The following is a 57309-nucleotide window of genomic DNA, read 5'->3' as shown; positions in this document are numbered from 1 at the left end:
CTGCGGAATCTGGCCGATCGAGCCGTCGGCCTGCGCGAGGATAGCGGTGATCTCCGCCAGCACGGTATTCGAGACATCCAGTCCGCCATACTCTTCCGGAACAGTGATCGCCAGCAGTCCGGATTGCGACAGCGCATCCATCTCGGCAAAGGGAAGCTGCCTTTCGCTGTCGCGATCGGATGCCGTGGAGGCAAAACGCGCGGCAAGATCGCGAGCGACGGCCAGCGCCTGCTGCTCAGTCTCAAGCAGCGTTGCCTGCGGATGCGTCGAGTTGAGATGGTGCAATTGCGCGTTCATAGGCCGACTCCGGTTTCATCGGCGTCACGATGCAGCATTCAAAGCCGCGCTTCGAGGAAAGGCATTTCGTTTTTGTGAAGGGGTCCGGTTCGTGTTTTCTTTATCTATAGAATAGATAGATAATAACTGCGTTCGGAGCAATGTCGCACGTGCGCGTTAAGTGCGCCTGCCAGTCACAGGCGGCCCCTCCGCCAGTCGTCAAAACGGGCATGCGCCAGGGCAAGTGAGGCGACGAGCGGCGTGAAACTGTGAAAAGGTAGCGAGCGGGCGGGCTGAAGCGGGATCGGCAGGGACTCCGCTGCTTCGCCAAGTGCCAGTCTGGCAAGTACATGACCCAGCTGAGCCGTCATGGCGATCCCCCGACCGTTGCAGCCGATGCCGCCGAAGAAGCCGTCACCGAAACGATAAAGACGCGGCAGGAAGTCCGGCGTCATGATGGCAATGCCGGTCCAGACGACTTCGACGCCCGGATGGCGCGGCAGGCGGAGTTCGGACACAAGACGGTCGACAACGGCGCGACCGACCCGATCGAAGGCGCCTATCGGATTGATGGCCATGCCGCCACTGATCAGCCTGTTGTCACGGTCCAGCCGGTAGGTGAAAAGGTTGGAACGCGTGTCGCCGACCGGGCGCCGATGCGGCGCGATACGGGCAACGGTCTCGGTGTCGAGCGGCTTGGTCGCCACCTGATAGACCCTGAGCGGCACGCCGGTGCGTCCTATGCGCGCCGCGACACCGCCGGTGAAGGCGTTGGTGGCGAGCAGAACGCTGTCTGCCTTGATTTCCCGATCCGCTAAAGCGACCTGCCAAGCCCGGCCATTTCGGACGATACTGTCGACCTTGCTATTCTCGCGGATGATGCCGCCACGCCTCGTCACGGCGCGCGCAAGACCGTAAAGATAGTTCAGCGGATGAATGGTGCCGCCGGAGTGGTCGATCAATCCGCCGGAATAGATGTCCATTCCCGTTTCGGCATGAATATCGCGTGCCTGGAGGAATTCTACGGGGCGACCGAGTTCCGTCCAATCGCGAGCGCGCTGTCGCAGGACATCCGCCATGTCTTCGCCATAGGCCGGCTGCAGCCAACCGGTTTGCGTGGCATCACAGGCGATCTCTTCTTCGGCGATGGTCGCATAAACCTGGTCGGCTCCCGCTCCGACGAGCGATAGAAGAGCATCGGCCTCGTCGCGAGGCAGTTTCTGACGGACAGCGGCCGGGTCGGCCTTCGCAAAGTTGGGAACGACGAAGCCGGCATTCATGCCGCTTGCGCCGGCGCCGAGCCGTCCCGCTTCGAGAACGGTGACGGAGCGGCCGGCGCGGACAAGATGGAGTGCTGCCGTCAGGCCCGTGAAGCCGCCGCCGATCACGAGCACGTCGCAACGTGAAGGCACATCGTGAGCGAGGTCAGGAGCCGGGCCTGTCGTCAGCGTCCACAGCGTCGGGTTGATGGGGCGAGCAATATGGCTGGACATCGGCGAGCGTTCTTCCAAAGTCTACGCTAGATAGCCGTTGCCGAGCGCATCGCTCGGATCGACAAGAAGGGTGCTTGCTGCGGTGATCCAGGCGGTGCCCTCCACCTCTGCCACTATGGTCGGCTGCTCCGCTTTTGCGGAGCCGGGCCTTGCGACACCGTGATAGATCGTTCCGACGAGGCCTTCGTTGACGAAGCGCTCGCCAAAGCCGAGTTCGCCCTTGGCGACCAGTGTCGCCATGCGGGCGCAGGTGGCCGTGCCGCACGGCGAGCGGTCGAAGGAGCCGGCCGCCGAAATCGGCACGTTGCGATGCTGGGCCTGCGGATGGTTCGGCGCATCCGTCCAGACGATATTGCCGATAACCGGTGTTATCCGTTCATTCGCGTCGGTATCGCGAAGTCGCTCGGCGAGTGCTTCCCTGACAACGGATGCCGCCGCGATGAGCGCCTTGATCTTTGCGACATCGATGGTCGTCCGCGCGGCCGAGACCGGCAGGAAAGCGTACCATTGTCCGGCATAGGCGAGATCGACCGCGACCGCGCCGATGTCGGGAAGGTTGAGATCGACCGTCTTCAGAAAATAAGCCCCCTCGAAGACAAAGGCGACCGATTTGCATCGGCCTGTTTCCAACCGGGCGCGTAGGGGAACCCGCCCGCCCGGCGTTTGCAGGCCGAATTCAAATATGCCGGTAAAGTCTGGTGTCGGAGCCTGCACGAGACCGAGCTCAAGCAATGTCGTTGCTGTCCCTATCGTCGCATGCCCGCACATGTCCGGATAGGCGGCATCCATGAAGACAACGCCGAATTCGCCCCCGGGCCGATCCGGATGGATCAGCGCGACCGAGAACATCGAGCGATGCCCGCGCGGTTCCATGACCGAGACGGTCCTGACCCAGTCCCGCTCATCGCGGAGCATGTCGCGCGCCACCAGCGGCGACATGCCTGCTTCCAGCCCATGTCCGGCAAGGATCACGCGTGTCGGCTGGCCGCACGTATGGGAATCGACGACGTCGAGCACGCGCTGGTAGCTGTCCCGATATGTCAGCCGCTGTAGGGGATTGCTCAAGGGTTTTCTCCAGGCGAGGCGCCCGGTTGGAGCACCTCGCAGTTTTGCCGATGACCTTTCGCCGGCTTACTTGATCTTGTCCTTGAGCGCCGAGACGTCCTCCATCGTCATTTGGCTGTCGGTCGTCACCTTGCCGTCAACGATCTTCCAAAGGCGGAAGGGACCGGTGATATCACCATACTGATCGAACGAGACCGGTCCGATGACGCCTTCGTAGCGGATCGGCTTGCCATCCTTGATGAGGCCGAGGCCCTTGGTGAATTCCTCCTTGCCGGCGTAGATCGGCGTTCCCTTCGGATCGACGACCTTGAACATGGCATCCTTGAGCTTGGACGTGTCGTCGCCGGTGATCGCGAGGGCAAGTCCGACGATGGCGCCGGCATCATAGGCGCGGTCGGCGGCCGGATTGGAGGGCTCGATACCCGAGAAATCCTTGTAGTTCTTGTTGAAATAGTCGGTCGACGGCGTCGGTGTCGTGCCCGAGGACGTGCCATAGGCATCCTTCAGATAGTCGGCGCCGACGGAATCGATGAAGTCCGGGCTGTTCATGCCGTCATTGAGCAGGAATTTCTGCGGGCCACCCTGGGAGATCCAGGTGCGGGCGATCGTTGCGCCATCAACAGGCGTGCTGACCAGATAGAGTCCGTCAGGGCTGCCGGCCATGCCGGCGGTGACTTCCGACGCGTAGCTCGACTGCTTCTCATTGTAGGGCGTGGTGGAGACGATCGTACCGCCGAGCGCCTTGTAGGCCTTGGAGAATTCCGCGACCATGTTGACGCCGAAGTCGCTGTTAACGTGGATGATCGCCAGCTTCTTGAAGCCCTTGTCGATGGCATATTTGGCGGCGGCGATGCCCTGCAGTGAATCCGAGGTGATGGTGCGGAAGAAGATGCCGTTGGTCTTGCCGTCGCGGCCGAGTGCCGTCAGCGTCGGCGAGGAGGCGGCGGGCGATACCTGTACGATCTTGGCAGGCGCGGTCACCGAGGTCAGGATCGGGATGGTCACGGAAGATATAATGCCGCCGATGATGGCTGGCACCTTCTTGACCTGCACGAGCTGCGTCGCCGCGTCGACGGCGACATTGCCCTGGCTCTGGCTGTCGCGCGTATCCGTCACCAGATCGCAGCCATGCACGCCGCCGGCGGCATTGATGTCGCGGAAGGCCATCTCGACGGATTTTGCGCCAGCCTGGCCGTATTCGCCGGCCGGGCCGGTGAGTTCCATCACCAGGCCGACGGTTACCTTGCAGTCGGCAGCATTGGCAGCACTGGCCGCAGCCAGAAGAGCCAGGGCCGTCGTGATTTGAAATATCGTCTTTTTCATCTTTGTTCCCCTTGTTCGGTCAACGATTTTCATTGCGTTTTTTGCGAGCCTGTCAGTTGTCCGGCATCTGCAGCCAGGTTTCATGCAGATGCTGCCATTCGACGCCGTTGGGTGCCGATGAACTTGCGGTGAAGAGAGCGCTTGCCTGGCGCCGGCTATGCTTGCCGGCGCGCCACTGCGCTTCCACATAGGTCAGAACGATCGTATCCGCCGTCTCGAAGCCGGCGCTGATATCGGTGATTTCGATGGTAAAGTCGCCGCGATAGGTCGCGCGATTTGCGCGGATCAGTTCGATGGTCTCCGCGCGGTTGAACAGGCGCCCGGTCGGCGGGATCATATGGAAGGACTGGCCAAAAGTGCGATCGCAACGGGCAAAGTCGACGCTATCGGCGGTCGCTGCATCATACCACTCCTCGAAGAAGCGATGGAAGGCAAGGACCTCTGCACGGGCCTTCTGAAAGAGCGGCGGTTCCTGGCTCATATCTTCCCCGCATTCAGGTTGTAGTGCATGATCGAACCGTGCCTGCCGTTGCGATCCCGCTCCAGCGTGTAGACGTCGCCTTCAGGTCCTCGGCTTTGGCTAATAATCGCAGCGATCTGCCTGCGGTCTTCGTCGTCAAGCGCGATGTCCATGATTTTCGCGTTGGCAAGTGCATGTGCCTGATTGCGGGCGCCAACGATGACTGCGGCCACTTGCGGCTGCTCCAGCACCCAGGCGCTGGCAATCGTGGCGATATCGACGTCATAACGGTCGCCGATCGTCTTCAGCGTGCGGAGCAGCGACTGGAACAGATCCCAGCCGCCGAAATCGTCGATGATCAGCTTGTATTTGACCAGCGACCGGTTCTCGAGCGGCATGTCGGGTTCGGATTGGCCCAGCCATTTGTCGCTGAGGAAGCCGCCGGCCACCGAGCCATAGCACAGGAATTTCACGTTCTTCTCGGCCGCCAGCTGCGACAGGCCGTTGAGAGGTCGCTGGTCGAGAACCGAATATTGCAGCTGCTGGCTGACCAGGGGGATGCCAGCCTCAAGGATTTCGGCGATATGCGGAGTGTCGAAATTCGTCGTGCCGACATTCCGCACCTTACCTTCACGACGTGCCTCATCGAGCCAGCCGAGCGCGTCGAGATAGCCGGGCAGTGCATAATCCCACCAGTGGAACTGCACGAGGTCGAGCTGCTCGGTCTTGAGCTTGCGCAAGGATTTGTCGACGATACCGCGGATATAGTCGCGGCTGATCGTGGCAAGCTTCTCCAGATCCGGCACGAGCTTGGTATGGACGTTCATGGCTCTTGCCGCTTCCGCGCCACGTTCATTGCGAAGCCGCTCGCGGGCCTCGCCGATCAGCTCCTCGACCCCGGTATAGATGTCGGCGCAATCATAGGTGCGGATCCCGACGTCGAAGGCGGCGATCAGGTCGGTGACGGCCTGGGAGCGATCGACGGCGCCATGTCCTCCGGCCAGCTGCCAGCCGCCGCGGATGACGCGCGAGATAGAATATCCGGGGCTCAGTTCGAACGTCTTGGCACTCATTTACGATCATTCTCCTTCAGGCAACGGCTCGGCCGTCGTGTCGGCATGGCTGAATCGCCGCTTACCTGTTCTGACGATCCGCAGCCGGCTCGCGCAATTCGGGTCGGGACAGGCGATTTCCGCGTCCGAGGTCATCCAGTCATTCTTGTGGGTCGGCCGCTGCTTGGCCGCCAGCAGCGGCAACACGGCGGAGATCGAGTAGATCGAGAAGCCCTGACCCGGCGGCAGCGACAGCATCTCGCCCTTCAACTCGAAATAATCGCCAGGTTTGGCGCCGCAATAGATCGGCTTGCCTTCGGGAACGACCGCCTCGATCCTGAGGTCGAAGAGCTCGAAACTGTCGTCGGCTTCGGCTGCCATCTCAGATCTCCGCGCGCTCGAAGGTGACGTCGCAGGCGCCGTTGCGGCGGATGATGCCGCAGGCCGCGGCGAACTGCTCGCGCTCCTCGGGCCTGACCTGTGCGACGACGCTGCCGGCAAGCCAGCCGATCGGGAAAAGCAGACGAGCGCCCTGTCCGTAGAATAGGCCGATGTCGAAGATTGCGTCGGGATTGCCGCCCCACATGCGCGGCGGCACATAGCTCAGCACGATGTCGCCGGGCTGCGGCGTCAGCGTCGCATTCTCGGCTGGCAGGGCTGCGGCATAGGAGGCGCCCGTCAGGTGTGCGGGCGGGATCGGGCAGGAGATCTCCGGGCCGGTCCACATGGCGTGAATGCCGGCAACGATGCGCGCTTCACTGAGATAATCCCAGATAAAGGCTGCGTTGTCGGGCGCTTTGGCGTCGAGCATCGGTGCGAAAACGCTCAGGCTGGAGCGCGGTTCGGAAATCTTGATGGCGCGTTGGCTCATGCGGGTATGCCCTTCTTGGAATCGGCTTCCAGCTTGTTGCGCAGGAACACGAAGGGGCGGCTGATATCGGCGACCAGCGCTTCGCGTGCTTCCCTGGCGTTCTGTGCAGCCATCGCCTTGACGATCGTGCGGTGATAATGAGCGGTATCGACCTCGCCCGCCTCCGAAAAGGCATAGATGGCGACGCGGATGCACGGGCCCGACTGCAGCCACAGGCTCTCGATCATCGGGATCAAGACGGCCGAGCCGCAGGCGCGGTAGATTTCAAAGTGGAAGGCCTGATTGAGCGTCACCTCGCGGTCGACGTCCTTCTTGTGCTTCAGCGCGCGCATCTCATCCCATTCGCTGAGCATGCTCTCGATGGTGGAGATCAGGCGCGGGGTCATGCGGGTTGCGGCCAGCGCAATGGCCTCGCCCTCGATCAGGATGCGGGCGCGCAACAGGTCATCCATGCGCTCGAGCGTGATCGGCGGTACACGCACCGAACGGTTGGGAAGGGCTTCCAGCGCCTTTTCGGTGATCAACCGGCCGAGAGCTTCACGTACCGGCATGGTGCTGGTCATCAGCGCATCGGCGAGCCCCCGGATCGTCAGTACCTGGCTGGGCTCGAACAACCCGCCGATCAGCGCGCGGCGCAGCTCGGAATAGACGCGGTCCTGGACGGTCTCGCGGCCAACGGGCGCAAGCTGTGCGGCAATCGGATCGCTCTTTTCGGCGGTGGCCTTTTGCATTCGAAGTCCCTTTTTTGGCTTGCGGAGTGGATTAAAGCTGATTAGCGTGATCAATGCAAGTGTGATCACAAATCAAATAATCAGGGAGCGGCAACGACCGGCTTCCGGCCAGAGGGATCTCATGAGTACGACAACTGAACGGCATGGGGAGGAAGCCCGGCCTGTTCTGACGGCCAAGAATGTGGTGCGACGTTTCGGCGGCGTCACCGCCGTCAACGACGTTTCATTCAATGTGCGGCAAGGCGAGATTCTCGGCTTGATTGGTCCGAACGGCGCCGGCAAGACGACGATGTTCGATCTGCTGGCCGGCAGCGTTGCCCCGAGCAGCGGCGAGATCATTTTGAACGGTGCGCCGGTGGCAGGCGAGCCCGCGCATCGCCGCATAGGCCGTGGCCTAGGCAGGACGTTCCAAATTCCGCGCCCTTTCCCCAATTTGAGCCTGCTCGAAAATGTCATGCTGGCGGCGCAGGGTCAGGCCGGCGAGCGCCTGCTGTCGAATTTCCTGCGTCCCTGGAAAGTTGCAGCGGAGGAAAAGGCGGCTCAGGCGAAGGCCATGGAACTGCTCGACCTCGTCCACCTGACGCGGTTGACGCTTGAGCCGGCCAGGGTGCTTTCGGGTGGTCAGCGCAAGCTTCTGGAGCTTGCCCGCATCATGATGGCCGATCCCGCGCTCATCCTGCTTGACGAACCGGCCGCCGGCGTCAATGCGACCCTCCTGGAGACCATCATCGACCGCATTCGCGACATCAACCAGCGCGGCGTCACTTTTCTTCTGATCGAGCACAATATCGATATGGTCACGCGCCTTTGCCACCGCGTGCTCGTCATGGCGAGCGGCCAACTTCTTTGCGAGGGCACGCCGGATGAGGTCGCCCGCGATCCCCGCGTCATCGAAGCCTATCTCGGAGGCGCGGCATGAGCGAGCCTGTCCTCATCGTTCGCGATCTCGTCGCTGGCTACGAGCCGGGCGTACCGATCGTACGCGGCGCCTCGATCACGGTCGCTGAAAAGGAGATCGTCGTCGTCCTCGGCCCTAATGGCGCCGGCAAGTCGAGCTTCATCAAGGCGATTGCCGGCCTGGTGCCGATCGAAAGCGGCAAAGTGGAACTCTCTGGCAATGATATAACGAGCGCGCCTGCTCACAATATGGTGCGGCTCGGTCTCGCTTTCGTGCCGCAGACGGAGAATGTCTTCCCACTGATGTCGGTGGATGACAATTTGAAGGTTGCTGGCGGCATCTTGAAGGCGAAAGAGGTGCCTGTTCGTATCGAGGAAATGTACGCAACCTTCCCGGATTTGGCCCGTCATCGCCGCATCGCAGCCGGCAATCTCTCGGGCGGTCAGCGGCAGATGCTGGCCGTCGCGCGTGCCCTCATCGTGCGCCCAAAGCTGCTCGTACTCGACGAGCCATCGGCAGGTCTCTCGCCCAAATTCGTTTCGATGGTCTTCGAGATGCTGACTGATATCCGCAAGTCGGGCGTCACCATTCTCCTCGTCGAACAGAATGCGAAGGCCGCCCTTTCGATCGGCGACCGCGCCTATGTCCTCGTCGAAGGCAAGGACAGGCATGAAGGGGTGGCGTCCGAGCTGTGGAACGACCCCGTCGTCGCCGAGCTCTATCTCGGCCAACGCCCAACCGTCTCTAAAGCAGGAGGTGCGGCATGAACCTGCAATTCATCGTCGATGGTCTGCTGACAGGCTCGATGATCGGCCTTGGTGCCATTGGTGTGACGCTGACCTACTCGATCCTGCGCTTCTCCAACTTTGCACACGGCGATTTTATGGCCTGGGGCACCTATGCGACGCTTGCCGTCGTCAGCGCCATTGGCGCTATCTTCGGCAAGGTCGCGCCGATCGGACCGCTTTCCTTCGGCTGGCCGCTGATCGTTGCGGTAATAATTGCCATGGGCTTTACCGGACTTCTCGCTCTGGCGCTGGATAAGGTCCTGTTTTCCAGGCTTCGCTCCAAGGGGCAGTCGATCATCGTCGTCATGGCAAGCTTCGGCGCCTCCATGGCCTTGCGCAGTTTGCTCGAATTCCTCTTCACCTCGCGGCCGACCTATTTCAGCCGTGCCATCCAGATCGCCATGCCTGTCGGTTTAGGCATTCGCATCACGCCCGACCAGATCGTGCTCCTGATCGTCACGGCTTTGCTGGTTCTCGGCGTGCATCTGCTGATCACGAAGACGCAGACCGGCCGCTCCATGCAGGCGCTCAGCCAGAACCCGGCGCTCGCCCGCGTCGTCGGCATCGATGTCGCCAAGGTCGTTCGCGTCACCTGGCTGATCGGCGGCGGCCTCGCCTGCGTTGCCGGCGTCATGATCGGCATTCTCGTGCAGATCCGTCCGCTGATGGGTTTCGACATGCTGCTGCCGATGTTCGCAGCCGCCATTCTCGGCGGCATCGGCAGCGTGCCGGGCGCTGTTCTCGGCGGCCTGATCATCGGCCTTGCCGAGGCCGGTGCGGTGCAGCTTATCGGCGCCGAATGGCGCGCCGCCGTCTCCTTCATCATCCTGATGGCGGTGCTGTTCATCCGGCCGATTGGCCTTTTCGGAGTGAAGGAGCGATGATGGACATTCTTGGCTATGGCGCCTTCTTCCTGACGACGGCGCTGATCTTTTCCTTCATTACCCTCGGACTGAACCTGCAATGGGGTCTGACCGGTCTCTTCAACGTCGGCCTTGCCGGCTTTGTCGCCGTCGGAGCCTATACGTCGGCGCTTCTGACCACTCCGGACGCCGCCGGTCGCTTCGGCGGGTTCGATCTGCCGATCGCTGTCGGTTGGCTCGGCGGGATGATCGTCGCCGGTCTGGCTGCTGCTATCATCGGGGTCGCCACGCTGCGGCTGAAGTCGGATTATCTTGCGATCACCACCTTCGGCGTTGCTGTCGTCGTCCAGCTCGTGGCGTTGAACGCACAAAGCCTGACGGGCGGCCCCTTCGGCATCGGCTTCATCCCGCGTCCCTTCGCAAGCCTTGCCGAAACGCCATTGCTTTTCAATTTCGCCAATCTTGGCGTCGTGGCAATCGTGATGCTGGTCGTCTATCTGGCGCTCGATCATTTGTCGCGCAGCCCTTGGGGACGCGTGCTGAAGGCGCTCCGCGAAGATGAACGTGCCGCCGTTTCTCTCGGCAAGAGCGCGCGCTTTTATCGCGTGCAGGCCTTTGCCGTTGGCGGAGCCATCATGGGGCTTGCGGGGGCCATACAGGCGCATTTCGTCGGCTTTATCGCGCCGGACAATTACGTTCCGATCCTGACCTTCCAGGTCTGGGTCATGCTGATCGTCGGCGGCTCGGGCAGCAACAAGGGCGCCGTTGTCGGCAGCGTCCTTGTCTGGGCGATCTGGGCAGGGTCGGGCGCGCTGACGAGCGCGCTGGTCTCGCCGGAACAGCAGGCTCGCGCAGCGTCCCTGCAGATCGTGGCGATCGGCGTGATGCTCTGCATCATCCTGTTGGTGCGTCCCGGCGGGCTCTTCGGTGATATGCCGCGGCGGCGGCGTGCAGCCGCGCAACAGCCTTCGCTTGCTGCAGATGAAAGCGGTGTATCCTGACGTACGCGGAAGGCGGGCGCTGAGCAAATCCGCGGCGCCTGTTGGTTTCGACGATATTGCCGACATGACAGATGCAGGCTTTGCCAATCCTTGATAGCATCGGCATTGCAGAGGCAATCAAGCGTCGTGAGCTGATGGACCCCAAAATGGTCGGTTGATGTCGCTGCCGCGCGCGTGTGATTTTCGGCGAGAATCGACGAGAAAGTACATGGTTTCATATACAAAATTTCATTTACATATAAACCGAAATGTGATGATCTTGATGCGCCGGTGTCCTTATGGCCGGCTGCAATGGGGAGTACGTCGCGCAGGCGAAATATCACACAAATAGAACGGGGAATGACCGCATGCCTTATGATGTCATCATTGTCGGTGCCGGAGCCGCGGGTGCAGTGCTTGCCGGCCGGTTGACGGAGGATCCGAGCAAGAAGGTGTTGTTGCTGGAGGCCGGCCCCGACTATCGCAGCAGCGAACAGCCAGCCGAAATGGAAAGTCCGAACCCGTTCAACCTCCTTTTGCCGCGCCGCTTCCAGGAAGCCTACATGTATCCGGATTTGATGGCGCGCCGGACGAAAAGGCAGCCGCATCGCGTCTATTGGCGCGGCAAGGGCATGGGCGGCTCGACCGCCGTCAACGGTCAGATTGCCATTCGCGGCCTGCTTCATGCCTTCGACCGCTGGGCCGATATCGGCTGTAACGGATGGTCCGGTACCGATGTGCTTCCATTCTTTAACCGGCTCGAGGACGATCCTATCGATGCGGACTACCATGGTCGCGGCGGGCCGACACCGATTTATCGCGCGCCTGTCGATACATGGGGCAATGTCGATAGGGCGATGCGCGACAGTGCGCTGGCTCTCGGCCATAGTTGGAACGATGACCTGAATGACCCTGAAGCCGCAGGCGTGTGCTGCTACCCCATCAATAGCCGCAATGGCAAACGCGTTTCGGTCAATGATGCCTATCTGGAGCCGGCGCGCGGCCGTGCCAACCTGACGATCGTCGGCTCGGCGACCGTCGACAAGGTCATTCTTGATGGCCGCAGGGCGACGGGGGTGAGCGCCATCGTCAATGGTCAGGCGAAGACATTCCTTGCGCCGCTCGTCATTCTCTCGGCCGGTTCCATTCACTCGCCTGTCATTCTGCAGCGCTCCGGCATCGGCCCGGCGACATTGCTTAGAAAACGCGGCGTCGAGGTTGTCGCTGACTTGCCGGTGGGCGAGAATTTCTTCGATCATCCCTACTGCCGCATCGAGCTGAAGCTGAAGAGCGAGTTTAAGGCGACCGATGTCAACGCGCGCCATACCAATTGCTGCGTGCGCATGAGCTCGGGTCTTCCGGGCGCGCAACGCGACGATATTCTCTTCGTGTCGATGAACCACGGTGGTATCGGCGTCGAATCCGACAGCGCCCAATTCGGCGAGGCAATGATCAATCTGATCCTCATGGAGGCCAAGAGCCGCGGCTCGGTCAGCCTCCGCTCGGTCAATCCGCTCGATCAGCCCGTCGTCGAGGAGAACATGCTGTCCCATCCGCTCGATCTGGCGCGCATGCGCGCCGGTTACCGCCATCTCGGCAGGATGGCAGCGCAGGCGCCGATCCAGGCCATCACCGAAGGCATATTGCTGGGTGATTCCGATCTGCCGCTCTCCTGGCTCGACACTGCCAGCGATATAGCGGTGGAGGATTTCCTGCTGACGCAATCTTCCGATGCACAGCACGGTATCGGTGGCTGCAGCATGGGGCGTGCCGGCGCCGGCGTCGTCGATCCGGAATGCCGCGTCAACGGCTTCGAAGGCCTGCGCGTCATCGATGCGTCGATCATGCCGCTCGACTGCCAGGCCAACACCAATCTCACCACCATCATGATAGGCGAGAAGATGGCTGACAGCCTGCGACGGGCTGTCCATTGAAAGCGGAGGGCGGACGCATGGCGATGGATGCTTACGAACGGCTGAGTGCCCTGGGGCTCACGCTGCCGAAGACGCCGAAAGCGGCGGGCAATTATATTCCGGCCAAGTTGTGCGGTGAGATGCTCTATCTCGCCGGGCAGGGGCCGCAACGCCCCGACGGGTCCTGGTGCGTCGGCAAGGTCGGCAAGGATGTGAGCTTGGAGGAAGCCTATCAGCATGCGCGCCTCGTCGGCCTGCAATTGCTCGGCGTCATCCACGATGCCGTCGGCGATCTCAACCGTGTCGAGGTGATCAAGCTGCTCGGTATGGTCAATGCGGTTCCCGAGTTTGCCGATCATCCGAAGGTGATCAATGGAGCATCGGATCTGCTCATCGAAGTGCTGGGTGAGGCGGGCCGTCACGCTCGTTCCGCCGTCGGCATGGGATCCCTGCCGAACGGCATCACCGTGGAGATCGAGGCTATCCTGCGCGTGCTGCCGCGCGACTGATTTTTGACTGTTTTCCCCAACTGGCCTTCGTTTCCTCTGTGTGCGAAGGCCATTTTTTTATTGCGGCCCGGCGTGTTGCCGGGCCGGCAGCATTCCTGCTTATCGCGAAATATCGATCGTCATCGTCTTCAGATCGCACATTTCCATGAGTGTGTGCCGGCCGCCTGTGCGGCCAAGCCCGCTCCGCGTTCCGGCTGCGCCGCCGGCGGGAATATGCGGTTCCCAATAGCAGCTTTTCTCATTGACGTTGACGATGCCGACGCGAAGGCTCTCGGTAAAGAAGAAGGCTCTCTTGATCGTGTTGGTGAATACTGCCGCCGACAGGCCGTATGGGCTGGAGGCCGCGAGCTCCAAAGCCTCCTCATCCGTATCGAACGTCAGCACTGGGGCGACCGGGCCGAAGGATTCCTCGGTGTTCAAAAGGCTCTCGCGTGTCAGTCCGGTCACGACTGTCGGCTCGAAATAGAGGTTGGTCGGCAATCCCACGGCTATGCCACCGCCGGTCACGACGCGTGCCTGATGAGCATGCGCATCGGCCATATGGCTCAGCATCTTGTCGAGCGATGCCGCATTGTTGAGCGGCCCCATCGTTGTCGACGGGTCGAAGGGATCGCCCATGCGCACCTTGCCGGCCGCCTTCATCAGCCCATCCACGAAGCGATCATGCACGGATCTATGCACGAGAACCCGCTCGGTCGCGGTGCAAATCTGCCCTGCATTGGCAAAGCACCCCGCGCCGATCTCGGCCGCCGCCATGTCGATATCGGCGTCGGCAAGCACGATGGTCGGGCCATTGCCGCCCATCTCGAGCAGCAGCGGCTTGCCGGCGCCACGGCGAGCGATTGTCGCGCCTGTGGCCGAGCTACCGGTGAAGCCAATGGCGTGTATGCCCGGATGGATGACGGCCTCATCGCCAACTTCCGCGCCATCGCCGAGAACGAGGTCTATGACACCATCAGGCACACCGGCCTCGATCATGCATTCCATCAGCGCTACAGCGATCAGCGACGTCGTCGGCGCCGGAATCCAGACGACGCTATTGCCGGTCGCAACTGCCGGGCCGAGATAATAGAGGCAGGGCAGGGCGGCGGGGAAGTTCCATGGCGTGATGATGGCGAAGACGCCCTTCGGCTGCAGGAAGCTGAAGGCGCGCTTGTTGGCGTCTGCGACCGGGAAGGCAGCCGTTTCCAGCCATTTGATCTGCTCGGCAGCATTGCGGAAGCCGAGGGCTGCTGCGGCAATCTCGCCTTTGGCCTCGGCGTGGAAAGGCTTGCCCTGTTCAAGGCACAGAAGCCGGGCGAGTTCCTCGGCGCGGCGATCGATTTCGTCGGCGATCTTCATGCAAAGGGCCGCCCGCGCAAAGACGCCCATCTTGCGCATGGTTTCGCGCGCGGCCTCTGCGGCTGCCACCGCGCGCCCGACATCGGCGCGGGTCGACAGCGCCAGATATCCCAGTCTCTCGCCCGTTGCCGGACTGTCGACCGCAAGAAAGGTGCCGGTGCTGCCGGCAACCCATTCCGAACCGATCCGGTTCTTGCCGACGCGCGCGCCCGATTCCGTCTCGCTGACGATCGGCATGCCGCGCAGGTGCGGACCGTCGATCGAGGATTTGAAATGGAATGTCATGAAGGCCTCCTTTGACCGTAGTCCTTTTGGATTCTGAGGATCGTGGCGCGGCTACGCTCGACGGCGGCGGCAAACAGCGTTTCTCCGGCTTGCCGGGATGCTTCCGATGGCGTGCCGATGACGCCATTGTCCCGGATGGTTTCGAACGGCCTCCACACGGTAACGGCAGAGCCGGCAAACAGATGCGGATCCGGCCAGGAGGGCGGTGTCGTGCCCTCCGGAATCAACGGTTCTCGGACGCTTGCCGGCACGACATGCATCATCAGGGAGGTTTCGAGCGCACAGGCATGGCCGGTGCCGCCGGCCGCATCGGGCAGGACCTCGGCCGCTATGTCGGCGATAAGGTCGAAATAGGAGAAGCCGGCTGACGTGATGCCGCGCTGCCCGAGCTTGGTGATCGCCACCTGCATGGCAGCGCGGTTGCCGCCATGGCCGTTGAGGATGACGGGGAGAAAGCCGTCCTCGGAAAGGCAGGTGCAGAGATCGACCAGAACGGCGATGAATGTGTCGGGGCTCAGGCTCATCGTGCCAGCAAAGGCGCGATGATGATGGGAAGAGCCGTAGGCCAAAGGCTCGCAGACGCGCATGCCCTCTTCGCCTTCAGCCGCAGCGAGCGCGACGGCATGGGCAAGCCAGATATCGACGCCGAGTGGCAGATGCGGGCCGTGCTGTTCGACGGCGCCGACAGGCAATATTGCGACCGGCCTTTTCCGTCCGCTTTTGCTCAGCGCCTTCGCGTCCGGCGAGGTCATGAAGGCAAAGCCGGCTGTGTGCTTGGTGGTGGCATCACCACGAGAGGAGGTCATCGTGAAGCCTCCACGAGGCGAGCCTTCGCGTGGGTCATGGCGGCGTCGGCAAGAAGCGCGGCGATGATGATGGCGCCCTTGTAGAGCTCCAGGCTCGATGGGTCCGTACCGAAGATGCGCAGGGCTGTCGTCAAAAGGCTGACGATCAGCGCGCCGACCACGGCGCCCCAGACCGTGCCGCGGCCGCCGAAGATGCTGGTGCCGCCAAGAACGGCCGCTGCGATCGCATCCAGCAGCAGTGATGTTCCGCCGATATTCGGCGTGACGACGGGAACCCGGCTGATCATGATGAAAGCCGTCAGAAACACGAAAAGGCCGGATGCGCAGTAGACGAGGATAAAGTGTCGCGTGACCGGGATGCCGGCCAGTTCTGCCGCCGCGGCATCGGAGCCGAGGGCGTAGGTTCTTAGCCCGAAGGCGCTGCGGCGCATCAGCACGGCGGCGACGAGGATGATGGCGAGCGTTGCGAAGATGACGTTCGGTATGCCGAGGGTGCGTTCGATGCCGACGAACTTGAGTGCCGGCTCGCGCAGCACCAGCACGCCCTTGGAGGCGACGCCGAGCGTCGCGCCCTGCAGCGCCACCATGGTGGCAAGCGTCGTTACGAAGGGCGGGATTCTCAGTAGCGCGATGACGAGGCCATTCACCAATCCGACGAGGAGCATGACGACCAGCGCGATCACCAGGGCAGCAGGCAGGCCGAGCCCGGAATCGATCAAGGTCGCGATCAGCACGGCGCAGAAGGCAACGCCGACGCCGGCCGACAGATCAATGCCGGCGGTCAAGAGCACAATCAGCGCGCCAAGGGCGAGCACCGCAACCGGTGTTGCCTGCGACACGATATTGATCAGGCTCTGCGTCGAGATCACGCGCGGATCAGCGGCCGAGAAGACCGCCAGCAGCACTGCGAGCAGGATGACCGGTGAAAGATCGAGGATACGCCTCAGCCGCAGATTGTTTGTTGTTGTCATCATCTGTCCCACCTCAAATGTGCCAGTCTTCCACCGCTTCGCGCTTGCCGGTGTCGACGCTGCGCAGGATCGCGTCATTGACGGCAACAGCCCTCAAGGCATCCTCGACCGGCATGACGAAGGGTTTTTCGAATCGGACCGCCGAAATGAAATGCCTGACTTCCTCGTAGAGATCGCCGACGATATGTCCGTTCGTCGTCGGCCAGTGCTGGCTATCAGGCAAAGACCAGGAGCCGCGCGATAGCAGCCGCAGACCATGGTCGCGGACATCGAGATCGATCAGGCCATCGGTGCCGACGACTTCGGTGCGCGCCCATATGCCGGTCGGAGCGGTATCCGGCAGCGTCCAGCCGAAATAGAGCTGGCCGCTCATGCCGTTCGACATTTCGACCGTCGAGAAAATCGCGTCCTCCGAAGCGATGCCGAGCGAGGGCATGAGCTTGGAGACTGCGCGCGAGTAAACCGAGGTGACGTCGGCGCCGCTGATCCATTGCAGCATGTCGATGTCATGAATGCCCAGATAGAAACAGACGCTCGACTTGCCGTTCATCCGCTGGCCGACGTCGCGCTTGGTGAAACGGCCGCTGCTGGCATGGATCGGCTGGCCGATGCGGCCTTCACGCACGGCAACTGCTGCCTCGCAATAGCGGGGATCGAAGCGAAGAATATGGGCGACGAGCAGGCGCGCGCCGCTTCTCTTCGCCGTTCTTGCAATGGTCTTGGCCGCGTCGAGCGTATGGGCCATCGGCTTTTCGAGAAGGACTGGTTTGCTTGCCTCGAGGAGTTCGCAGGTGACGGCCTCATGCAGCCGGTCGGGTGCGGCGACGATATAGGCATCCGCCGCGCCGGCGCTGAGCGCGGACGCCACATCTGCGAAATGAGGAACACCGAATTCATCCGCTGCCTGTCGGCCGAGTTCGACATTCGGATCGATGATGGCGGAAACGTCCGCAAGGTCGCTATCGGCCACCACGCGAGCATGCAGACGTCCCATGAAGCCAGCGCCGACGATCGCTATGCGCAGTCTGCTCATAAAACCTCCTCACGCAACGTGTTGCGGTGCGCTCTCGGCGTCGTTCGGATTGATATTCGGGGGCTGAATAGTTTCGCTGAAGGCGAGCGCCATCACGTCCTCTTCGCTGGCGCCGCGCCCGAGTTCGACGACCGAGCGCCCCTCGCGCATAACAATGATGCGGTCGGCGACGCCGAGCACTTCGGGCAATTCACTCGATACCATCAGGATGGCGGCGCCCTGCCGTTTCAGCTCGGCGATAAGGTGGTGCAGCTCGGACTTGGCGCCGACGTCGACGCCGCGCGTCGGCTCGTCGAGCAGGATGATCTGCGGCTTCGTCGCCAGCCATTTGCCGATGACGACCTTCTGCTGGTTGCCGCCGGAAAGCTCGATTGTCCGCTTGTCCGGCTGTGCCGGCCGCACACCGAGGGAGGCAATCAATTCGCCCGCCAAGCGGCTGATCCGGCGCGGCGACAGCAGGCCGAAGCGGCTATTGCCGCGTATCCAGGCGAGCGAAAGGTTGTCGCGGATGGACATGGTGCCAACAAAGCCTTCGAGGTGCCGGTCCTCCGGGATATAGACGATGCCGGCGCGGTTCGCCGCCTTGATATCGCCGCCGGATTGCCCCTTGCCAAAGATCTCGATGGACCCGCCGTGCAGCGTTTCTAGACCGGCGATCAACCGCAGCACTTCCGAACGGCCGCTGCCCATCAGTCCGGCAATCGCAACGATCTCGCCGCGATGGACGCAGAGCGAGGCGGATTTCAGCAGCTTGCCGTTCGAGGCATCCAGCACCTCCACCGCTTTTTCGCGAATATCGGCCTTTAGATAGGGGAAGATGTCGCCGAGATCGCGGCCGACCATCATCGAGACGATCTCCGCTTCGTTGGTCAGCCGCGTCTGCCGTTCGCCGATGAACTTGCCGTCGCGCAACACGACCACGCGGTCGCACTGGCTGAAGATTTCCTCCATCTTGTGTGAGATGTAGAGAATGCCCGCTCCGCGTTGCCTGAGCTTTGCGATAAGCTCATAGAGATGATCCCGCTCGCGATTGGAAAGCGCGCTCGTCGGCTCGTCCATGATGAAGAGCCAGGCGTCGGACAGGACGGCGCGGGCGATCTCCACCATCTGCTGGCGGCCAACGGAGAGGGTCCGCAATTCGGCATCGATGTCGATATCGAGCGACAGCTCCCGCATGATCGCGGCGGCCTCGCGGCGCATGCGCCCGCGGTCCAGCAAGCCAAGGCGCGTGTGCGGCTCGCGACCGACGAAAAGGTTCTCGGCGACCGTCAGATCCGGCGAAAGGCTGAAATGCTGATGGATAACGCTGATGCCCTCGGCATCGCTCGGTGCATGAAAATCGACCAGACGACCGTCGATGGCGATATCGCCTTCATCGGGCCGGTAGACGCCGGAAATGCACTTCACCAGTGTCGATTTGCCGGCACCGTTCTCGCCGGCGAGTGCTACGACCTCGCCCGACGATATAGCGAATGAAACGCCGTCCAATGCCTTGACGCCGGGGAATGACTTGCCGAGCGCGCGCAGCTCTATGCGCCGACCCGCAGACGCTTTCGCCGCGTCATTCTGAGGCGGAGCGGCCTTTGTCGCCTGGCTTTTGCGCCGGCCGCTTTTGACGAATGCTGTGATGCTCTCCGGCTGGCTGGCCAGCACCGCAACGAGAATAAGGGCGCCGGTAATGTAGTAGATGACGATCTGCGGCACCTGGAGAAAGGAAAGCCCGGTATTGATCACGCCGAGAAGCAATGCCCCGATCGCGGTGCCCCAGATGGAGCCTTGCCCGCCTGAAAGCTTGGTGCCGCCGACGATCGCTGCCGTGATGGCGGTGAATTCGAGGCCGGTGCCGGCCAGCGGCTGGGCCGAGCCGAGACGGCCGATCGTCAGGATGGCGCCGAGCCCGGCGGTGGCTCCGGCGATAAAATAGACCGAGATGCGCACAAGGCCGACCGGCACCATGGAGGCCCGCGCCGCATCGGCATTGCCGCCGATGGCATAGATCCAGCGGCCATAGACGGTACGGGCAAGGACGAACCACCAGGCAAGCAGGCAGACGGCTGCGACGATGATGGCAGCTGGAATGGGACCGAGGCTTTCGCGCCCGGCATAGAGAACGATGGGATTGTCGATCGCGATGCTCGATGCGCCCGAAAGGCTGAGCGAAAGCCCGCGTGCGAAGGCCATGGTCGCGAGCGTTGCAATGAAAGGAGAGATACCGACAAAGCCGATCAACACGCCGTTCAGCAGGCCTATGACGGAGCCGGCCAGGATTGCGGTCAGGAGTGTCGCCGCAGCCGAACCGGTCGCTGCATAGACGAGGCCGGCGGCCACACCGGAAAATGCCAGCGTACTGCCGACGGAGATATCGATGCCGCGGGCAATGATAACGGCCGTCATGGCGAAGGCGATGAGTGCGATGACGGCGCTCTGCTGGGCGATGCTCACAAAGTTGCCCGCCGTCAGGAACCGCGGGTCGATCCAGCCGAAGACGACGACGGCAATGGCAAGAACGATCACCAGCACCGGCTCGTTGCGGCGGAGCAGGGATGAAATCCGGTTTTGAAGCATGGTCGGCCGCCTCTCGAACACGATGCGCATCGCCCGGAGGGGCGAGGATTCAGGATGTTCATGGAGTGGGGACCGCCGGTACGGATGCGTACCGGCAGCCCTGCGTCGGACTTATTTCCCGACGGTCATTGCCGAGGTCGGAACCTTCGGTCCAAGCTGCTCCGTATAGTTCTTGGCTTCCACCGCTTCCTTGTCGGTGTTGATATGCTCGAAATTGAGGCCGGCCTTCTTCAGTTTTTCCGCTGTCGCGTCCGAGGTCACGAAATAAGTCGGCATAAAGAGATCGTTCGGCATTTTCTCGCCGTTGGCAAGACGTGCGGCGACCGCAATGTTCCAATAGCCGACGCGATAGGCGCCGGTGAGCACATCCATGACCATCTTGCCGTTGTCGATCAGATCCTTCATCTCGGCATCGCCGTCATAGCCGCCATAGATCAGGTTGATGTTCATCGAGCTGGCAACGGAATCGGCGGCAAGGCAAAGGCTGTCGGAAATGCATGCGATGGCTTTAAGATCCGGATAGGTCGTCAGCCATGTCTGCGCGGCGTTGGTTGCCTTGGCGGCATCCCATCCGGTCGGCTCGATGCCGACGATCTTGATCTTCGGAAACTCCTTCTTCATCGTTTCGACGAAGCCCTTCTCGCGCGCATCTGAAACGAAGTTGCCGCGAGAGCCGACAAGCAAGGCGACTTCGCCCTCGCCGCCGAGCGACGTGCCGACGGCACGAGCGACCATCGACATATTGTCATAGTCGGGATAGAGCGTCGAATAGTTGCCGCCGGCTTCGACCTTGTTGCCCATGGTGATGACCGGGATGCCGGCAGCCAGCGCCTTTTTGATGGCAGGAACGACAGCATTCTTGTCGATCGGGTCGATCAGAATGGCGCTGACGCCCTGGTTGACGAAATTCTCGATAATGCCGACCTGCTTTTCCAGGCTGCCCTCGGCGCTCTGCCAGGTGGCCTTTACGCCATAGTCCTTGCTGGCGACATCGCCGGCTTCCTTCATGCGGACGAAGAACGAGTTTTGCAGGTCGATCGCTGCCAGGCCAAGAACCTTGTCCTTGGCGATCGATGGTGTTGCAAGCGCAAGCGCGAGCAGGGCGACGGATGCTTTCAGAAGTGCGCGCATGTTTCTGTTCTCCTCTGCCTTGAAGGCTTTTCGTGATCATGGCGGGCGATTGTCTCGCCTCTTCTTCACATTCCGCCGGTCAGGCATTCGTCCCCAGTGACGCGTCCTGTCGGCGACTATGGCGCTTTGCGCTCATTCTTATACAGCACTTTCTAAATGTGCTAGAATTATTCAACCTTTACGCGTTAAAGCCATCGACTCCCGAGCCGCAGACGAGGCCGGCGATGCGGGTTCCGGGTGGCGGCACGAGGGCTCCCGACATGACGGCGGCCAATGAGGCAGCGCCGCTCAAATCTGCAGCGATACCGAACTCGAACCATAGCAGTGCAGCGGCACGTTGCATGGCATCGTCGTCGACCAGAACGATATCATCGACATTGCGCCGTGCGATCTCGTAGATGCTCTCGTCCGTGCGGCCGCAGGCCATCGTTGCGACCCTGGTGGTGACCTCGGCAAGACGCACGACCCGGCCGGCATCGAAGCAGGCGCGCAGCGTTGGCGAGCCGACAGGCTCGACGCCGATGATCCGCGCCTTCGGATTGACCGTCTTGATGACTTGGGACATACCGGCGATCAGGCCGCCACCGCCGATCGCGACGATGTAGAGATCGGCCTCGGGCAATTGTTCCATCATCTCCAAAGCCACCGTTCCCTGGCCTGAAACGATGGCCTCGTCTGCAAAGGGATGCATGCAGAATGCGCCTTGCCGTTCGGCAAACGCAAGGGCGGCCTCCTGTGCCTCGTCCCATACGTTGCCGGCACGGCGAACCTCCGCGCCCCAGCGACGAAGCTTCTCTTCCTTGATGGGACTGGCATTGCTCGGCAGAAAGATCGTTGCCGGAACGCCGGACTGATGCGCCATGTAGGCGGTGGCGAGACCATGATTGCCGCCGGAGGCCGCCACAAGGCCCCGCTGAATTCGCTCAGGCGGCAGCGACCTTACGCGATTTGCCGCGCCGCGGATCTTGAAGGAGCCGCTCACCTGCAGGCATTCGAGCTTCAGGTGGAAATCGTTGCGCAGATCGAAGCCGGCGCAATGCTCGAGCTTGATCGTCGGCGTGCGGCGCACGAAGGGGGAGATGCGAAGGGCGGCGGCCTGGATATCCTCATAGCTCATTGCTCAACGCCTCCGGATATTCGTTGGCAAGCACGAAACAGCAATTGCCGGGGCGGACCCGGCCGGGCTGGCGCTTGGCGAAAACGATACCATCGATCGGATGATGGAGGATGACGGGTTCCCGGGCCGGCGAGCGCAGGAAATGGATCCGGCCCGCGATCTCGCCCTTCTTGACGGCGGTGCCGAGCTCGCTGATCGGCTCGAACACGCCGTCGTCCTCGGAAAGTACATAGCCCTCCGTGCCCGGCACCTTCAGTACCCGCGCATTGGCGCCGGCCGGTACATCCGGCGCGCCTTTCAGCACGCCCGCATGCTTGAGGATATTGCGGATGCCACGTCGGCAGATGGTGAGCGCTTCCTGGCTGACGAGGCCGCCGCCGGCCATTTCGCTGCCGATGACGATCAGGCCCTGCTGGTTGGCTGCCGCAGTCGACGTACGGGTGTCGCCGAGATTGTCGATCATGACGACGGTCGGTGCGCCGAAGGCGAGGGTGGCCCTTATGTTGCGCCGATGCCCCTCCGTCGTCGCAGACGGCTCGATGATGGCGCTTGGGAGGATCATCAGCGACGATCCGCCGGAGTGGAGATCAAGGAAATAGTCCGCGATGGGAAACAGACAATCGTTGACATAGGCGGCAATCTGGCTTGTCAGCGTGCCGTTGAAATCGCCGGGAAAACTGCGGTTGAAATTGAGCCCGTCGATGGGTGATGTCCGCTGGCCGGCCTCGACGGCACGCACGTTGATGGCCGGGATCGCGATGATGCGTCCGGTCACGTCGGCGGGATCGATTTCGCGCAGCAATTCGCCGAGCGCGATCGGCCCTTCATATTCATCGCCATGGTTGCCCGCTTCGATCAGCACCGTCGGCCCGGTACCGTTCTTGACGACGGCGATCGGCACCTGAACGACACCCCAGGCATCGTCATGCGGCGATTGCGGCACGCAGAAATAGCCGATCTGCTTGCCGGAGCGATCGAGATCGACTGAGGTGAAGATGCTGTTGCGACGCGGTGTCAGCGGCTTTCGCTCCGAAGCGCCCGATTTTACCACACTGAAATTTGTCATGCCGTCCGCTCACCTATCTTGCTGGAGGTATCATGGCGGTTTTATATATGGTGTCAAGTTTGAATATGAAACGAATGACAAGCGCTACTGCAGTTCCTATGGTTGGTGACCCATGGAGGATTCGATTCATGAGCAATGGTTCCAATGAGGGCGGCAAGCTTTCCTACTCGGCTCCAGCCCTGACGAAGGGGTTGGAAGTCCTGGAACTGCTTGCCGAGGCCGACACGTCCCTGACGATGAAGGCGATCGCCGACGGCTTGGGCCGTTCGAAGAATGAGATCTTTCGCATGCTCGTTGCCCTGCAGGAACGCGGATACATAGAGCGCGATGCCGAGACGGATGCCTTTTCGCTGACGGACCGGCTTTTCAAGCTCGGGCTGCATACGCCGAGCACCCAGGACCTGATGACGGCGGCGATGCCGGAGCTGTCCACGATCGCGCTGGAAAGCCAGCAGTCGCCCCATCTCGTCGTCATCAGCCACGGGCTGACCGTCGTCACCGCCGCCGTGCCCGGCGGCGAGGACATGTCGTTCACGCTGAGGCTGGGTTACGGTCGGCTCGCAACGGATTCAACCTCCGGCCAGGTGATCCTTGCCTTCCAATCACCCGCCACGGCGAAACGGCTTATCGATGAATGCCAGGCGCGCTCAGCCGCACCGATCGACCGCAAGGCGCTGGACAAGCAGCTGACGGCCATACGCCGAAGAGGCTACGAGCTGCATAACAGCCGTGACTTCGTCGGCATTACGGACATTTGCTGTCCCGTCATCGGTGCCGATGGCAATGCCATCGCGTCGATTATCATCGCCTATATCAATCGTCACACGCGGGAAAGCCGCCACGCCGCCACGCTCAGCGTCCTGCAAGCCGCCTGCGACCGCATCTCCGCGCGGCTCTCGCCGCGTCTGCGCTCGCCCAAGGAGATGGGTGCTGGCGGTTGATGCATGCCGAGGCATGTCGCGTCGGTGATATCACGCGATAGGCCATAGAGAGGATCGACCGGATGAGTGCCGCTGCAGGACATGATTGCATCGAACCGCAAGAGGTTGCGAGCCTGTTGAGCGCCATGGTGTCGATCCCCAGCATCAATCCCGACTTCCTTCAGCCGAGCTTGCCGTCGGGCTGGTTCGGCGAGGCAAAGCTGGCCACGTTCATCGCCGACTGGTTGAGCCGCGAGGGGATCGAGGTCGCGATGGAGGAGGTTCTGCCTGGACGCCCCAATGTCGTCGCCCATCTGCGTGGCCGGCCGGGAGCGCCGTCGATGATCTGGGAAGGGCATACCGATACGGTTCAGGTGGAGGGCATGGCGTCGCCCTTCCAGCCGCGCATCGAGGGCACGAGGATCTATGGCCGAGGTTCTGTCGACGACAAGGGATGCCTCGCCATGTTCATGCTGGGTATGCGGGCGCTGAAAAGGCGCGGCTGCGGCTGCGATCTCACCTTCGTTGCCGCGATCGATGAAGAGACGACCTTCCGGGGCGTTCAGCACCATGTGCGTGCTCACCAGCCCTATGATCTCGGCGTTGCCGGCGAGCCGACCAGCCTTGCCGTCGTCCGCGCCTGCAAAGGTGTCATTCGCTGGGTCATCGATGTGCGGGGGCGGGCAGGGCACGCGTCAAAGCCTGAGGACAGCATCGACGCCTTGGCCGTTGCTGCCGATCTCCTGCACCATCTCCGTGGCTACATTCGCGCGACCGATCGAACGCATCCGCTGCTTGGCCGCCGCAGCCTGACCTGCACGCTGATGCAGGCGGGCGAAGGAGCAAACACCGTGCCGGGTCATGCTTCCTTGACCTTCGACTTCCGCACCCTGCCTGATCAGACCGGTGATGAAGCCTGGCAGGAAATCGCTGACGTGGTGAACGCCTTTGCGCGGGGTCATGCCGCCGGCGCCGACATTCTTATGCAGGCTCCGTTCGTCGATTCCGTGTCGATGGAAGTCTCGCGGGATGCGCGCATCGTCCGGGAGCTGTCGGCGGTTCTCGCTAAGGCGGGTCTGCCTCATGAGGCTATCGGCGTGCCGTTCGGCTCGGATGCCTCCAAGCTTACGCGCGCGGGAACGCCGACCGTGATCTTCGGTCCCGGCCGGATCGAACAGGCTCACGCCGCCGATGAGCATGTCGACATGGAGGAGGTCGCGCGGGGCGCCGATATCCTCGTCTCGCTGGCAAGCGGGCTCTAGCCGCGCCTAGCCCTTGACCGCACCTGCCGTCATCGAGCCGGACAGCTGCCGATACATCACGATACCGAGCAGCGCCGGCGGCAATGCTCCGAGGATCATGACCGCCGATGCCATGCCCCACTGCACGCCGCCGCCGCTGGCGGCAAAGAAGAAGGAGGCGCCGACGGTCATCGGCACGGCGCGGCTGGTCGTCAGCATCAGCCCAAAGAGAAACTCGTTCCAGGCGGTGATGAAGCCGAAGATGAAGGTGGTTACAAGCGTCGGGCGGATCACCGGGCGAATGATACGGATCATGATGTCGAAGACGCTTGCTCCATCGACGGTCGCGGCCTCGTCGAGCTCCACCGGCACGTCTGATATCGCGTTGACCAGCATCACCAGAGCCAGTGGAATGTTGACGATCGTGAAGATGAGGCCGAGGCCGATCTGCGTGTCGAGCAGGCCGAGCCATTGATACATCATATAAAGCGGGATCGCGAAGACGATCAGGGGAACGGCGCGGAGGTTGATGACGAGCGGAAGCAAGAGCTTTTGGCCGGTCTCACTGCGCGCGATCACATAGGCCGCAGGGAAGGCGAGCAGGATCGCAAGGGTCGTCCCGATGAGGGCAGCTGCGGTGCTGTTGGCGAGATAGAGGAAGATGTTGAAGCGCTCGGTTTCCGTCAGCACCTTCAGATAATTGTCGAGGGTCGGTTGCTCGATCCATAGGCCGGGATTGCCGGCGATCTCGCGCGTCGTCTTGAACGAGGTGATAAGGGTGACGAGGACGGGGAAGTTCATGGCAAAAACCACGAGGCCGTAGACGATCCAGCGCAGCGACTTAAGCATCCTATCTTTTCCTTCGGGCGCTCAGCCAGTTCAAGCCGTAGAGGACCAGCAGCGAGCTGATGAACAGCACGACGGAGGCCGCTACCGCCTTGCCGATGGCGCCTTCCTTGAAGAAGGCCTGGTAGATGTAGATCGAAAGCGACGTCGTCGATCCGCCGGCGCCGCTGCCGGTCAATGCATAGACGTTGTCGAAAACGCGGAAGCCGTCGATGAAGCGTATGAAGAAGGCGACCGTCAGCGTCGGAAGCATCAGCGGCAGGTCGATGCGCCACAGCCGCTGCAGGCCCGTGGCGCCGTCGAGGGCGGCCGCCTCGTGGACGTCTTCGGGAATGGCGATATAGGCGACGTAAAAAAGCAGGAAGGCGAATGGCGTCCATTGCAGCACTTCGATCACGATGAGCGTGCGAAAGGCATTCGCATAATCGAGGAAGGCCGGGCTGTCGCCGAACCATTCGAACAGGTAATAGGGCACCGGTCCGGCGAATTCATGCAGCACGAGGCGGTACATCAGGCCGACCATGGCGGGCGCGACCATCAGCGGCAGCATCAAGGGTGCCATCAGTACCGGCCGTGCCGACAGGAGCGGCTTTAGGAAAATCGCCAGGAAAAGGCCGAGCAGGCACTCCGAAACCGCCGTGATGATGCCAAAGCGCAGCGAGAACCATACCGATTGCCAAAATGCCGCGTCCGTCAGGGCCGCGGCATAGTTGCCGAAGCCACTGATCTGAGGGCTGCGCAGCGTTTCGAATGAGACCGTGGAGACGGAATAGAGAAGATTGAGAAGTGCCGGAAAGCCGAGGAACAGCAGAAGAAACCCGACAAGCGGTGCCAGGTAGAGCCTGCCTTCGGCGCGTTTTACGAGAGCCATATTGTCAGCCGCAGCGGCCGGATGCCGTAGAGCCGGCATCCGGCCCTGTCCCTATTTTTTCAACAGATCCTGCATGCCTGCCTTGGTGTGGGCAAGCGCATCCTCAAGGCTCTGCTGGCCGGACCAGTAGCCGGTGAATTCCTTGGCCTGCAGTTCGTACACAGAAAGCGCCTTTGCGGAGGTGGCGCCTGTCATCACGTAGCCGTATTTGCTGGCAAATTCGCCGAGCTTGACCAGATCAGGACGTTCCTTGGCCACCTTGGTGACGACATCAGGCGTCAGGGCGGGGGAGCCACCGGCACGGGCATAGGCAAGGGCCGCGTCCTCCGAGGACAGCCATTTGAGGAACTTGATGGCGCCTTCCTTATTCCTGGCGTTCTTGTTCAGGCCGAGGCCGAGACCGTGGATATGGTCGGCGCGTCCATTCGGCCCGGCCGGCGGCGCGACGATGCCGGTGACATCGGCCACCACTGGCGACTTCTTCGCATCGGTGAGTTCGGCCGCGGCGGCATTCCATTGCAGCGCGGTGGCTGCCTGCCCGGAACTATAGGCGGCATTGGTCTCGGCATATTCGTAGCTCAGTGAATCCTTCGGCGAAGCGCCGGCGTCATAGAGTGTCTTGTAGAGCGTGAGGCCGGTCTTGTAGGCATCGGAATCGACAGTGACGTTGCCGCTCGCGTCCGTCCAGTCGCCGCCATAGGCGCGCGGCAGGGATTGGAACACCATCATGTTGAAGAGGAGGTTCTTCATCTGCAGCACGGTGCCGTAGCGCACCGGGCTTTGGCGGTTCACCTGCTTGCTGAAATAGAGCGCGGTCGCCGCCCAGTCATCCCACGTCCAGTCATCCGGCTGCTTGGGCGCAAGCTCCTTGCCGAGATATTTCTTTGAAATCTCGGCATATTTGGCCTTGGCATCGGGGTCGGCGATAAGCGCGTCGATGAGATCCTTGCGGTAGTACATGAAGTGCAGTGAGAGGTCGGTCGGCACGCCATATTGCTTGCGGTCGAACTGCATCGTCTTCAGCACGGCGTCGCCGAAGACCTTCGGCGCGTCGGCGTTGAGTTCGATCGGCTCCATGTAGGGTGCATAACGGCCGATCGAATAGGTCGCCACGAGATTGACATCGAAGGCATTCGAGCCGGCGGCCATATCGGCCTGCAGCTTGTCGAAGAAGCCGTCGCGGTTGAAGAACAGAAGTTCGATCTTGTCGGCATCCGCTGCCGTCTTGTTGTAAAGGTCGGTGGTGGCGCGCAGTGCCGTTTCCTCCGAACCACCAGGCCAGCCGAGTACGACCACCTTGGCGTTCGCCAGGCCCGGAAGCGCTGCCGCTGATAGCATAAGGGCGAGCACTGCAGACGATATGTGCTTGAATTTCATCATTGTTCCCTTTCCTTTATCGTTGTTGCTTGAATCGAATTGGGTCCGTCTAGCTGTTGCGGCTGGCAAGATCCGCCGCGCCGATGATGCCGGCGCGTGGGCCGAGGCTTGCGGCGACCAGATGCGGCGCGAGGTGCGGCGGGAGCGCGACGAGATGCGCGCTGATGGCGTCGAGATAGCCGGATGCCAGACCAATGCCGCCGCCGATGACGATGCGTTTCGGGGCAAACATCATCTGAACGTCGCGGCACAGGAGCGCGACGCGCAGCGCCGACTGCGCGACGATCGCCTGCGCCCAGGCTGCGCCGTTGCGAGCGTGCTCGAAGATCTCGGGCGCCTCGGCCTGATGTCCGCTACGAGCGGCCTCGGCTGCCATCCAACGGCCGGAAGCGACATCCTCGAGTGGAGCTTCGCCGAGCGTCGGGCTGCGTAGCTGGCCGAAATGGCCAGCAAGACCGAGTAGGGCGCTTCCGTTGATGACGACACCGCCGCCGATGCCGGTGGATATGGTCAGGAACACCGTATCCTCGTTGCCGCCGGCGCCGAACCTGTGCTCGCCCCAGGCTGCGGCCTGGGCATCGTTGACGGCAAAGGCGGGTTTGCCGAACAATTTGCTTGCCTGCGCGACGAGCGGGTAGCCATCGGGGAGCGCGAGCGTTGCGGGATTGAGCGCCGACCAGCGCCCTTCGTCGATAAGGCCGGTTACGGCAATACCGACGCGCTCGTATCGGCCGCTCCAATGCTTGGCCTGTTCGGCGATGGCAGCCAGCCAATCGTCGGGACCCGCTTCCCGACCGGTGGCAATGGTTGCCTCGGCCAGCACCTGCACGCCGCGTACCAACGCCGCAAGTATCTTCGTGCCGCCGATATCGATCGCAAGCGTCGCCGCGTCGCGCTGCGAGAAGGCGGTCGAAACGGCGTCGTGGAACCATGATGTCACGTGCTCGGTGCGCGTGATCGCCGATCCGACGACAACAGCACAGGCGCCGGCGCGCACGGCGTCGGCCGCCTGCTGCGGGGTGCGGATGCGGCCTTCGGCAATGACATAGGGTGTCAGCCGCCGCATGGCGGCGATCAGCGCGATATCCGGCTCCGCCGGTTCGGGGCCGCCGACATAGCCCGACATGGTCGAGCCGACGAAATCGGCGCCGGCGGCCAGCGCCCGTTTCGCATCGTCCAGGCAGGAGCAATCGGCCATGGAGAGCAGGCCCCTGGCCTTGATGGCCGCCAGAAGCGCCTCGATCGTTGCTGGCCGAGGCCGATCCGTGGCGTCGAAGGCGATGATGTCGGCACCCGCATCGGCGAGCGCCTCGACATCGGCGATGAAGGGTGTGATACGCACCGGGCTGTCATCGAGATCGCGCTTGACAATGCCGATAATCGGCGCGTCGACGGCTGATCTGACCGCGGCGACATAGGCTGATGATTCGATGCGCAGGGCTCGCGCGCCGGCTGCGAGTGCCGCGCGCGCAAAGCCGGCCACGAAAACAGCCTCGTCCATCGCGCCATCGGGCACGGGCTGGCAGGAGACGATAAGACTTAGATTGAGATCTTCCTTGCGCATTCGGCACCCCTTTCGAAGGGTCACGATAGAGCAAGGTCACCAGAAAGCAACCGGTTTTAAACTGGTATTATCTCTGGAGTTCGAAGACGAAGTCGTAGACCTCGCCCTTGTAGCGCGTCTCGCAATATTCGACGATCTCTCCATCGGCGAGAAAGCAGCGGCGCTCCGTCGTCAGGATCGGTGCGCCCGGCTCGCAGCGCAGATGCTGTGCATCTTCAGGAGAAGCGGCCCGCGCCCGCATTCTCTGGACGGCGCGCCGGGGCAGAAAGCCGCGCTGGGCAAGAGCTTCGTATAGGGAATCGCCAACGGACGAAGGTGAGGGAAGAAAGCGTACGGGCACGGCCGCGTGCTCCACCGCAATCGGTGCGCCATCGGCGGTCCGCACCCTGCGCATGCGCAGGACTTGCGCGTTTGCGGAGATGCCGAGCGCCATCATTTCAGCCGGGGAAGGTCGGGTTAACTGTTTGGAAAGCCAGATGCATCCCGGCTCCATTCCGCGCGCCCGCAGATCTTCTGAGAAGCTGGTCAGCGTGGAAAGCGATTTTTCGACCCGGGAGCCGATTTCGCTGCGTGCGCCTTGCCGCCGGCTCAGCATGCCCTCCTCTTCCAGCATGGCGAGTGCCTTGCGGACTGTCACGCGCGACAGCGACAGGGCCTCGGCGAGCGACCGTTCGCCTGGCAGAGCCGAGCCGGACTTGAAGGCGTGGTTGCGAATGGCGGTTTCGATCGCCGTCTTGAGCTGCTTGTACAGCGGCATCCCCGGCGCGCCGGCTGCGAACTCCCTCCTGACCAGGTCGATGATATCAGTCGCCAAGGCAAACCTTCCCTTCGATCGCACGACTAGGAGCGAAATTTCGTCCTGTCCGATACTGGTATTATACTGTACGGCTTTTTGCGATCTGTCGAGCGAGGAAAAGAGTGATAGGGACGCCAGGTGGGCCGCAATGAGGGCTGCCTTATGGTCTTTGCGGCGCTATTGCTCGACGCTCCGTCCGCGCCACGATGCCCGCTTTGCCGGCGCTCTGCAATTGCCCTTTTTGAGCGGCATGAGGGATGGTAGCCTTATTGCCTTGGCCCGCCCTCAGCCACCGAAGAATCGCGTCAAAACCGGGTTGAGCCGCGCGTTTGAACTCGGGGCTCATTTCCGCATCCATGCCGCAAAGCGTTGCGATTTCCTGCCAGTCCACTCTTCCGGCCCGCAGCGGAGGACGCGACTGGAAGACGACAAGCCCGATCATGAAGCCCTTGAGGTTTTCAAAGCTGCGGGGCTGCAGCAAAGGTGCGAGCCTCAGGTCGCAAAAATCCGAGATCTTGCGTTGGAAAACATCAGAAGCAGAGCTTTTCTTTACGGGCATTGTTCATTCCTTGCATACGACCTCGTCCAGAGGCCGGGGTGTGCGCGCTAAAGCACGGAAGTTAACGAAACGCAAACAACCGACCGTTTAGCCGCTTTCAATTCTACGATGCGTTGGCAATTGGCAACTCTAGTGATGAGCTGATCCTGATCGGACATCCCGGCTCTCGCACGGGATCAAGGGCAGATCATGGCGCCCTCGGTTTATTTCGGTTTCGGTCGATCAAAACCATGAAGAAACTGTAACTTGCCTCCCATGCCATTGAGAGCGACATTTGCCTCGCGCCGGATTGATGAGGTGAAGCAAATGTCAGTCTTGGAAATATTAGTGAGACGCCGTATGCAGGAAGAATATGCCAAGGGCACATCCCCCGAGCGGATTACCCGGCTCCTGCAGGAATTCTTCAACGGGGTGGAAGCCTCCCAAGCAGATGCTGCCCCGCACCGGTCTTTCGGCAATCGATAGCAATCGACACATAGAACGAAAGGGGCCGGCCCTCGACGTTTCTCCGAGAGCCGGCCCCTTTGTGGATTAAACATGTTCCGAAGGTGCCGCCTCCTATTGCGCGCCGTTCGAGCCGGGCAGGCTTTCGATTGCTGTCAGGATCTTGTATGCGGCCTTGACGCGTTCCGGGATCGGATAGTTCTTGTTCGCCAGCAGGACGATTCCGATTTGTCTGGCCGGAATGAAGGCCGCATAGGCGCCAAAACCGTTGGTCGAGCCGGTCTTGTTGAGCAAGATATCCTTGCGCGGCTGTTGTGGTGGCACGAGCCGGGTTATCTTATGTGGCTTCAGCGCCATGTCCGATGAATTGCCTGACAGTAGCCGGGTGAGCGTCGTCGGATAGGCGTAGATTTCCCAGCCCAGCGCCTGTGTCGTGTTTCCTACCGTGTAATAGCCGACATGGGTCGCGGCGATCGCGCGCTGAAGAGTTTCGTCAAGGCGAGAGCCGTCCATATTGGCCTCGAGAACGCCGATCATGTCAGCCGAAGTGGTTTTTACGCCATAGGCTTGCGTGTCCAGAACGCCCGGCGTCACCCGGACAGGCTTGCCCTGCTTCGAATAACCGTAGGCATAATTGCCCATCTCTCCCGGCGGGACGCGGACATAGGTATGATTGAGGCCGAGGCCCGCGAAGATCTTCTCCTGCATCAGCGCATCGAATGGCTTGCCCATGGCTTCGGCGGCGAGATAACCGAACAAGCCGATGCTGGGATTGGAATAGAGCCGATGGGTAGCCGGTGCATAGGATGGGTGCCAGTTGCGATAGTAGGCGATCATCTTGTCTTGATCGGTCACATCATCCGGAAACTGCAGGGGCAGGCCGCCTGCCGTGTATGTGCCGAGATCCAGAAGGCTGATCTTGTTGAAGCTGCTGCCGGTAAGCGCGGGCAGATACTTCGACGCCTCATCGGAAAGTGACAGTTTTCCGCTGACCTGAGCGTAAGATGCGAGAACCGCGGTGAAGGTCTTGCTGATCGAGCCGAGCTCGAAGATCGTGTCGTTTGTGACCTTCTGACCAGTCTCCTTCGAGGCGACGCCATAGTTGAAGAAGTAATGCTTGCCCTTGACCGTGATCGCGACGGCCATTCCCGGGACATCGTTTTCCGTCATGACCGGCCGGATTGTATCATTGACGGCTCGCTCCAGCCGATCCTGATCGTTGTCGTCTGCCGCATGGGCGCTGACCGCATAGAAAAGGCAGCTGGCGATCATGCCGAGTTTCGGTAGCGAGATGGAATGCATGTGCAAGATAATATCCTCATATTGGTGACAGGCCGCGCAGACGATTGCGGCCTGAGGTCATGGATCCGGGGTTGGTGGGCACGGTCGGGGTTGCAGTCGATGCCGCCTGGGGGTCATTTGGCCCCTGCAATCACCTCGCGACGCAGACTATGGCGCCCCCTTGTGCCCTAGACAAACGATCAATTCTGGGCTTAGGCATGAGAAAAACTTGGGCTTAGGACATAATGGACATTTCACAACTTCCGCTGAACGCGCTCCGCGTTTTCGAAGCGTCGGCGCGGCATTGCAGCTTCACGCGGGCCGGCCTTGAACTCCGGGTGACGCAGACGGCCGTCAGCCATCAGGTCAAGGCGCTGGAGGATGTGCTCGGGGTAACGCTGTTCAAACGGCTGCCGCGCGGACTTGCATTGACCGACGAGGGCCATGCCTTGCTGCCCGTGCTGACCGATGCATTTCGCCGCATGAGCGCCACCTTGAGCCAGCTGGAGGAAGGCAACTTCGACGAGATCCTGACAGTCGGCGTGGTCGGCACCTTTGCGATCGGCTGGCTTTTGCCTCGGCTGAGTTCGTTCAAGGCTCAGCATCCACATGTCGATCTGCGTCTGAAGACGAACAACAATCGTGCTGACATGGTGCTCGATGGGCTCGATTTCTTCCTGCGTTTCGGCGATGGGGCATGGCATGGAACCGAGGCGATCCATCTGATGGATGCGCCGCTGTCGGCGGTTTGCACGCCCTCGATCGGCGCACGTTTGCGCACGCCGGCCGACCTTGCCGATGTCGAGCTGCTGCGCTCCTACCGGATCGATGAGTGGGCTCTCTGGTTCAGGGCGGCAGGCCTCACGCCGCCCAATCTTCGCGGTTGGATGTTCGATTCTTCGTTGACACTGGTGGAGGCCGCGGCGCGTGGTGTCGGCGTGGCACTCGTCCCCGTCGCCATGTTCTCGCATGAGATTGAGGCGGGCAGGATCGTACAGCCGTTCCGGATCACCGCTATCACCGGAAGCTATTGGCTCACACGATTGAAATCGCGCGCGGAAACCGCATCGATGAAGGCGTTTCGCCAATGGCTGACAGCCGAGATCGAGGATCTGCCGTCATAGGATTGGAGTTGCCCGCCGTTTCGGATCGGGATGAAGAATGTTGCTCCTGTTCGCGGCCCCATGTTGGGCCACGAGATTTCGCTTCGGCCGATGAAGTCTACAGCTGTCAGTTCTTTGCCCATTGGGCGGCGGCATCTCTGGCAAAGGTGCTGTAGGAGCGTGGTGCGCGACCGAGCAGCCCGGTGAGACGACGAATGTCGTCCGCCGTGGCGACCGCGCCATCCGTCTGGTAGCGGCTGAACATCAGGCGCAGGTCGAGCGCATGCCAGGCGGGCAGCATGGTCTTCATACGCTGTTCCATCGTAACAAGATCATCGCCGCCATAGCGGATGACGCGGCCGAGCGCTTCGCTCCAGATGGCGGAAATGTCCTCGCCCGTCAAACTGTCCGGACCGACCAGCGTATAGGTCTCGCGGCCGAGCGGTGCGGAAGCTTGCTCCCGCCGGATTAGTTCGAGCGCAGCCGCCTCGCCGATATCGCGAATATCGACCATCGAGATGCCCTTCGACCCAACAGGTACGCCGTAGGCACCGACATTCAGCAACAGATCCCTCTGACGAAGGTCGTTCTGGATAAAATAGGCTGGGCGGAGAACAGTGGCCGGGAGATCGAGAGCGTCGATCATCCGCTCGACCGTGTGTTTGCCGGCGAAATGCGGAACATCGGCATAGGCCTCACCCTTGAACACCGAGAGATAAACGATGCCCTTGACGCCGGCCTCGCGGGCGACGGCAAGCGCGAGCATCGTCTGGGTCAGTTCGTCGGCAACGTTCGGGGCGAGCAGGAACAATGTGCTGACGTCTTTCAGCGCGGCGCGCAACGAATCCGGGTCGGCCAGATCGCCGCGGACCGGCGTTACGCCCAAGGGAAGCTGTGCCGCTTCAGGCGAGCGCGTCAGGGCGCGGACATCGACATTATGACCCTGCAAGTGGGCCAGGACCTGGGACCCGATGGTCCCTGTGCTGCCGGTAACAAGAATAGCCATTTTAAAAACTCCTCAAGATGTTGCGAGAGACCCGATGTCTCGAGAAGAAAGATAGCCGTTCCAATTTCTATTTGGAGATGGCTATATTAAGACAGGTCGTCTCAATTATGGAACATGAGTATGGATCTGCAGGCTTTGTCCGACTTCAATCTGGTCGCTGCCCATGGCGGGTTCGGTCGCGCCAGCCGCGTCACCGGAAGGCCGAAGGCGACGCTGTCGCGTCGGGTTGCCGAGCTCGAGCAGAGCCTCGGTGTCAGGCTGATCGAACGCGGATCGCAGAGTCTGCGACTGACCGACGAGGGGCGGGCGCTCCACGAGCGCACCGATGGGCTGCTATCTGAAATCGCCGAGGCCGGCGAGGCGGTTGTCCTTGGGGCCTCGACCCCGAGAGGACGCCTGCGTGTCAGCGCGCCCGTGGTCTTCGCCCATGTCGCGCTCGGTCGCATCGGCGCGCGTTTTGCTCTGGCCTATCCCGAGGTCCAGCTCGAGATCGTCGCCGAGGATCGCAAGGCCGACCCGGTCGAAGACGGCTACGACCTGATCATCCGCATCGATCCGGCACCGGACGAACGGCTCGTCGGTCGCCGCTTCCTCAATGACGAACGCCTGATCGTGGCGCCACCGGGCATGCGGCGCCCCTCGCCAACGGCAGACGGCGAAGAGCTTGCCGTGAAGGCCGTCTTGCTCAGTGCATCCTCACAGACGGCCGTGTGGCGACTTGGCTCCGGAGCAGAGCCAGACGTGGTGCTGAAACCAGAGCCTGTCCTTCGTCTTTCATCGCTTTTAATGGTTCGTGATGCCGTTTTGGCGGGTGCCGGCGTGGCTTTGTTGCCGAAGCTTCTTGTCGCTGACGATATTGCGGCGGGCCGGCTCGCTTATTGGGGAACCCTCAGAGGTCCACCGGTGGAAATCTGGGCACTCCAAAGCTCGCGCCGTCTGATCGGCGCCAAGGTCCGCGCGTTTCTGGACGTGCTGGAGAAAGCCTTTCCGGAGAAGGTGTTCGTCCCGACGATATGATGCGGTGGCGGCCCTGACGCTTGGGCTATCCACTCAAGCAAGATCAATGGCCGGCGCCATCAACGCCAGCCGAGAGCGGGCGCGACGTGGGTGAGGATCGCCTCGATCACATGCGCGTTGTATTCGACCCCGAGCTGGTTGGGGACGGTCAGAAGCAGAGTGTCGGCCTCTGCTATAGCCTCGTCCTTCCTGAGTTCTTCGATCAGTTGATCCGGTTCAGCGGCATAGCTGCGTCCGAAGATTGCCCGTGTCTTGTCGTCGATGAAGCCGATCTGGTCCGCGTCCTTGCCGCTGCTGCCGAAATAGGCGCGGTCGAGATCGTTGACCAGTGCGAAGATGCTGCGGCTCACCGAGACCCGCGGCTCGCGCTTGTGGCCGGCCTCCTTCCAGGCTTCGCGGAAGACCCGGATCTGATCGGCCTGCTGGACATGGAATGGCAACCCGCTCTCATCGTTTTTGAGCGTTGAGCTTTGCAGGTTCATGCCGCGCTTTGCTGCCCAGACAGCGGTCGCGTTCGAGCTCGCGCCCCACCAGATCCGTTCGCGCAAGCCCTCCGAATGCGGTTCGAGACGCAGGAGGCCGGGCGGGTTGGGAAACATCGGTCGGGGGTTGGGTTGCGCAAATCCTTCGCCGCGCAGGATGTCGAGCAGCACGTCCGCATGCCGCCGGCCCATGTCGGCGTCGCTCTCACCCTCGGCCGGCTCGTAACCGAAGTGGCGCCATCCATCGATCACCTGTTCAGGCGAGCCGCGGCTGATGCCGAGCTGCAGCCGGCCTCCGGCGATCAGATCAGCTGCGCTTGCATCCTCGGCCATGTAGAGCGGGTTCTCGTAGCGCATGTCGATGACGGCGGTGCCGATCTCGATGCGGCTGGTCTTGGCCCCGACGGCCGCCAGCAGCGGAAACGGCGAAGCGAGCTGGCGGGCAAAATGATGCACGCGAAAATAGGCGCCGTCCGCGCCCAGCTGCTCGGCAGCGACGGCGAGATCGATGGATTGCAGGAGCGTATCGGATGCCGAACGCGTTTTCGATTGGGGCGAGGGTGTCCAGTGGCCGAATGAAAGGAATCCGATCTTCTTCATGGTCCCGCTCCGCAACGTTTGGTTCGCTCAGCTTTGCTTCATGACATGATTTCGGCTGCCGATACAAGCGGAGTGAAGGTATCCTGGCTGCGCGAGCCGCGCCCTCGGTATCAAATAAATAGGCCCGCCGTTTCCGGCGAGCCCACGGGAGGCCGATGCTGCCGCCGCGCCTGCGGTCTCCAGCTGAAGATCGTTATTTCGCTGGCTGGATCGAGCCGATGATACCGAGCACTTCCTTTTCGTGCTTGGCCTGGTCTTCCTTGGAGCCCCAATAGGTGAGCACGAGGATCTTGTTGGGCGCCGGCGAAAGGACGCCGAGATTGATGTTGACGGCTCCGTCTGCATCGGTGCCCTGCCAGTTCAGGATCGACAGCTTCATGCCATTGATTTCGTTGCTGTCGTCATCCTTGCGGGTGCTGGCGTCGATCTTGACGCCGTTCTTGTCGAGGAAATCGACGGCATCGCCGATGACCTTCTCGACATTGTCGCCAGTGGCAACATCGAGGGCAAAGTAGATGGCGGCATCAGGCGAATTGGCGTCGATGCCGGATTCGGTTTCCTTCGGCTTCCAGCTGTCGGGGATGGTGACGCTGGCAACGGGCGCTTCGCTCGGAAAGGCGAGCGTCTTGGCATTGGCGAGCATTGGAAAGACTGCGAGCGCAGCGGCGATGAGCAGCATCTTTTTCATGGGTGCTTCCGTTCTGTCTTTGAGTTTTAGGTCGCCGATCAATCTCAGCGGATACGTGAGGTTGGCATGGTTTTCGGCAGTGCGGAGACAGCCGGAAAAAGGGGATAATTGACCGCAATCAGCTGGCCGAAGCGATCTCGAAATCCTGATCGAAGGAACTCGTCTTTCCCGAGGTCATGTCATACAGCGTATAGTGAAGCTTGTATTTGCCGGCCGGTGCACCGTCGACGTTCAAGGTCATGTCGAGCTTGAACTCCAAATTCTGCTTGTGGCTTTGAAGGTCGCTATCCAAGAAGCCCTTCTTGCTCCACACGACCTCGCCGCTGGCGTCGATAATGTCGAGGTCGGCAACGAGGTGGAGTTCATAGAGACTGTCCGGAAGCTGCTTCCAGCCATAGCCGATCGGTTCGGCATAGCTGAAGATGGGCTCGCCGGGTTTGAAAACGTTTGAGTCACGTTTCTTGTAAACCCCGTAACCCGTTGAAGGCTCGGCCACGAAGATGACGTTCTGTTGTGAGAACGGCACCTTGGTCCAGGCTTCGATGACGGCCTTTTGTGCAGTAGCCAAATCCGCCAGAGGATCGGCATGGGCAACGGCAGCAAAAGTCATCGCAAAAATCAATACAAGCACTTGCCGCATGGCAGTCTCCAATCGGTCTGCTGATAATGATTCCGGCAGGCGCCGGAGAACGGGTAAAGCCATCGTCTCATTGCGTAATTTCGAGGCATGATCGACTTGCCCCAATCGAAGACGGTGGGTGCCGGCGCATCCCGCCTGCCTCATTCGTGGATGGTATAGCTGCCGAGTTCGCACAGGTTCTGGGTGTCCGTCGTCGTATCGAGGCTGGAACCTTCCTCGAACTCGAACTTCATGTCGTACTTGCAGACAGTCCGACCATCGCCGATGGTGATATCCATGCTCTCACCGGGGTTCAGTACCTGCTTGCCGAAGACATCGTCTTCCCAATTATTGACGCCGACCGGGGACGTATAGAAATTGGTGAGCACGGATTTGGTGCCGTTCTTGAGCGTGAACGTCAGGTCGTCGGCGCTTGCAGCACCGGCAAGGCAAAGAAGCGCTGCCGACGCCGCGAGGGCGAAGCGAAATTTCGTCATCGAATTGATCCTTCGGTGAAAGCTGATGCGCGTCTTTTTAAGCGTTTCAGCGGCCGTGAGCTATATATATTGCACGCCAAGCTCGGCCCATTTTTGGGCTAAAACGCAACCCGGATCGAGGCGTGGCGTCGGCCTGTCGCCCGGCGACAAACGCGGCACCGCCGCGAGCTACTCCGTCCGCACAGAAGCGAACAGAGACCTGTAATTGGGAGTGGGCCGCGGCATGCGACCCGAAGTGGAGACCCCGCTGTCGAGCAGGGTCTCGTTCAGCGTAAGTTGACGCCCGCCATCAAGGCAGGAGGCTGCGCTGCAGGCTTTGGCGCTGTGCCTCCTGAGCGGCCTTGAGCTGGGCCTTGGTATACATCAGGGCATGCTCGGCAAGGTCGCGGCCATCGTCCCAAAGGTTGCGCCAGATGCCGAGGATGCCTTCGAGCGGCTGGCCGACGACGCGCGAGGAGAAGGATTCGAAGGTGATCGGGCCTGTGTAGCCGGAGCGGACAAGGGCGCGGAAAACGCCGGCAAGGTCGATCGTGCCCGAGCCCATGTAGCCACGATGGGAATCGCCCGTGTGGAAATATCCGAGATGGTCGCCCGTCTCGAGAATGGCGGCCTGAATATCCGATTCCTCTATATTCATGTGGTACACGTCCAGATGCACCTTCACGTTTGGCATGCCGATGCGCTTGCACATCTCGACGGCCTGGGCCGCGGTGTTCAGCACGTTGGATTCGTAGCGGTTGACCACTTCGAGGACGAGCGTGATGTGGCTTCGCGCCGCTGTCTCGGCCACCTGACGCAGGATCTCGACCGATTGTGCGACGCCTGCCGCCGTGGTCGGCTCGGAATATTTGCCGAAGGCCGAATGCAGGATGCCGCCGATATATTCGCCACCGCAATCGCGGCAGACGGCGATGGCCTGCTCGAGCTTTTCCTTGCCGCGCCGTCCCTTCTCCTTGTCGCCGCTTGAAATGTCGCTGTCGAAATCGAGGCCGAGCGAGAAGTTGATGCCGATGCCGTTTTTTTCCAGCTGGCGACGGGTAAACTCCGGATCGATCAGGCTCGGATCCAGCGCCGGTGCCTCGATGAAATCGTAGCCCACCTCGGCACTACTGGCGATTGCGCGGGCGCATTCCTCCTTGCTCCAGCCGGCTTCCCATACCAGCGCGTGAACTCCCAGCTTGTTCATGATCTTCCTCCCGGTTTCGTGGATGCAAAATGAATTGCTGCAGTGCAGAAGACATGAATCGTTTTATACTTGAAAGCGCTCATGTTGACACCGCACTTACTCAGGTATAGCTTACAATAAATCGTTTCACCAGAGTTTTCATATTATCATTGGCGAGGGCGTAGTGGGGGAGGGCAAGATGTCGAGACAGCAAAGCCCTTCCATCAAGATGGTGGCCGACAGGGCCGGCGTTTCGGTCGCGACGGTCTCGAACGTCCTCAACGGCAAGCCAACGGTTTCTCCCGATTTTGCCCGGCGCGTGAATGATGCGGTGCGCGAGCTTGGTTACGTCGTCGATCTCGGCGCGTCGCGGCTCCGCTCGCGCAAGGCGCAGCTCGCCGGCGTCGTTGTGCCGGATCTTACCAATCCGATGTTCGCCTCCTTCGTTTCCACGCTGGAGCATCTGGCGCGCCTCGCAGACTACGATCTGGTCGTCGTATCAGCGCGCAACAATGCGGAGGAGGAGGCCGACCGGTTGCGCAAGATTCGCGCCTGGCGCCCCGCCGGCCTGATCGTCATTCCCTGCGACGGCGCCTTTGCCGAGCGCCTGCCGGATGGCTTCTTTGCACCCGTCGTCCTTGCCGACCGCATACCCGATGCCGCCGGCTTCGATCTGATTGCCGTCGACAACGGGCCGTCGGCCGGTGTCATCGCTGCGCATCTCGATCAACAGGGCTATGAGGATTGCCTCGTCGTCGGCACCAGTCTTTCGATCAGCAACATACGCGAGCGTTGGGAAGGCGTGCGTGCGTCGGCCAAGCACATGCGGGTCGAGATGCTGGAAATCGGCATCGATGACGCCCATGGTGCACAGCTTCTGGAGGAGCGTCTGCGCCATCGCGCGCTGCCCGGCGCGCTGTTTTCGCTCGATCAGGGCACGACGCTTTTGACCTACTGCACCATGGCTGAGATCGGGCTTTCCGTGCCAGGCGATATCGCCTTTGCGAGCTTCGACGAGATGGAATGGATGCGGCTGGTGACGCCCGGGATCACGACCGTGCGTCAGCCTGTCGAGGAAATGGCCGAGCAGGCCTGGGCGCTGCTGTTGCGGCGCATGACCGGCTCTGCCGGAAAGCCGGTCACGCGGCGCTTGCGCTGCGCCGTCGAGATCCGTGGTTCGACACCGCGGAACCCGCTTGAGGAGGCGGGTAAACTGAAACTGGGAGGAAGAAAATGGAAGTTACAAGGCGAACCATACTCACCGGAATAGGCGGCGCCGTCGTTGTCGGCACCCTTGGCGGCACGATCGGCGTAGCCCAGGCGGCTGAACCGCAACTCGGCGTCGTGGTCAAGATCGGCGGCATCCCGTGGTTCAATGCCATGGAAGTCGGCATCAAGAAGGCCGCGCCGGATTTCAAGACGAATGCCTGGATGGTCGGGCCGACACAGGCGGATGCTGCTCAGCAGGTCCGCGCCATCGAAGACCTGATTGCCCGCAAGGTTGCGGTCATCGGTATCGTGCCGAACGATTCCGCAGCGCTCGACCCCGTTCTCGGCCGCGCACGGGCAGCTGGTATCAAGGTGCTGGCCCACGAAGGCCCGAGCCAGAAGGAAGCGGATTGGGACTTTGAGCTCACGACCATCGAAGGCTATGGTCAGGCCCATATGGACCTGATTGCCAAGGAGATGGGCGGGGAAGGCAAGTATATCGTCTATGTCGGCTCGCTGACTGTTCCGCTCCACAACGCCTGGGCCGATGCGGCGATTGCCTATCAGAAGCAGAAATATCCGAAAATGCAGATGCTCGGCGATCGCTTCGGCGTTGCCGAAAGCTTGGATGAAAGCATCAAGACCACCCAGGATCAGCTTCGCGCCAATCCGGATCTCAAGGGCATCCTGACATTCGGTTCGCAGGGGCCGATCGGCGCTGCCCGCGTCCTCGACGATCGTGAAAAAGCCAAGTCGATCGCGCTGGTCGGTGGCTTCTCGCCGGGGCAGGGCGTCAAGTACGTCAAGTCCGGCACGATCCGCGGCGGCTTCATCTGGAATCCGATGACGGCTGGCGAGATCTTCGTTCAGCTCGCTTCCATCCTAGCGGCCGGCAAGGAACCGACCGACAATATGGAGCTGACCGGCGTCGGCAAGGTGCGCGTCTATCCGGACAAGAGGCTCATTCAGGCGCAGAAGCTTGAATCCCTCGATAAGCAGAATATCGACCGGCTGGTCGCGCTCGGTCTCTAGGCGTTCCTCCCGAGGGCCGGCGGTTGGCCTGAGTGCCGCCGCCGGCCAACCCAAACAATCGGAGTGGATCGATGAGCGATGATGTTCCGTTTCTTCGTTTAACCGGGCTGTCCAAACGGTTCGGCGGCGTGCGTGCATTGGAGGAAATCGACTGGGACGTTCGCCCAGGCGAGATCCATTGCCTTGTCGGCGAGAACGGTTGCGGCAAGTCGACGCTCATCAAGACCGTTGCGGGAGTGCATCCGCCCTCGGCCGGCACCATCGAAATCGAAGGCAAGCCGGTTCTTCCGCTTGATCCGGCTCGTGCCAAGGCTCTGGGAATCCAGGTGATCTTTCAGGATCTGTCCCTGTTTCCCAATCTTTCCGTTGCAGAAAACATCGCCGTTGAAAACCATCTCGATCGGCTCTTGAAGCCGGTCAGCTGGAAGCGGATGCGCGAGAGTGCGAGTGCAGTCCTCGCAAGGCTCGGCTTTACCCTCGACCTCGATCTCGTGGTATCAGACCTTTCGGTTGCCGAGCGCCAGATCGTCGCCATTGCGCGCGGCCTCGTCGCCGAGGCGCGGCTGATCTTCATGGACGAGCCGACGGCCTCGCTGACGCGGACGGAGGTCGATCGTCTGCTCGGGATCGTCGGGCGGCTCAAGGCCGATGGCATTGCCGTCGTCTTCGTTTCCCACCGGCTTGACGAGGTGGTCGAGATCGCCGAGCGGGTGACCGTGATGCGCGACGGCCGCAAGGTCGGCACCTGGCCCGCCGATCAGGTGAACGAGAAGAGGATCGCGCATCTGATGACCGGGCTCGATATCGATCACTGGATTGTCGCCCGCGATATGGGCAAGGCCGAGCCTGTCCTTGAGGTCAGCGGTCTGTCACGTCGCGGCGAATTCGCCGATATCGATTTCACCCTTCGTCGCGGCGAGGTGCTGGGTATCTCCGGATTGCTGGGGTCGGGCCGCACCGAGCTTGCCTTGACGCTGTTCGGCATGCATCGCGCCGAGCACGGCAGCATTCGCCTGGAAGGCCGGCAGCTTGCGCTTCGCTCCAACCGTGACGCCGTGCGCGCCGGCATCGCCTACGTCTCCGAGGATCGTTTGAGCCTTGGCGTCATCCTGCAGCAATCGATCGGCGACAACATCATGCTCGCGGTCATGCGGGGCATGGCAAACCGGCTTGGGCTCATCCCCGGCAACGCACGCAGGCAACTCGCCGACGATTGGGTGCGGCGCCTCGCCATCAAGGTCCCGTCAGCCGATCGGGCCGTGCAGACGCTTTCGGGAGGCAATCAGCAGCGGGTCGTTCTGGCGAAGTGGCTCGCCACGCGGCCGAAGGTCCTGATCCTCGATTCCCCCACCGTCGGCGTCGATATCAAGAACAAGCAGGGTATCTACGATGTGGTCGCCGATCTGGCCCGCCAGGGCGTTGCTGTCATCCTCATCTCCGACGAGGTGTCCGAACTTTTCGCGACCTGTGACCGTATCCTGCACATGCGCGCCGGCCGCATCGTCGGCGAGGCGGTGCCGGGCGAGATCACCGAGGCCAACATGAAGGAGCGCATCTATGCATGAGGATAGCCAAATGGCCGCCGGATCGTCCTTTCTCGTGCAGTTGCGGCGCCGCCCGGAAGCGTGGCTGCTGGCGGTCATTGCCGTGGTGGTGATCGTCTTTTCGCTGACGGCGCGTGATTTCCTGACGCTTGCGAACATCATCGATCTGCTTGAGACCTATTCGGTGCAGGCGATCATGGCGATGGGGCTTTTCGTCGTCCTGGTTTCCGGCGGCATCGACATCTCCTTTGCGGCCACGGCATCCGTGGCGCAATACTGCGCGGCGCTGCTCGCAACGCAGCTCGGATTTTCCGCGCCTGTCGTCATCCTCTGCGGTCTGGCGATCGGTGTCGCGCTCGGCTGCCTGAATGCGCTGCTCGTCCACTATGTGCGCATCACGTCCATCATCGCCACGATCGCCATGATGAGCGTCAGCTTTTCGCTGCTCATGTATTTCTCGGGCGGCAAGTCGATCTATACGCTGCCGGACTGGTGGACGAATCGCATCGTGTTCTGGCGGATGGAGACGGCATCGGGCGATATCGTCCGGGTGACGCTTCCGATCGTCGCGATGGCGGTCGTCACCCTGTTTACATGGGCATGGATGACCCGCTCTTCGGTTGGGCGTCAGCTCTATGCCATGGGTGGAAATGCCGAGGCCGCGCGGCGGGTCGGCATGAATATCGGCCGCCTGCAATTCGTCGCCTACGGCTATCTCGGGCTGATGGCGGCGATCGCCGGGCTCCTGCAGGCCCACCGGGTCGGCGAAAGCGTGCCCAATGCCATGTACAATACCGAGCTTGCCGTGCTCTCCGCCGCTGTTCTCGGCGGCGCCAGCCTGACGGGCGGCATCGGCACCGTGCCTGGCGTGCTGCTCGGTATCGTGCTCCTGGCCGTGCTGCAGAACGGGCTCAACCTGCTCGGCGTCTCCTCCTATTTCTTCCAGATCGTCATCGGCGTCACCATTCTGGTTTCGACCTCGATCACGGTGATCAGTTCACGGCCGGGCCGCCGCCATCGCATCATCGCGGGAGCACCATCCAATGGCTGAGCCGCCGCTTCTCTATAACCTCAACAACGGACTTTCCGACCTGATGACTCGCATGAAGGCGGGCATTCCCGGCGCACATACAGGGCTTGTCGTTCTGCTTGTCCTGCTGGTTGCCGGCTTTTCCCTGTTCATTCCGAACTTTGCCTCGGTCGGCACTCTGCAATCGTTCATGTATCAACTGCCGCTGCTGGGGCTGCTGTCGCTGGCCATGATGGCGCCCCTGATAACAGGCGGCCTCAATCTGGCGATCATCGCCACGACGAACCAGTGCGCGCTTCTGATGGCCTTCATCATGCAGAGCCTGATCACGCCCGATAGCAGCGCCGGCTCGGCCGCAGCCGTCATCGTTCTGGCACTTGTCGCCGGCCTGGCGCTTTGCCTTCTCATCGGCCTCGTCACCGGCACGCTCATCGCCTATACCGGCGTCCATCCGATCCTCATCACGCTCGGCACGAAATCGCTGATCGACGGCATCAGCATCTATCTGACCCGCGGCATGGCCCTTTCGGGTATACCGGACGGATTTGCCCGCATCGGCACGATGACGATCGTCGGCGTACCGCTGATCTTCCTGCTATTGATCGTGGTGGCGGTGATCGTCAGCATCATATTGCGGCGCACCGCTTTCGGCGTCGCCTGCGCCATGATCGGCTCCAACATCGAGGCCGCGCGCTATTCGGCGATCGACACGCGTCGCGTGCTGGTCGGCGTTTATGTGATGTCGAGCCTGATCTGCTTCTTTGCTGCGCTGGTCATGCTGGCAACTTTCAATTCGGCCAGCGCGGATTATGCCCAATCCTATCTGCTGGTGACGATTCTTGCGGCCGTCCTCGGCGGCGTCGATCCTTTCGGCGGCTTCGGCACGGCCGGCGGCCTGATGCTGGCGCTTGCCATCCTGCAGGTCATTTCCTCAGGCTTCAACCAGTTCGGCCTCAGCAACTATCTCACCGTGGCGATATGGGGCGGCACCCTCATCTTCGTCGCCATGGCTCAGACGGCGCGTCCCTATCTCATGGGATTGCTGCCCTCACGTTTTGATGGTTCGAAATGAGCATCGTCGCGGTCTTCGATATCGGCAAGACGAATGTGAAGCTGTCGGCGGCGAGCGACGACGGCCGCGTCTTGGAAACTCTGTCGACGCCGAATGTCGTAAAGGACGGTCCGCCCTATCGCCATCACGATCTCGACGGGCTGGACGACTGGCTGATCGACAGCCTGGCCGCGCTCGGCCGCCGGCATGATATCGGCGCGATCGTCACCTGCGCCCACGGCTCCGGCGGCGTGCTGGTCGACAGGCAAGGCGCTGCGTTGCCGATGATCGACTATGAGCAGCCCACGCCTGCCGACGTTGATGCATACTACAGGAAGATTGTCGGCTCCCATCGCGAAAGGGCGAGCGCCGTCATGCTCGGTGCGGCACATCTCGCGCGGCAGATGCTGTGGCAGGAGATGCACTGGCCCGAGACTTTTGCTGGAGCCTCCGCCTATCTTGCCACGCCGCAATATTGGGCCTTCCGCCTGTCCGGCGTTCTCGCAAGCGAGGTGACGAGCCTGGCCGCGCAATCGCACCTCTGGGCATCGGCCGACGGGCGGCCATCTGCTCTCGTAGCAAATCGCGGCTGGCAGCGGCTCATGCCGCCGATGCGAAGCGCCTGGGAGACGCTCGGCCCCATAAGGCCGGACATTGCCAGGCGTACCGATCTTAAGCCGACGACCCGCATTCTGTGCGGCGTGCACGACTCCTCGGCCAATTTCTATCGCTACCAGGCGGCGGATCTCTCCGACGTCACGGTCATCTCGACGGGAACCTGGATCGTGGCGCTGACCGATCGTACCGGCGTCGATTTCAATGTCGAGCGTCCGGGGCACTCATGCAATGCCGATGTGTTCGGCAATCCGATGCCCGGCATGCTGACCATGGGCGGGCGCGAGTTTGCCGCTGTCGCCGCGACTGCCTCCGGCCCGGCCTCGCTGCCGGCCCTTCAGCAGATCGTCGCATCCGGGACTTTTGCAGTGCCAACATTCGGTTCGGATGACGGGCTCTTTCCCGGCACGGCAGGCTGCGGCCATCTTGAGGGGCCGCTGGCCCGTGAGGAGAATATCCGCTTCACGCTTGCTGTCCTCTATTCGGCGCTTCTGACTGCGGCCTGCGTGGATGATCTGCCGCCGGCGAAAACGGTGGTTCTGGACGGCAATTTCGTCGTCGATCCCCTTTATGGTGCCGTCGTCGCGGCGCTGTTGCCGGATCGGCGCGTGCTGGTCAGCCTCAGCACGACGGGAACGGCGACGGGTGCCGCTATGCTCGCCGCGCACGAAACACGGGCATCGCCCGTGACGCTGGCGGCCGAAGCGCCGGATATATCAGGCCTTCCCGACCTTTCATCATACCAGAGGCGCTGGCGTGCCCTGGTCAAGACAATGGAGCAAGCATCGTGACGACATATGACGACAATAGCCTGCGCGAGGACATGGTGGCGGTCTGCCGCCGGATGAACGCCTCCGGCATCAATCAGGGAACGGCCGGCAACGTGTCGGTGCGCAATCCCAAGGGGTTTCTGGTCACGCCGACTTCCCTGCCTTACGACATGATGCGGCCCAATGATCTGGTGCAGATGTATTTCGACGGCAGCTACGAGGGTGAGCGCCGGCCATCATCCGAATGGCGCTTTCATCGGGACATTCTAGCTTCCCGCCAGGACATCGATTGCGTGCTGCATTGCCATTCGGTCTATGCGACCACGCTTGCGGTGCATCACAAGACCATTCCGAGCTTTCACTACATGACGGGCGTTGCCGGCGGCACGACGATCCGCTGCGCACGCTACGCCACTTTCGGCACCCAGGCGCTCTCGGATGCGGCGATCGAGGCCCTGCAGGACAGGCTTGCCTGCCTGCTCGGCCAGCATGGCCAGATATCGCTTGGCAAGACGCCCGCGGCTGCACTCGCCTTGGCGATAGAGGTCGAGACCCTGTCGCGCCTCTATGTTCAGGCGCTGACGCTCGGCGAGCCGCCCATTCTTGATGACGAGGAAATGGCGCGCGTGATCCAGCAGATGAAGAATATGAGCTATGGGCAGGCGCCGGATCTGGATGGTGTCAACGACGTGGCAAGACGCAAGCAGTAATTCGAAATCGCAAGGCAAATCTCGTCCAGCGTGTCCCGGTATATCGGCTGTCAATGGTGTCCTCATGCCGAGCGGGGAGGCGCCTGCGATGATCTTACGTCGATATCTCTTGTGAAATCAAAAATCCTGATATAAATGAAGCTTATTGATGGGGCATTCAGGATTCGATGAAGCGCGGCTTTCTGACAATTTATGCGGGTGAGAATGCCGCGGTTTTGCGGGCGCTTTCGGCGCCGGCGCGCGTCGACATGTTGAAGCTGCTCTGCGCCAAGGGCGCCATGAACGTCAACGAGATCGCCCGCGAGCTGGATCTGCCGCAGTCGACCGTCGCCACCGGCATCATGATCCTGGAGGAGGCCGGTCTTGTCGAAACCAAGGCGGCCAAGGCGCGCAAGGGTTACCAGAAGATCTGCACGGCGCTTTACGACGAAATCCTTGTGAGCTTCGAGGATACGGCCTTCAAGCATGATGAGGATGTGATCGAGGTTGCCATGCCGATTGGCCTCTATACGAGCTGCGAGACGCATGCGCCCTGCGGCCTGTGCTCGACCGAAGGGGTGATCGGGCTTCTCGACGTTCCCGACTATTTCCTCGATCCGCAGCGTATGCAGGCCGGCCTTCTCTGGTTCGGTCGCGGCCACGTGGAATATAAATTCCCCAACAATGCCAAGATCTTGAACAAGGCCGTCAATGCCATCGAATTCTCGATGGAGCTGTCGTCCGAAGTGCCGGGCACCAATCCCGACTGGCCATCCGACATCACGATCTGGGTCAACGGCGTTGCCGTTGGCACCTGGACGTCGCCGGGGGATTATGGCGACAAGCGCGGGGCCTTCACGCCGGGCTGGTGGAAGCTCGAAGGCTCGCAATACGGCAAGCTCAAGACCTGGCGAATTTCGAAGAAGGGCACCTTCATCGACGGCGTCGTCGCGTCCGACGTGACCGTCGACGACCTCGCCATCAGCCAGCATTCTTCAATCCGTCTGAGGATCGGCATTGCCGAGGACGCGCGCCACACGGGTGGCGTCAACATTTTCGGTCGTGGTTTCGGCAATTATGGCCGAGATATTCTGATGCGCATCGACCTGACGTGAAAAGAAATCACATTTTATGATATATAGCGCGCAATCGGGCCGAATCTCGAATTCGTCATATTTTTTATAGATAATTGTTTTATCATCATATTTCTGCATTCGTAGACTGCGAATACACGATTATTTACGCGGAATGCTCCCTCAATGGCGTTGACGACCCTATAAAACTGTATCAAGATCAAGGTATAAGAACGAGATATATGATACATAAGGGAGGATAGCCGTGAAGGCGGACGTGGTCATCCATCGCAATTTCCGAATTGCCGACATCGACGATCGACTTTACAGCTCGTTTCTGGAGCATCTGGGCAGGGCGATCTACGGAGGCATCTATGAGCCCGGCCATCCGACCGCCGATGAGCACGGCTTTCGCCGAGATGTCATCGAACTGGTCCGCGAGCTGAATTCACCCTACTGCCGCTATCCCGGCGGCAATTTCGTCTCCGCCTATAATTGGGAAGACGGTGTCGGACCTCGTTCGGAGCGGCCGGTGCGCCTCGATCTTGCCTGGCGGACGCGCGAGAGCAACCAGATCGGCGTCAACGAATTCGTCGATTGGTGCAAGAAGGCCAATACGAAGCCGATGCTCGCCGTCAATCTGGGGTCACGCGGGCTGGATGATGCTCGCAACTTCCTCGAATACTGCAATCATCCCGGCGGCACCTATTGGTCGGATCTGCGGCGCAAGCACGGTTGGGCTGATCCCCATGGAGTCAAACTGTGGTGCCTCGGTAACGAGATGGACGGCCCATGGCAGGTCGGCCATAAGTCTGCCTATGAATATGGCCGTCTGGCCGATGAAACGGCAAAAGCCATGCGCGGTTTCGACAAATCGCTGGAACTGGTCGTCTGCGGCTCGTCGAATTCCGACATGAAGACCTATCCCGATTGGGAAGCCCAGGTCCTGGAACAGTGCTACGACAGCGCCGACCATATCTCGCTTCACATGTATTTCGCCAACCGCGAGAAGAACACGCTCAACTATCTCGCCAAGGCTGAAAAGCTTGACCGCTACATCGTCACCATCGGCGGCGTCATCGACTATATCAAGGCAAAGAAGCGCTCGAAGAAGACGATTGGCATCTCCTTCGACGAATGGAACGTCTGGTACCATTCCAACCAGCAGGACAAGGATATCCTGGCGCGCGACGAATGGCCGGATGCGCCGCACCTGCTTGAGGATGTCTATAATTTCGAGGATGTGCTGCAGGTCGGCGGCATCCTCAACACCTTCATTCGCCGCTCCGACCGCGTGCGCATCGCCTGTATCGCCCAACTCGTCAACGTCATCGCGCCGATCATGACGGAGGATGGCGGCCCGGCATGGCGGCAGACCATTTATTATCCCCTTTATTTCGCCTCGAAATACGGTCGCGGTTATGCGCTGCGCCTGGTCGCCGACGGTCCGACCTACGACAGCGACGAGGCCGACGACGTGCCCTATCTCGATGTCTCCGCGGTTCACGACGTGGCGGCCAATATGGTCACGCTGTTCGCCGTCAACCGGCATCCGGACAGTGCACTCGACCTCGACACCCGGCTGGAGGGCTTTGCCGGCGCCCGCGTCGTCGAGCAGCACGAGATGGTTCATGAGGACTTGGCGGCGGTCAACACGGCATCGCGGCCGAATGCGGTCGTTCCGACCAGCACCAGCGATGCGAAAGTCGAGGACGGCCGGCTTCGCGCCACATTGAAGCCGCTGTCCTACACGGTGATCCGGCTGTCGGTATGACAGCTGGCGGCCGCAAGATCGCGAGGAGGCGGTCCCGGTCGGCCTAGGCAGCGTAAGGAGAAGAAAGTCGCGGTCCGCCCGGCAGTGTCCGGGCGCAGCGCGCAATCGATAACAACGGGAGGAGATCATGCAACAGTGGAAGAAGCTTGCTTTCGGCGTCGCACTGGCCACGTTCGGCCTCATCGCGGCAGCCAAGGCTCAGGATTATACCGCCTTGCCTCGCAAGGAGACGCTGATCGTCGAAAATCCGGAGGGAACGGTCAAGAATCCCGGTTGGTTCAACGTCTGGGTCAATGGCGGCGGCGGCGTTTCGACCGGCCTGCAGCAATTGACCATGGACACGCTCTGGTACATCGACCCCGAGAAGGGGTTGGGCGGCTCGGCCTGGGACAATTCGCTCGCCGCCGACAAGCCGCAATATAATGACGACTTCACCCAGATGACGGTGAAGCTGCGCAAGGGCCTGTACTGGAGCGACGGCGTCGAGTTCACAGCCGACGATGTCGTCTACACCGTCAAGACGCAGATGGACCATCCAGGCATGAACTGGAGCGCCGCTTTCTCGGTGCAGGTCGCAAGCGTCGAGGCGCCGGATCCCTATACCGTCGTCTTCAAGCTGAAGAAGCCGAACTCGCGCTTCCACGCCATTTTCACAGTGCGCTGGAACGGCGCCTGGATCATGCCGAAGCATGTCTTCGAAAAGGTTGCCGATCCGGTTCGCTATGATTTCGCCAATCCGGTCTCGCTTGGCGCCTACAAGCTGAAAACCTATGATCCGCAGGGCAAATGGTATACCTGGGAAAAGCGCGACGACTGGCAGCGCACCTCGCTTGCCCGCTTCGGCGAACCCGCTCCGAAATACGTCACCTATGTTGATCCCGGCCCGCCGGATAAGCGCACCATCGCTCAGCTCGAGCATAATCTCGATATCATTCACGACAACACGCCGGAGGGCATGTTCACGCTGAAGGAAAAATCGAAGACGGTCGACAGCTGGTTCCCCGGTTTTCCCTTCGCGCATCCCGATCCGACCTTGCCGGCCGTGATCTTCAACAATCAGGATCCGTTGTTCCAGAATGCCGATGTACGCTGGGCGCTTGCGTTGCTCATCGATATCAAGGCTGTGGATATGGCGAGCTATCGTGGCACCGCGACGCTCTCCGCCCTCGGCGTCCCGCCAACGGCGATTGCCATGACGGACTATCAGGCGCCGCTGCAGGATTGGTTGAAGAGTTTCGAGATCGATACTGGCAAGCGCAAGATCAAGCCCTATGATCCGACCATCGGTCAGCAGATCGCCGATATGCTGCGCAAGCAGCCGAAATATAAGGATCAGATCCCGACCGATCCGGCCGCCATCAGCGCCGCCTTCGGCTATGGCTGGTGGAAGCCCGATCCGCAGGCTGCCGCCGAACTGCTGGAAAAGGCCGGCTTCAAGAAGGTCGGCGGCAAGTGGATGACGCCGGACGGACAACCCTTCAAGATCCGCTTGACGGTCGAAGGTGATACGCGCTCTGTCTTCACCCGAGCTGGCACGTTGATCGCCCAGCAATGGGCGGCCTTCGGCATCGACGCCAAGGCAGTTCCGACCGTCAATCTCTGGCAGGTCGCGCTCCAGCCAGGCGATTTTCAGGTGGCTATCGCCTGGAGCGTGGAGACCTGGGGCGGCGATCCCGACCTGTCCTTCTTCCTCGACAGCTGGCATTCGGAATTCGTTGCCAAGAAGGGTGAAAACCAGGCGCCGCGCAATTGGCAGCGCTGGTCCAATCCGGAACTCGACAAGATCATCGAGAACGTTCGCCGCGTCAGTGCCGATGATCCGAAGGGCGTCGAGCTCGGCAAGGACTATCTGAAGCTCGTTGCCCGGGAAATGCCGACCATCCCGTTGATGTCCTATAACGTCTTCACCTCGATGGATACGACCTACTGGAAGGGCTATCCGACCATATCGACCCCCTACACCGACCCTGTTCCCAACTGGGCTAACTCCCGGTTGATGATGGTCAAGCTGAAGCCGGCGCAGCCGTAGATCTCCCACCTTGATGCGGCGGTTGCCGCGTCAGGCACCTTTCGCCGGACACTAGGCACGTCCGGCGAGTCTTTTCAGTGAAAGATGAAGCGCAAGCAGCAAGGAAGACGGCAGCATGACGTCCTATCCAGTTTTCGTATTGAAGCGATTTGGTCAGTTCCTGCTCGTTGTCTTCCTTGGCATTTCCGCGACCTTCTTCATCACCCATATGACGCCGATCGATCCCGTCGAGGAAAGCATCGGCGCTATACAGCAGATGGGGCAGTCCGATCCCCGTGCCGTTGACTTGATGCGCCAGTCGCTTCGCGAACTCTATGGGCTCGAAGGCTCCGTCTGGCAGCAATATCTTCACTTCTGGGGCCGTCTTGCCACGGGTGATCTCGGGCCGTCGCTATCGGCATTTCCAACGCCCGTTTCCACCATCATCGCAAGAGCACTGCCCTGGACAATCGGCCTGATGACCGTCTCGGTGATCATCACCTTTATCCTCGGCAACATGATCGGTGCGCTTGCGGGCTACTACCGCAAGAGCATGGTGCTGAAGGCCGTCAGTCTCGTCTTCATCGCCATGCAGCCGATACCTTATTATATCCTCGCCTTCGTGCTCATCATCCTCTTCGGCTATCTCTGGCCGATCCTGCCGATCAATGGCGGCTATGAGATGAACACCGATCTGCGGCTGTCCTTTTCGCTGGTGCTCGACATTCTGCGCCACTCGATCCTGCCGGCGCTGTCGCTGATCCTCGTAGGGACTGGCAGCTGGCTCATTGGCATGCGGGCGCTCGTCTCCAATATCATCACCGAGGACTATGTCGTCTTCGCCGAACTCGGCGGCGTGCCGAAGCGCAAAATCCTGCGCTCCTACATCGCCCGCAATGCCATGGTGCCGCAGTTTACCGGCCTTGCCATGTCGCTCGGAGCGGTCTTCAACGGCACCGTCATCACCGAAATCGTCTTCGGCTATCCGGGCATCGGCAATCTGCTGATCTCGGCCGTGCATGCCGGGGACTACAGTCTCGTCCTAGGGCTTAGTGCGCTGTCGATCGTCGGCGTCGCTGCCGCAGTCTTCATCATCGACATATTGGGTCCGCTGATCGACCCGCGCATCAAGGTGGAGTAGGGCCATGCTGACGATCGTTCGCGACCTTGCCCGCCAGAATACCGAATTCCTTTCTGGCCTCCTGCTGCTTGCCATCATTGTCGGGCTGGTGATCCTGTCCTACTTCTCGCCCTACGGTCCTTCAGATATCTATGTGTTGCCGCCCGACATGCCGCCCGACGGGCAATATTGGCTGGGCACGACCTCGCGCGGCCAGGACGTCTTCTGGCAGCTCACGACGGCGCTCCGCAATACGCTCTATTTCGGTATCGGCGTTGCGTTCCTGTCGCGCATCATCTCGCTGGTGGTGGGACTGGTGGCGGGCTATGCCGGCGGCATCGTCGATCGGGTGCTGATGGCGATCAATGACAGCATCATGGTCATTCCGCAGTTCCCGGTGCTGATCCTGTTCTATTTCGTGCTGAAGGACGGAATGACGTGGACGGTGCTCATCATCGTCATGGCTTCGCTCGGCTGGTCCTATGACGCGCGCCTGATCCGCTCGGTGGCGATCAGCCTGAAGACGCGCCCCTTTACCACGCAGAGCGTCTATTCCGGCATGAGCATGTCCAAGATCCTCGTCCAGGAGCATCTGCCCTATGTGTTGCCGATCGTCTTCGCCACGACCATGAACAACATGATCTGGTCGATCGGCATGGAGATCACGCTCTCGGTGCTCGGCTTCACCGATATCGAGACACCGACCATGGGCATGATGATCTATTGGGCCAACGCCCATTCGGCGCTGATCGCCGGAACCTGGTGGTGGGTCGCAGCACCCGTCGCCGCCATCATCGTGCTTTTCATGGCGCTCTTCCTGCTGTCGATGTCGATGAACGAATACAATGATCCGCGCAGTCGCTTGAACCGGATGGGGGGCTAGGAATGGAGCCTGTGGTCGAGGTCAACAACCTCAAGGCATATTACCGGGCCTTCCTCTATGGTGTCGATCGTGAAGTGCGCGCTGTCGATGATGTCAGCCTCAGGATCGGTCGCGGCGAGATCTATGGCGTCGCCGGCGAATCCAGCAGCGGCAAGACGACATTGATCAAGACGATTGCAGGCGCCATCCGCCCGCCGCTTCGGGTAGTTTCCGGTTCGGTGAAGTTTCACTTCAATAGCGGCACGCAGGATATCTACGCCATGGCGCCGGAGCAGCGGGCGGCGCTTCGGTGGCGGCATCTGTCCTATATCATGCAGGGCTCGATGAACGTGCTCAATCCCGTCCGGCGCATCCGCCATTCGTTCACGGATTTTGCCTTTCGCCACATGAAAGTCGATCGCGGTGCCTTCTTTGATCGGGTCGGCGCTCATCTGCAGCGCCTGAAACTCGATGCCGATCTCCTGAATGCCTATCCGCATGAATTGTCCGGCGGCATGCGCCAGCGCATGACGATTGCGCTCGCCACCATCCTGACGCCGGAATTCATCATTGCCGACGAGCCGACGACCGCGCTCGACGTGATCGTGCAACGCGATGTCCTGCAGATGATCCGGGAGATACAGCGCGAGATGGGTTCCTCCTTCCTGTTCGTCACCCATGACATGGGCGTGCATGCCGCCGTCTCCGACCGTATCGGCATCGTCTATGCCGGGCGGCTGGTCGAGGAGGCGCCGACGCGCAAGCTCTTTCATCTGCCGCTGCATCCCTATACGCAGCATCTGGTGGCGAGCCTGCCGCGCATCGGCGATCTCTCCACCCGTCCCTCGCTCGAGGGCAGACCGCCCAATCTCGCCATGCCGCCGGAAGGGTGCCGTTTTCATCCGCGGTGTCCCAAGCGCATGGATATCTGCAGCCGCGAGGTGCCGCCGATGGTGACCGTCGAGCCGGATCGTCGCGTCGCCTGTTTCGCCGTGACGGGAGGATAGAGTTTTGAGCGATCTGCTTTCACTCTCGCATGTCACCAAGGTCTACCGTCAGGGCGGCATGCTTAGCCGCCGGCATGTCACGGCTGTCCGCGACGTCAGCTTGAGGCTTGGCGAGGAGCCGGAAATTCTCTCCATCGTCGGTGAATCTGGCTCCGGGAAATCGACCATCGCGGCGATGATCCTCGGCCAAACGGCGCCAACGTCGGGCATCCTGAATTTTCGCGGGCGGCCCGTTGCCGTTCATGGAAAGGTTGAACGGCGCGCCTTCATGCGCGAAGTTCAACCAGTCCTTCAGAATCCGTTCGAAGCGTTCAATCCGCTTAAGAAGGTTGATCGATATCTCTTTGAAACCGCGCGAAATTTTTCACCTGATGGTATCAGGCCAAGCCAGGCCGATATCGAACGCATGGCCGACAGGGCGCTTGTCCATATCGGCTTGACGCTTGCCGAAGTGAAGGGCCGGTTTCCGCACGAACTGTCGGGCGGTCAGCTGCAGCGAACCGCGATCGCGCGCGCGCTCATACCGCAGCCCAGACTGCTGGTGGCAGACGAGCCCGTTTCCATGGTCGATGCGTCCCTTAGAATGGCAATCGTCAACCTCTTCAGCCAGCTGAAGAAAGAACTCGGTCTGTCGATCATCTATATCACCCATGACCTTGCGACGGCCTATTACATCAGCGACCGGATCATCATCATGAAGAAAGGGGAGATCGTGGAGGAGGGCGGCGCGCGTGCCGTTCTCGACAATCCGCAGCATCCCTATTCGCGCGCCTTGAAGGAGGCGGTGCTATCCGCCAGCCCGGATATGGAGCCAGCTTCGCTAGAGCGTTTCTGCTTTTAGCTGAATCGGAAGGGATTCCGTTTTTGGTTGATTTGTGATTCAAGATGTTGGCTGGAGTGGAGGCCAGCATC

General features: G+C 61.3%; 53 protein-coding genes (1 of these 53 only partly in view). 24 read left to right on the top strand and 29 right to left on the bottom strand.

Translation table 11 applies throughout. The features are described from left to right. From FHT28_RS28975 to FHT28_RS28935, 9 genes are all read right to left on the bottom strand, one after another. A protein-coding gene (locus FHT28_RS28975) for an SfnB family sulfur acquisition oxidoreductase (protein ID WP_168598088.1) crosses the window boundary here: on the bottom strand, positions 1 to 297 show its 5' portion. It extends 921 nt beyond the left edge of the window; only the first 297 of its 1218 coding nucleotides appear in the window; the start codon lies at positions 295 to 297; its stop codon lies beyond the left edge, outside the window. A 173-nt stretch (positions 298 to 470) separates the two neighbouring features. After that, entirely contained in the window at positions 471 to 1769 is a 1299-nt protein-coding gene (locus FHT28_RS28970; RefSeq protein WP_168598087.1) for an FAD-binding oxidoreductase, read from the bottom strand. Between the two features lie 21 nt (positions 1770 to 1790). Next, positions 1791 to 2834 carry a proline racemase family protein gene (locus tag FHT28_RS28965; protein WP_168598086.1) on the bottom strand — a complete coding sequence of 348 codons (1044 nt, stop codon included), beginning with the start codon at positions 2832 to 2834 and terminating at the stop codon, positions 1791 to 1793. A gap of 66 nt (positions 2835 to 2900) precedes the next feature. Continuing rightward, positions 2901 to 4157, bottom strand: a complete 1257-nt coding sequence (locus FHT28_RS28960) for an ABC transporter substrate-binding protein (protein WP_037197628.1) — start codon at positions 4155 to 4157, stop codon at positions 2901 to 2903. A 52-nt stretch (positions 4158 to 4209) separates the two neighbouring features. After that, positions 4210 to 4638, bottom strand: coding sequence for a hypothetical protein (locus FHT28_RS28955; RefSeq protein ID WP_047558984.1), 429 nt, complete (start codon positions 4636 to 4638; stop codon positions 4210 to 4212). After that, entirely contained in the window at positions 4635 to 5690 is a 1056-nt protein-coding gene (locus FHT28_RS28950; RefSeq protein WP_047558986.1) for an aldo/keto reductase, read from the bottom strand. The genes FHT28_RS28955 and FHT28_RS28950 overlap by 4 nt, the downstream gene beginning before the upstream one ends. Before the next feature lie 6 nt (positions 5691 to 5696). Further along, on the bottom strand, positions 5697 to 6050 hold the full coding sequence (locus FHT28_RS28945) for a TIGR04076 family protein (RefSeq protein ID WP_037197632.1): 354 nt from the start codon (positions 6048 to 6050) through the stop codon (positions 5697 to 5699). Position 6051: 1 nt separating this feature from the next. Beyond that, complete coding sequence (locus FHT28_RS28940; protein ID WP_037197633.1) at positions 6052 to 6540, bottom strand: DUF3830 family protein; 489 nt, start codon at positions 6538 to 6540, stop codon at positions 6052 to 6054. Continuing rightward, a complete protein-coding gene (locus FHT28_RS28935) occupies positions 6537 to 7271 on the bottom strand; it encodes a GntR family transcriptional regulator (RefSeq protein ID WP_112442227.1) in 735 nt (244 codons plus the stop codon). The genes FHT28_RS28940 and FHT28_RS28935 overlap by 4 nt, the downstream gene beginning before the upstream one ends. Positions 7272 to 7392: 121 nt before the next feature. On the opposite strand from FHT28_RS28935, the gene FHT28_RS28930 reads away from it, so the two are divergent. From FHT28_RS28930 to FHT28_RS28905, 6 genes are all read left to right on the top strand, one after another. After that, entirely contained in the window at positions 7393 to 8190 is a 798-nt protein-coding gene (locus tag FHT28_RS28930; RefSeq protein ID WP_168598085.1) for an ABC transporter ATP-binding protein, read from the top strand. After that, entirely contained in the window at positions 8187 to 8936 is a 750-nt protein-coding gene (locus tag FHT28_RS28925) for an ABC transporter ATP-binding protein (RefSeq protein WP_168598084.1), read from the top strand. Before FHT28_RS28930 ends, FHT28_RS28925 begins: the two co-directional genes overlap by 4 nt. After that, positions 8933 to 9841 carry a branched-chain amino acid ABC transporter permease gene (locus FHT28_RS28920; protein ID WP_037197637.1) on the top strand — a complete coding sequence of 303 codons (909 nt, stop codon included), beginning with the start codon at positions 8933 to 8935 and terminating at the stop codon, positions 9839 to 9841. The genes FHT28_RS28925 and FHT28_RS28920 overlap by 4 nt, the downstream gene beginning before the upstream one ends. Beyond that, on the top strand, positions 9838 to 10821 hold the full coding sequence (locus FHT28_RS28915; protein WP_168598083.1) for a branched-chain amino acid ABC transporter permease: 984 nt from the start codon (positions 9838 to 9840) through the stop codon (positions 10819 to 10821). The genes FHT28_RS28920 and FHT28_RS28915 overlap by 4 nt, the downstream gene beginning before the upstream one ends. Positions 10822 to 11168: 347 nt before the next feature. Then, positions 11169 to 12734, top strand: a complete 1566-nt coding sequence (locus FHT28_RS28910) for a GMC family oxidoreductase N-terminal domain-containing protein (protein WP_168598082.1) — start codon at positions 11169 to 11171, stop codon at positions 12732 to 12734. A gap of 23 nt (positions 12735 to 12757) precedes the next feature. Beyond that, positions 12758 to 13222 carry a RidA family protein gene (locus tag FHT28_RS28905; RefSeq protein ID WP_051963622.1) on the top strand — a complete coding sequence of 155 codons (465 nt, stop codon included), beginning with the start codon at positions 12758 to 12760 and terminating at the stop codon, positions 13220 to 13222. Between the two features lie 99 nt (positions 13223 to 13321). Here the strand turns inward: FHT28_RS28905 and FHT28_RS28900 are convergent, their stop codons facing one another. From FHT28_RS28900 to FHT28_RS28865, 8 genes are all read right to left on the bottom strand, one after another. Beyond that, on the bottom strand, positions 13322 to 14848 hold the full coding sequence (locus FHT28_RS28900; RefSeq protein ID WP_168598081.1) for an aldehyde dehydrogenase family protein: 1527 nt from the start codon (positions 14846 to 14848) through the stop codon (positions 13322 to 13324). Further along, the gene (locus FHT28_RS28895; protein WP_168598080.1) at positions 14845 to 15654 is read right to left on the bottom strand and encodes a creatininase family protein; all 810 of its coding nucleotides are present in this window, start codon (positions 15652 to 15654) and stop codon (positions 14845 to 14847) included. Before FHT28_RS28895 ends, FHT28_RS28900 begins: the two co-directional genes overlap by 4 nt. Further along, the gene (locus FHT28_RS28890) at positions 15651 to 16628 is read right to left on the bottom strand and encodes an ABC transporter permease (RefSeq protein WP_210255904.1); all 978 of its coding nucleotides are present in this window, start codon (positions 16626 to 16628) and stop codon (positions 15651 to 15653) included. The genes FHT28_RS28895 and FHT28_RS28890 overlap by 4 nt, the downstream gene beginning before the upstream one ends. Positions 16629 to 16638: 10 nt before the next feature. Beyond that, positions 16639 to 17658 carry a Gfo/Idh/MocA family oxidoreductase gene (locus FHT28_RS28885; protein ID WP_112442233.1) on the bottom strand — a complete coding sequence of 340 codons (1020 nt, stop codon included), beginning with the start codon at positions 17656 to 17658 and terminating at the stop codon, positions 16639 to 16641. A gap of 9 nt (positions 17659 to 17667) precedes the next feature. Beyond that, a complete protein-coding gene (locus tag FHT28_RS28880) occupies positions 17668 to 20223 on the bottom strand; it encodes an ATP-binding cassette domain-containing protein (RefSeq protein WP_168598079.1) in 2556 nt (851 codons plus the stop codon). A 111-nt stretch (positions 20224 to 20334) separates the two neighbouring features. Further along, positions 20335 to 21354: a sugar ABC transporter substrate-binding protein gene (locus tag FHT28_RS28875; protein WP_168598078.1), complete on the bottom strand. Its 1020-nt coding sequence runs from the start codon at positions 21352 to 21354 to the stop codon at positions 20335 to 20337. Positions 21355 to 21532: 178 nt separating this feature from the next. After that, positions 21533 to 22471 (bottom strand): pyridoxal-phosphate dependent enzyme, encoded by a 939-nt coding sequence (locus tag FHT28_RS28870; protein WP_168598077.1) that lies wholly within the window; start codon positions 22469 to 22471, stop codon positions 21533 to 21535. Then, entirely contained in the window at positions 22461 to 23537 is a 1077-nt protein-coding gene (locus tag FHT28_RS28865; RefSeq protein ID WP_168598076.1) for a succinylglutamate desuccinylase/aspartoacylase family protein, read from the bottom strand. Before FHT28_RS28865 ends, FHT28_RS28870 begins: the two co-directional genes overlap by 11 nt. 128 nt (positions 23538 to 23665) lie before the next feature. On the opposite strand from FHT28_RS28865, the gene FHT28_RS28860 reads away from it, so the two are divergent. Then, positions 23666 to 24478 carry an IclR family transcriptional regulator gene (locus tag FHT28_RS28860; protein WP_168598075.1) on the top strand — a complete coding sequence of 271 codons (813 nt, stop codon included), beginning with the start codon at positions 23666 to 23668 and terminating at the stop codon, positions 24476 to 24478. Between the two features lie 62 nt (positions 24479 to 24540). After that, complete coding sequence (locus FHT28_RS28855; RefSeq protein ID WP_168598074.1) at positions 24541 to 25719, top strand: M20/M25/M40 family metallo-hydrolase; 1179 nt, start codon at positions 24541 to 24543, stop codon at positions 25717 to 25719. Positions 25720 to 25725: 6 nt separating this feature from the next. Here FHT28_RS28855 and FHT28_RS28850 read toward each other — a convergent pair whose 3' ends face one another. From FHT28_RS28850 to ampC, 6 genes are all read right to left on the bottom strand, one after another. Further along, positions 25726 to 26547, bottom strand: a complete 822-nt coding sequence (locus tag FHT28_RS28850) for a carbohydrate ABC transporter permease (RefSeq protein ID WP_047559054.1) — start codon at positions 26545 to 26547, stop codon at positions 25726 to 25728. A 1-nt stretch (position 26548) separates the two neighbouring features. Next, on the bottom strand, positions 26549 to 27415 hold the full coding sequence (locus tag FHT28_RS28845; RefSeq protein WP_037197746.1) for a sugar ABC transporter permease: 867 nt from the start codon (positions 27413 to 27415) through the stop codon (positions 26549 to 26551). A 51-nt stretch (positions 27416 to 27466) separates the two neighbouring features. Next, positions 27467 to 28792, bottom strand: a complete 1326-nt coding sequence (locus FHT28_RS28840; RefSeq protein ID WP_168598114.1) for an extracellular solute-binding protein — start codon at positions 28790 to 28792, stop codon at positions 27467 to 27469. Positions 28793 to 28841: 49 nt separating this feature from the next. Further along, positions 28842 to 30356, bottom strand: a complete 1515-nt coding sequence (locus tag FHT28_RS28835) for a putative N-acetylmannosamine-6-phosphate 2-epimerase (protein WP_168598073.1) — start codon at positions 30354 to 30356, stop codon at positions 28842 to 28844. 67 nt (positions 30357 to 30423) lie between these two features. Then, entirely contained in the window at positions 30424 to 31113 is a 690-nt protein-coding gene (locus FHT28_RS28830; protein WP_047639991.1) for a GntR family transcriptional regulator, read from the bottom strand. Between the two features lie 1156 nt (positions 31114 to 32269). Continuing rightward, entirely contained in the window at positions 32270 to 33457 is a 1188-nt protein-coding gene (gene ampC / locus FHT28_RS28825; protein WP_168598113.1) for a class C beta-lactamase, read from the bottom strand. A 224-nt stretch (positions 33458 to 33681) separates the two neighbouring features. Here ampC and FHT28_RS28820 point away from each other — a divergent pair, with 224 nt between their 5' ends. Beyond that, on the top strand, positions 33682 to 34560 hold the full coding sequence (locus FHT28_RS28820; protein ID WP_168598072.1) for a LysR family transcriptional regulator: 879 nt from the start codon (positions 33682 to 33684) through the stop codon (positions 34558 to 34560). A 106-nt stretch (positions 34561 to 34666) separates the two neighbouring features. On the opposite strand, the gene FHT28_RS28815 is transcribed toward FHT28_RS28820, so the two are convergent. Then, positions 34667 to 35545, bottom strand: a complete 879-nt coding sequence (locus FHT28_RS28815; protein ID WP_168598071.1) for an NmrA/HSCARG family protein — start codon at positions 35543 to 35545, stop codon at positions 34667 to 34669. A gap of 120 nt (positions 35546 to 35665) precedes the next feature. Between FHT28_RS28815 and FHT28_RS28810 the strand changes: the two genes are divergently transcribed. Next, positions 35666 to 36562, top strand: a complete 897-nt coding sequence (locus FHT28_RS28810) for a LysR family transcriptional regulator (RefSeq protein ID WP_168598070.1) — start codon at positions 35666 to 35668, stop codon at positions 36560 to 36562. 59 nt (positions 36563 to 36621) lie between these two features. Here the strand turns inward: FHT28_RS28810 and FHT28_RS28805 are convergent, their stop codons facing one another. The 5 genes from FHT28_RS28805 to FHT28_RS28785 all read right to left on the bottom strand — a co-directional run bounded on the left by FHT28_RS28805 (position 36622) and on the right by FHT28_RS28785 (position 40634). Beyond that, positions 36622 to 37644 (bottom strand): LLM class flavin-dependent oxidoreductase, encoded by a 1023-nt coding sequence (locus FHT28_RS28805; RefSeq protein ID WP_037197661.1) that lies wholly within the window; start codon positions 37642 to 37644, stop codon positions 36622 to 36624. A 193-nt stretch (positions 37645 to 37837) separates the two neighbouring features. Then, positions 37838 to 38332, bottom strand: coding sequence for a hypothetical protein (locus FHT28_RS28800; RefSeq protein ID WP_047559234.1), 495 nt, complete (start codon positions 38330 to 38332; stop codon positions 37838 to 37840). Between the two features lie 118 nt (positions 38333 to 38450). Then, entirely contained in the window at positions 38451 to 38972 is a 522-nt protein-coding gene (locus FHT28_RS28795; protein ID WP_047559062.1) for a hypothetical protein, read from the bottom strand. 140 nt (positions 38973 to 39112) lie between these two features. After that, entirely contained in the window at positions 39113 to 39448 is a 336-nt protein-coding gene (locus tag FHT28_RS28790) for a hypothetical protein (protein WP_047559063.1), read from the bottom strand. 289 nt (positions 39449 to 39737) lie between these two features. Beyond that, positions 39738 to 40634 carry a sugar phosphate isomerase/epimerase family protein gene (locus tag FHT28_RS28785; RefSeq protein WP_047559066.1) on the bottom strand — a complete coding sequence of 299 codons (897 nt, stop codon included), beginning with the start codon at positions 40632 to 40634 and terminating at the stop codon, positions 39738 to 39740. 178 nt (positions 40635 to 40812) lie between these two features. Here FHT28_RS28785 and FHT28_RS28780 point away from each other — a divergent pair, with 178 nt between their 5' ends. From FHT28_RS28780 to FHT28_RS28715, 14 genes are all read left to right on the top strand, one after another. Then, complete coding sequence (locus FHT28_RS28780) at positions 40813 to 41883, top strand: LacI family DNA-binding transcriptional regulator (RefSeq protein ID WP_168598069.1); 1071 nt, start codon at positions 40813 to 40815, stop codon at positions 41881 to 41883. Next, positions 41847 to 42854 carry a substrate-binding domain-containing protein gene (locus FHT28_RS28775; RefSeq protein WP_168598068.1) on the top strand — a complete coding sequence of 336 codons (1008 nt, stop codon included), beginning with the start codon at positions 41847 to 41849 and terminating at the stop codon, positions 42852 to 42854. Before FHT28_RS28780 ends, FHT28_RS28775 begins: the two co-directional genes overlap by 37 nt. A 71-nt stretch (positions 42855 to 42925) precedes the next feature. Then, the gene (locus FHT28_RS28770; protein WP_092575219.1) at positions 42926 to 44419 is read left to right on the top strand and encodes a sugar ABC transporter ATP-binding protein; all 1494 of its coding nucleotides are present in this window, start codon (positions 42926 to 42928) and stop codon (positions 44417 to 44419) included. Continuing rightward, positions 44412 to 45449: an ABC transporter permease gene (locus tag FHT28_RS28765; RefSeq protein WP_246704973.1), complete on the top strand. Its 1038-nt coding sequence runs from the start codon at positions 44412 to 44414 to the stop codon at positions 45447 to 45449. Before FHT28_RS28770 ends, FHT28_RS28765 begins: the two co-directional genes overlap by 8 nt. Further along, positions 45442 to 46500 (top strand): ABC transporter permease, encoded by a 1059-nt coding sequence (locus FHT28_RS28760; protein ID WP_168598067.1) that lies wholly within the window; start codon positions 45442 to 45444, stop codon positions 46498 to 46500. Before FHT28_RS28765 ends, FHT28_RS28760 begins: the two co-directional genes overlap by 8 nt. Then, complete coding sequence (locus tag FHT28_RS28755) at positions 46497 to 47885, top strand: FGGY family carbohydrate kinase (RefSeq protein ID WP_168598066.1); 1389 nt, start codon at positions 46497 to 46499, stop codon at positions 47883 to 47885. Before FHT28_RS28760 ends, FHT28_RS28755 begins: the two co-directional genes overlap by 4 nt. A 32-nt stretch (positions 47886 to 47917) precedes the next feature. Beyond that, positions 47918 to 48574: a class II aldolase/adducin family protein gene (locus tag FHT28_RS28750; protein WP_051963631.1), complete on the top strand. Its 657-nt coding sequence runs from the start codon at positions 47918 to 47920 to the stop codon at positions 48572 to 48574. Between the two features lie 167 nt (positions 48575 to 48741). After that, positions 48742 to 49668 (top strand): helix-turn-helix domain-containing protein, encoded by a 927-nt coding sequence (locus tag FHT28_RS28745; protein ID WP_037197676.1) that lies wholly within the window; start codon positions 48742 to 48744, stop codon positions 49666 to 49668. 223 nt (positions 49669 to 49891) lie between these two features. Next, positions 49892 to 51400 (top strand): alpha-N-arabinofuranosidase, encoded by a 1509-nt coding sequence (locus FHT28_RS28740; protein ID WP_168598065.1) that lies wholly within the window; start codon positions 49892 to 49894, stop codon positions 51398 to 51400. 127 nt (positions 51401 to 51527) lie between these two features. Beyond that, entirely contained in the window at positions 51528 to 53429 is a 1902-nt protein-coding gene (locus FHT28_RS28735) for an ABC transporter substrate-binding protein (RefSeq protein WP_168598064.1), read from the top strand. Positions 53430 to 53544: 115 nt separating this feature from the next. Beyond that, positions 53545 to 54549: an ABC transporter permease gene (locus tag FHT28_RS28730; protein WP_037197680.1), complete on the top strand. Its 1005-nt coding sequence runs from the start codon at positions 53545 to 53547 to the stop codon at positions 54547 to 54549. A 4-nt stretch (positions 54550 to 54553) separates the two neighbouring features. Continuing rightward, positions 54554 to 55411, top strand: a complete 858-nt coding sequence (locus FHT28_RS28725) for an ABC transporter permease (RefSeq protein ID WP_037197682.1) — start codon at positions 54554 to 54556, stop codon at positions 55409 to 55411. A gap of 2 nt (positions 55412 to 55413) precedes the next feature. Then, positions 55414 to 56397 carry an ABC transporter ATP-binding protein gene (locus tag FHT28_RS28720; RefSeq protein ID WP_168598063.1) on the top strand — a complete coding sequence of 328 codons (984 nt, stop codon included), beginning with the start codon at positions 55414 to 55416 and terminating at the stop codon, positions 56395 to 56397. Between the two features lie 4 nt (positions 56398 to 56401). Next, positions 56402 to 57238 (top strand): ABC transporter ATP-binding protein, encoded by an 837-nt coding sequence (locus FHT28_RS28715; protein WP_168598062.1) that lies wholly within the window; start codon positions 56402 to 56404, stop codon positions 57236 to 57238. Positions 57239 to 57309 lie beyond the last annotated feature (71 nt).

The sequence above is a fragment of the Rhizobium sp. SG570 genome (genome assembly GCF_012275345.1).
GTDB classification, from domain to species: Bacteria; Pseudomonadota; Alphaproteobacteria; order Rhizobiales; family Rhizobiaceae; genus Rhizobium; species Rhizobium lusitanum.
The sequence above is the reverse complement of the archived record's forward strand: the minus strand, read 5'-3'. Positions and strand labels throughout refer to the sequence as shown.

Bases quoted from the DNA above. Each gene is read 5' to 3' on its own strand.
- FHT28_RS28835 (WP_168598073.1), bottom strand. From the start codon at position 30,356: ATGCGCAAGGAAGATCTCAATCTAAGTCTTATCGTCTCCTGCCAGCCC.
- FHT28_RS28945 (WP_037197632.1), bottom strand. From the start codon at position 6,050: ATGGCAGCCGAAGCCGACGACAGTTTCGAGCTCTTCGACCTCAGGATC.
- FHT28_RS28775 (WP_168598068.1), top strand. From the start codon at position 41,847: ATGGAAGTTACAAGGCGAACCATACTCACCGGAATAGGCGGCGCCGTC.
- FHT28_RS28935 (WP_112442227.1), bottom strand. From the start codon at position 7,271: ATGCAAAAGGCCACCGCCGAAAAGAGCGATCCGATTGCCGCACAGCTT.
- FHT28_RS28795 (WP_047559062.1), bottom strand. From the start codon at position 38,972: ATGCGGCAAGTGCTTGTATTGATTTTTGCGATGACTTTTGCTGCCGTT.
- FHT28_RS28770 (WP_092575219.1), top strand. From the start codon at position 42,926: ATGAGCGATGATGTTCCGTTTCTTCGTTTAACCGGGCTGTCCAAACGG.
- FHT28_RS28815 (WP_168598071.1), bottom strand. From the start codon at position 35,545: ATGGCTATTCTTGTTACCGGCAGCACAGGGACCATCGGGTCCCAGGTC.
- FHT28_RS28880 (WP_168598079.1), bottom strand. From the start codon at position 20,223: ATGCTTCAAAACCGGATTTCATCCCTGCTCCGCCGCAACGAGCCGGTG.
- FHT28_RS28860 (WP_168598075.1), top strand. From the start codon at position 23,666: ATGAGCAATGGTTCCAATGAGGGCGGCAAGCTTTCCTACTCGGCTCCA.
- FHT28_RS28840 (WP_168598114.1), bottom strand. From the start codon at position 28,792: ATGAAATTCAAGCACATATCGTCTGCAGTGCTCGCCCTTATGCTATCA.
- FHT28_RS28870 (WP_168598077.1), bottom strand. From the start codon at position 22,471: ATGAGCTATGAGGATATCCAGGCCGCCGCCCTTCGCATCTCCCCCTTC.
- FHT28_RS28955 (WP_047558984.1), bottom strand. From the start codon at position 4,638: ATGAGCCAGGAACCGCCGCTCTTTCAGAAGGCCCGTGCAGAGGTCCTT.
- FHT28_RS28730 (WP_037197680.1), top strand. From the start codon at position 53,545: ATGACGTCCTATCCAGTTTTCGTATTGAAGCGATTTGGTCAGTTCCTG.
- FHT28_RS28855 (WP_168598074.1), top strand. From the start codon at position 24,541: ATGAGTGCCGCTGCAGGACATGATTGCATCGAACCGCAAGAGGTTGCG.
- FHT28_RS28745 (WP_037197676.1), top strand. From the start codon at position 48,742: ATGAAGCGCGGCTTTCTGACAATTTATGCGGGTGAGAATGCCGCGGTT.
- FHT28_RS28725 (WP_037197682.1), top strand. From the start codon at position 54,554: ATGCTGACGATCGTTCGCGACCTTGCCCGCCAGAATACCGAATTCCTT.
- FHT28_RS28790 (WP_047559063.1), bottom strand. From the start codon at position 39,448: ATGACGAAATTTCGCTTCGCCCTCGCGGCGTCGGCAGCGCTTCTTTGC.
- FHT28_RS28865 (WP_168598076.1), bottom strand. From the start codon at position 23,537: ATGACAAATTTCAGTGTGGTAAAATCGGGCGCTTCGGAGCGAAAGCCG.
- FHT28_RS28900 (WP_168598081.1), bottom strand. From the start codon at position 14,848: ATGACATTCCATTTCAAATCCTCGATCGACGGTCCGCACCTGCGCGGC.
- FHT28_RS28755 (WP_168598066.1), top strand. From the start codon at position 46,497: ATGAGCATCGTCGCGGTCTTCGATATCGGCAAGACGAATGTGAAGCTG.
- FHT28_RS28910 (WP_168598082.1), top strand. From the start codon at position 11,169: ATGCCTTATGATGTCATCATTGTCGGTGCCGGAGCCGCGGGTGCAGTG.
- FHT28_RS28830 (WP_047639991.1), bottom strand. From the start codon at position 31,113: ATGCCGCTGTACAAGCAGCTCAAGACGGCGATCGAAACCGCCATTCGC.
- FHT28_RS28950 (WP_047558986.1), bottom strand. From the start codon at position 5,690: ATGAGTGCCAAGACGTTCGAACTGAGCCCCGGATATTCTATCTCGCGC.
- FHT28_RS28875 (WP_168598078.1), bottom strand. From the start codon at position 21,354: ATGCGCGCACTTCTGAAAGCATCCGTCGCCCTGCTCGCGCTTGCGCTT.
- FHT28_RS28915 (WP_168598083.1), top strand. From the start codon at position 9,838: ATGATGGACATTCTTGGCTATGGCGCCTTCTTCCTGACGACGGCGCTG.
- FHT28_RS28820 (WP_168598072.1), top strand. From the start codon at position 33,682: ATGGACATTTCACAACTTCCGCTGAACGCGCTCCGCGTTTTCGAAGCG.
- FHT28_RS28800 (WP_047559234.1), bottom strand. From the start codon at position 38,332: ATGAAAAAGATGCTGCTCATCGCCGCTGCGCTCGCAGTCTTTCCAATG.
- FHT28_RS28735 (WP_168598064.1), top strand. From the start codon at position 51,528: ATGCAACAGTGGAAGAAGCTTGCTTTCGGCGTCGCACTGGCCACGTTC.
- FHT28_RS28810 (WP_168598070.1), top strand. From the start codon at position 35,666: ATGGATCTGCAGGCTTTGTCCGACTTCAATCTGGTCGCTGCCCATGGC.
- FHT28_RS28845 (WP_037197746.1), bottom strand. From the start codon at position 27,415: ATGGCTCTCGTAAAACGCGCCGAAGGCAGGCTCTACCTGGCACCGCTT.
- FHT28_RS28895 (WP_168598080.1), bottom strand. From the start codon at position 15,654: ATGACCTCCTCTCGTGGTGATGCCACCACCAAGCACACAGCCGGCTTT.
- FHT28_RS28925 (WP_168598084.1), top strand. From the start codon at position 8,187: ATGAGCGAGCCTGTCCTCATCGTTCGCGATCTCGTCGCTGGCTACGAG.
- FHT28_RS28930 (WP_168598085.1), top strand. From the start codon at position 7,393: ATGAGTACGACAACTGAACGGCATGGGGAGGAAGCCCGGCCTGTTCTG.
- FHT28_RS28885 (WP_112442233.1), bottom strand. From the start codon at position 17,658: ATGAGCAGACTGCGCATAGCGATCGTCGGCGCTGGCTTCATGGGACGT.
- FHT28_RS28905 (WP_051963622.1), top strand. From the start codon at position 12,758: ATGGATGCTTACGAACGGCTGAGTGCCCTGGGGCTCACGCTGCCGAAG.
- FHT28_RS28750 (WP_051963631.1), top strand. From the start codon at position 47,918: ATGGTGGCGGTCTGCCGCCGGATGAACGCCTCCGGCATCAATCAGGGA.
- FHT28_RS28760 (WP_168598067.1), top strand. From the start codon at position 45,442: ATGGCTGAGCCGCCGCTTCTCTATAACCTCAACAACGGACTTTCCGAC.
- FHT28_RS28780 (WP_168598069.1), top strand. From the start codon at position 40,813: ATGTCGAGACAGCAAAGCCCTTCCATCAAGATGGTGGCCGACAGGGCC.
- FHT28_RS28720 (WP_168598063.1), top strand. From the start codon at position 55,414: ATGGAGCCTGTGGTCGAGGTCAACAACCTCAAGGCATATTACCGGGCC.
- FHT28_RS28920 (WP_037197637.1), top strand. From the start codon at position 8,933: ATGAACCTGCAATTCATCGTCGATGGTCTGCTGACAGGCTCGATGATC.
- FHT28_RS28785 (WP_047559066.1), bottom strand. From the start codon at position 40,634: ATGAACAAGCTGGGAGTTCACGCGCTGGTATGGGAAGCCGGCTGGAGC.
- FHT28_RS28765 (WP_246704973.1), top strand. From the start codon at position 44,412: ATGCATGAGGATAGCCAAATGGCCGCCGGATCGTCCTTTCTCGTGCAG.
- FHT28_RS28970 (WP_168598087.1), bottom strand. From the start codon at position 1,769: ATGTCCAGCCATATTGCTCGCCCCATCAACCCGACGCTGTGGACGCTG.
- FHT28_RS28805 (WP_037197661.1), bottom strand. From the start codon at position 37,644: ATGAAGAAGATCGGATTCCTTTCATTCGGCCACTGGACACCCTCGCCC.
- FHT28_RS28940 (WP_037197633.1), bottom strand. From the start codon at position 6,540: ATGAGCCAACGCGCCATCAAGATTTCCGAACCGCGCTCCAGCCTGAGC.
- FHT28_RS28850 (WP_047559054.1), bottom strand. From the start codon at position 26,547: ATGCTTAAGTCGCTGCGCTGGATCGTCTACGGCCTCGTGGTTTTTGCC.
- FHT28_RS28960 (WP_037197628.1), bottom strand. From the start codon at position 4,157: ATGAAAAAGACGATATTTCAAATCACGACGGCCCTGGCTCTTCTGGCT.
- ampC (WP_168598113.1), bottom strand. From the start codon at position 33,457: ATGCATTCCATCTCGCTACCGAAACTCGGCATGATCGCCAGCTGCCTT.
- FHT28_RS28890 (WP_210255904.1), bottom strand. From the start codon at position 16,628: ATGATGACAACAACAAACAATCTGCGGCTGAGGCGTATCCTCGATCTT.